This is a genomic window from Pseudomonas sp. LPH60 (assembly GCF_030718165.1).
Taxonomy (GTDB): Bacteria; Pseudomonadota; Gammaproteobacteria; order Pseudomonadales; family Pseudomonadaceae; genus Aquipseudomonas; species Aquipseudomonas danubii.
Window position 1 is genome coordinate 1 of the sequence record NZ_JAVAJH010000002.1, and the last position, 54,969, is coordinate 54,969.

The 54,969-nt window shown below is 63.4% G+C and carries 50 protein-coding genes and 4 pseudogenes; 23 read left to right on the forward strand and 31 right to left on the reverse strand.

Translation table 11 applies throughout. The features are described 5' to 3' along the window. Positions 1–89 precede the first annotated feature (89 nt). From Q8O96_RS05505 to Q8O96_RS05515, 3 genes are read left to right on the forward strand one after another with little or no spacing between them, the layout of a single operon-like run. Positions 90–749, forward strand: a complete 660-nt coding sequence (locus Q8O96_RS05505) for a paraquat-inducible protein A (RefSeq protein ID WP_102860186.1) — start codon at positions 90–92, stop codon at positions 747–749. Next, entirely contained in the window at positions 736–1,359 is a 624-nt protein-coding gene (locus Q8O96_RS05510; protein ID WP_102860187.1) for a paraquat-inducible protein A, read from the forward strand. Before Q8O96_RS05505 ends, Q8O96_RS05510 begins: the two co-directional genes overlap by 14 nt. Then, positions 1,352–3,655 (forward strand): PqiB family protein, encoded by a 2,304-nt coding sequence (locus Q8O96_RS05515; RefSeq protein WP_102860188.1) that lies wholly within the window; start codon positions 1,352–1,354, stop codon positions 3,653–3,655. Before Q8O96_RS05510 ends, Q8O96_RS05515 begins: the two co-directional genes overlap by 8 nt. Before the next feature lie 133 nt (positions 3,656–3,788). Here the strand turns inward: Q8O96_RS05515 and mksF are convergent, their stop codons facing one another. From mksF to mksB, 3 genes are read right to left on the reverse strand one after another with little or no spacing between them, the layout of a single operon-like run. Continuing rightward, on the reverse strand, positions 3,789–6,632 hold the full coding sequence (gene mksF / locus Q8O96_RS05520; RefSeq protein ID WP_115580942.1) for an Mks condensin complex protein MksF: 2,844 nt from the start codon (positions 6,630–6,632) through the stop codon (positions 3,789–3,791). After that, positions 6,629–7,336: an Mks condensin complex protein MksE gene (mksE, locus tag Q8O96_RS05525; protein ID WP_047285462.1), complete on the reverse strand. Its 708-nt coding sequence runs from the start codon at positions 7,334–7,336 to the stop codon at positions 6,629–6,631. The genes mksF and mksE overlap by 4 nt, the downstream gene beginning before the upstream one ends. Next, positions 7,326–8,603 (reverse strand): Mks condensin complex protein MksB, encoded by a 1,278-nt coding sequence (gene mksB, locus Q8O96_RS05530; RefSeq protein WP_170004427.1) that lies wholly within the window; start codon positions 8,601–8,603, stop codon positions 7,326–7,328. The genes mksE and mksB overlap by 11 nt, the downstream gene beginning before the upstream one ends. Before the next feature lie 179 nt (positions 8,604–8,782). Here mksB and Q8O96_RS05535 point away from each other — a divergent pair, with 179 nt between their 5' ends. Together Q8O96_RS05535 and rimI are read left to right on the forward strand one after the other, a co-directional pair. Beyond that, complete coding sequence (locus tag Q8O96_RS05535; protein WP_305948519.1) at positions 8,783–9,580, forward strand: energy transducer TonB; 798 nt, start codon at positions 8,783–8,785, stop codon at positions 9,578–9,580. Then, on the forward strand, positions 9,577–10,029 hold the full coding sequence (gene rimI / locus Q8O96_RS05540; RefSeq protein WP_047285456.1) for a ribosomal protein S18-alanine N-acetyltransferase: 453 nt from the start codon (positions 9,577–9,579) through the stop codon (positions 10,027–10,029). The genes Q8O96_RS05535 and rimI overlap by 4 nt, the downstream gene beginning before the upstream one ends. Positions 10,030–10,167: 138 nt before the next feature. Here rimI and Q8O96_RS05545 read toward each other — a convergent pair whose 3' ends face one another. Beyond that, a complete protein-coding gene (locus Q8O96_RS05545; protein ID WP_305948520.1) occupies positions 10,168–10,500 on the reverse strand; it encodes a serine kinase/phosphatase in 333 nt (110 codons plus the stop codon). Positions 10,501–10,652: 152 nt separating this feature from the next. On the opposite strand from Q8O96_RS05545, the gene can reads away from it, so the two are divergent. Further along, positions 10,653–11,297: a carbonate dehydratase gene (can, locus tag Q8O96_RS05550; RefSeq protein ID WP_016963568.1), complete on the forward strand. Its 645-nt coding sequence runs from the start codon at positions 10,653–10,655 to the stop codon at positions 11,295–11,297. A gap of 46 nt (positions 11,298–11,343) precedes the next feature. Here can and Q8O96_RS05555 read toward each other — a convergent pair whose 3' ends face one another. The 5 genes from Q8O96_RS05555 to Q8O96_RS05575 form a co-directional block, all read right to left on the reverse strand. Next, a complete protein-coding gene (locus tag Q8O96_RS05555; protein ID WP_102880979.1) occupies positions 11,344–12,516 on the reverse strand; it encodes a hypothetical protein in 1,173 nt (390 codons plus the stop codon). Positions 12,517–12,592: 76 nt separating this feature from the next. After that, the gene (locus Q8O96_RS05560) at positions 12,593–14,224 is read right to left on the reverse strand and encodes a J domain-containing protein (protein WP_305948521.1); all 1,632 of its coding nucleotides are present in this window, start codon (positions 14,222–14,224) and stop codon (positions 12,593–12,595) included. A gap of 11 nt (positions 14,225–14,235) precedes the next feature. After that, positions 14,236–15,933, reverse strand: coding sequence for a molecular chaperone HscC (locus Q8O96_RS05565; RefSeq protein ID WP_305948522.1), 1,698 nt, complete (start codon positions 15,931–15,933; stop codon positions 14,236–14,238). A gap of 192 nt (positions 15,934–16,125) precedes the next feature. Continuing rightward, positions 16,126–17,826: an acid phosphatase gene (locus tag Q8O96_RS05570; protein WP_305948523.1), complete on the reverse strand. Its 1,701-nt coding sequence runs from the start codon at positions 17,824–17,826 to the stop codon at positions 16,126–16,128. 195 nt (positions 17,827–18,021) lie between these two features. Then, a complete protein-coding gene (locus tag Q8O96_RS05575; RefSeq protein ID WP_305948524.1) occupies positions 18,022–19,440 on the reverse strand; it encodes a short-chain fatty acid transporter in 1,419 nt (472 codons plus the stop codon). Between the two features lie 114 nt (positions 19,441–19,554). Between Q8O96_RS05575 and Q8O96_RS05580 the strand changes: the two genes are divergently transcribed. Both Q8O96_RS05580 and Q8O96_RS05585 read left to right on the forward strand, forming a co-directional pair. Continuing rightward, the gene (locus tag Q8O96_RS05580; protein WP_102860197.1) at positions 19,555–19,791 is read left to right on the forward strand and encodes a Pathogenicity locus; all 237 of its coding nucleotides are present in this window, start codon (positions 19,555–19,557) and stop codon (positions 19,789–19,791) included. Positions 19,792–19,881: 90 nt separating this feature from the next. Further along, positions 19,882–21,201: an MFS transporter gene (locus Q8O96_RS05585; RefSeq protein ID WP_102860198.1), complete on the forward strand. Its 1,320-nt coding sequence runs from the start codon at positions 19,882–19,884 to the stop codon at positions 21,199–21,201. 32 nt (positions 21,202–21,233) lie between these two features. On the opposite strand, the gene Q8O96_RS05590 is transcribed toward Q8O96_RS05585, so the two are convergent. Both Q8O96_RS05590 and Q8O96_RS05595 read right to left on the reverse strand, forming a co-directional pair. Then, on the reverse strand, positions 21,234–21,650 hold the full coding sequence (locus Q8O96_RS05590; protein WP_305948525.1) for a lysozyme inhibitor LprI family protein: 417 nt from the start codon (positions 21,648–21,650) through the stop codon (positions 21,234–21,236). Positions 21,651–21,827: 177 nt separating this feature from the next. Further along, positions 21,828–22,502 (reverse strand): heavy metal response regulator transcription factor, encoded by a 675-nt coding sequence (locus Q8O96_RS05595; protein WP_102860200.1) that lies wholly within the window; start codon positions 22,500–22,502, stop codon positions 21,828–21,830. Between the two features lie 384 nt (positions 22,503–22,886). On the opposite strand from Q8O96_RS05595, the gene Q8O96_RS05600 reads away from it, so the two are divergent. The 3 genes from Q8O96_RS05600 to Q8O96_RS05610 all read left to right on the forward strand — a co-directional run bounded on the left by Q8O96_RS05600 (position 22,887) and on the right by Q8O96_RS05610 (position 28,677). Continuing rightward, entirely contained in the window at positions 22,887–24,137 is a 1,251-nt protein-coding gene (locus Q8O96_RS05600; protein WP_102860201.1) for a TolC family protein, read from the forward strand. Positions 24,138–24,334: 197 nt separating this feature from the next. Beyond that, complete coding sequence (locus tag Q8O96_RS05605) at positions 24,335–25,513, forward strand: efflux RND transporter periplasmic adaptor subunit (protein ID WP_250329651.1); 1,179 nt, start codon at positions 24,335–24,337, stop codon at positions 25,511–25,513. A gap of 26 nt (positions 25,514–25,539) precedes the next feature. Next, positions 25,540–28,677: a CusA/CzcA family heavy metal efflux RND transporter gene (locus Q8O96_RS05610; RefSeq protein ID WP_115580935.1), complete on the forward strand. Its 3,138-nt coding sequence runs from the start codon at positions 25,540–25,542 to the stop codon at positions 28,675–28,677. Positions 28,678–29,000: 323 nt separating this feature from the next. Here Q8O96_RS05610 and Q8O96_RS05615 read toward each other — a convergent pair whose 3' ends face one another. The 3 genes from Q8O96_RS05615 to Q8O96_RS05625 all read right to left on the reverse strand — a co-directional run bounded on the left by Q8O96_RS05615 (position 29,001) and on the right by Q8O96_RS05625 (position 31,525). Next, entirely contained in the window at positions 29,001–29,459 is a 459-nt protein-coding gene (locus Q8O96_RS05615) for a transposase (RefSeq protein ID WP_170004413.1), read from the reverse strand. A 342-nt stretch (positions 29,460–29,801) separates the two neighbouring features. Next, a complete protein-coding gene (locus Q8O96_RS05620; protein ID WP_305948526.1) occupies positions 29,802–30,020 on the reverse strand; it encodes a hypothetical protein in 219 nt (72 codons plus the stop codon). A gap of 176 nt (positions 30,021–30,196) precedes the next feature. Then, positions 30,197–31,525 (reverse strand): OprD family porin, encoded by a 1,329-nt coding sequence (locus Q8O96_RS05625; protein WP_305948527.1) that lies wholly within the window; start codon positions 31,523–31,525, stop codon positions 30,197–30,199. Positions 31,526–31,855: 330 nt separating this feature from the next. On the opposite strand from Q8O96_RS05625, the gene Q8O96_RS05630 reads away from it, so the two are divergent. Next, positions 31,856–32,188 (forward strand): DUF2790 domain-containing protein, encoded by a 333-nt coding sequence (locus tag Q8O96_RS05630; RefSeq protein ID WP_102860207.1) that lies wholly within the window; start codon positions 31,856–31,858, stop codon positions 32,186–32,188. A gap of 16 nt (positions 32,189–32,204) precedes the next feature. Here Q8O96_RS05630 and Q8O96_RS05635 read toward each other — a convergent pair whose 3' ends face one another. Continuing rightward, positions 32,205–32,699 (reverse strand): RidA family protein, encoded by a 495-nt coding sequence (locus tag Q8O96_RS05635; protein WP_305948528.1) that lies wholly within the window; start codon positions 32,697–32,699, stop codon positions 32,205–32,207. A 310-nt stretch (positions 32,700–33,009) separates the two neighbouring features. On the opposite strand from Q8O96_RS05635, the pseudogene Q8O96_RS31165 reads away from it, so the two are divergent. The 4 pseudogenes from Q8O96_RS31165 to Q8O96_RS31180 form a co-directional block, all read left to right on the forward strand. Further along, positions 33,010–33,642, forward strand: a pseudogene (locus Q8O96_RS31165) (PAS domain-containing protein); the annotation flags it as partial. A gap of 162 nt (positions 33,643–33,804) precedes the next feature. Further along, positions 33,805–34,236 (forward strand): annotated as a pseudogene (locus Q8O96_RS31170) (methyl-accepting chemotaxis protein); the annotation flags it as partial. Positions 34,237–34,426: 190 nt separating this feature from the next. Next, a pseudogene (locus tag Q8O96_RS31175) lies at positions 34,427–35,200 on the forward strand (PAS domain-containing protein); the annotation flags it as partial. 108 nt (positions 35,201–35,308) lie between these two features. Further along, a pseudogene (locus Q8O96_RS31180) lies at positions 35,309–35,743 on the forward strand (methyl-accepting chemotaxis protein); the annotation flags it as partial. 57 nt (positions 35,744–35,800) lie between these two features. On the opposite strand, the gene Q8O96_RS05650 reads toward Q8O96_RS31180, so the two are convergent. The 3 genes from Q8O96_RS05650 to Q8O96_RS05660 all read right to left on the reverse strand — a co-directional run bounded on the left by Q8O96_RS05650 (position 35,801) and on the right by Q8O96_RS05660 (position 38,175). Then, positions 35,801–36,328, reverse strand: coding sequence for a GNAT family N-acetyltransferase (locus tag Q8O96_RS05650; protein ID WP_102860211.1), 528 nt, complete (start codon positions 36,326–36,328; stop codon positions 35,801–35,803). A 57-nt stretch (positions 36,329–36,385) separates the two neighbouring features. Further along, a complete protein-coding gene (locus Q8O96_RS05655) occupies positions 36,386–37,291 on the reverse strand; it encodes a LysR family transcriptional regulator (protein WP_102860212.1) in 906 nt (301 codons plus the stop codon). A 110-nt stretch (positions 37,292–37,401) separates the two neighbouring features. Continuing rightward, positions 37,402–38,175: an SDR family oxidoreductase gene (locus tag Q8O96_RS05660; protein ID WP_102860213.1), complete on the reverse strand. Its 774-nt coding sequence runs from the start codon at positions 38,173–38,175 to the stop codon at positions 37,402–37,404. A 161-nt stretch (positions 38,176–38,336) separates the two neighbouring features. Here Q8O96_RS05660 and Q8O96_RS05665 point away from each other — a divergent pair, with 161 nt between their 5' ends. Continuing rightward, the gene (locus tag Q8O96_RS05665) at positions 38,337–38,942 is read left to right on the forward strand and encodes a flavin reductase family protein (protein WP_110652201.1); all 606 of its coding nucleotides are present in this window, start codon (positions 38,337–38,339) and stop codon (positions 38,940–38,942) included. 66 nt (positions 38,943–39,008) lie between these two features. On the opposite strand, the gene Q8O96_RS05670 is transcribed toward Q8O96_RS05665, so the two are convergent. Next, a complete protein-coding gene (locus Q8O96_RS05670) occupies positions 39,009–39,893 on the reverse strand; it encodes a LysR family transcriptional regulator (RefSeq protein WP_102880960.1) in 885 nt (294 codons plus the stop codon). A gap of 96 nt (positions 39,894–39,989) precedes the next feature. Here Q8O96_RS05670 and Q8O96_RS05675 point away from each other — a divergent pair, with 96 nt between their 5' ends. Further along, positions 39,990–41,396, forward strand: a complete 1,407-nt coding sequence (locus Q8O96_RS05675) for an MFS transporter (RefSeq protein ID WP_305948530.1) — start codon at positions 39,990–39,992, stop codon at positions 41,394–41,396. Between the two features lie 7 nt (positions 41,397–41,403). Here Q8O96_RS05675 and Q8O96_RS05680 read toward each other — a convergent pair whose 3' ends face one another. Further along, positions 41,404–42,333 carry a DMT family transporter gene (locus tag Q8O96_RS05680; RefSeq protein WP_102860217.1) on the reverse strand — a complete coding sequence of 310 codons (930 nt, stop codon included), beginning with the start codon at positions 42,331–42,333 and terminating at the stop codon, positions 41,404–41,406. 102 nt (positions 42,334–42,435) lie between these two features. Between Q8O96_RS05680 and Q8O96_RS05685 the strand changes: the two genes are divergently transcribed. Further along, positions 42,436–43,335, forward strand: coding sequence for a LysR substrate-binding domain-containing protein (locus tag Q8O96_RS05685; protein ID WP_102860218.1), 900 nt, complete (start codon positions 42,436–42,438; stop codon positions 43,333–43,335). Positions 43,336–43,370: 35 nt separating this feature from the next. On the opposite strand, the gene Q8O96_RS05690 is transcribed toward Q8O96_RS05685, so the two are convergent. The 4 genes from Q8O96_RS05690 to Q8O96_RS05705 form a co-directional block, all read right to left on the reverse strand. Beyond that, positions 43,371–45,611, reverse strand: a complete 2,241-nt coding sequence (locus tag Q8O96_RS05690; RefSeq protein ID WP_102860219.1) for an ATP-binding protein — start codon at positions 45,609–45,611, stop codon at positions 43,371–43,373. Further along, entirely contained in the window at positions 45,608–46,222 is a 615-nt protein-coding gene (locus tag Q8O96_RS05695; RefSeq protein ID WP_305948531.1) for a biliverdin-producing heme oxygenase, read from the reverse strand. Before Q8O96_RS05695 ends, Q8O96_RS05690 begins: the two co-directional genes overlap by 4 nt. 257 nt (positions 46,223–46,479) lie before the next feature. Beyond that, the gene (locus Q8O96_RS05700) at positions 46,480–46,866 is read right to left on the reverse strand and encodes a cupin domain-containing protein (protein WP_102860221.1); all 387 of its coding nucleotides are present in this window, start codon (positions 46,864–46,866) and stop codon (positions 46,480–46,482) included. Between the two features lie 80 nt (positions 46,867–46,946). Next, positions 46,947–47,756: an AraC family transcriptional regulator gene (locus Q8O96_RS05705; RefSeq protein WP_305948532.1), complete on the reverse strand. Its 810-nt coding sequence runs from the start codon at positions 47,754–47,756 to the stop codon at positions 46,947–46,949. A 242-nt stretch (positions 47,757–47,998) separates the two neighbouring features. Between Q8O96_RS05705 and Q8O96_RS05710 the strand changes: the two genes are divergently transcribed. The 4 genes from Q8O96_RS05710 (at position 47,999) to Q8O96_RS05725 (ending at position 50,718) form a co-directional block, all read left to right on the forward strand. After that, positions 47,999–48,640, forward strand: a complete 642-nt coding sequence (locus Q8O96_RS05710) for a LysE family translocator (protein ID WP_060841068.1) — start codon at positions 47,999–48,001, stop codon at positions 48,638–48,640. A gap of 74 nt (positions 48,641–48,714) precedes the next feature. Next, a complete protein-coding gene (locus tag Q8O96_RS05715) occupies positions 48,715–49,194 on the forward strand; it encodes a GNAT family N-acetyltransferase (protein WP_108545186.1) in 480 nt (159 codons plus the stop codon). Between the two features lie 45 nt (positions 49,195–49,239). Beyond that, positions 49,240–50,334, forward strand: a complete 1,095-nt coding sequence (gene ddlA / locus Q8O96_RS05720; RefSeq protein WP_207815940.1) for a D-alanine--D-alanine ligase — start codon at positions 49,240–49,242, stop codon at positions 50,332–50,334. Between the two features lie 30 nt (positions 50,335–50,364). Next, on the forward strand, positions 50,365–50,718 hold the full coding sequence (locus tag Q8O96_RS05725) for a gamma-glutamylcyclotransferase family protein (RefSeq protein WP_115580924.1): 354 nt from the start codon (positions 50,365–50,367) through the stop codon (positions 50,716–50,718). Positions 50,719–50,727: 9 nt separating this feature from the next. On the opposite strand, the gene Q8O96_RS05730 is transcribed toward Q8O96_RS05725, so the two are convergent. The 7 genes from Q8O96_RS05730 to Q8O96_RS05760 all read right to left on the reverse strand — a co-directional run bounded on the left by Q8O96_RS05730 (position 50,728) and on the right by Q8O96_RS05760 (position 54,661). Then, entirely contained in the window at positions 50,728–51,309 is a 582-nt protein-coding gene (locus tag Q8O96_RS05730; RefSeq protein ID WP_060841064.1) for a DUF4234 domain-containing protein, read from the reverse strand. Positions 51,310–51,405: 96 nt separating this feature from the next. Further along, positions 51,406–51,861 (reverse strand): GNAT family N-acetyltransferase, encoded by a 456-nt coding sequence (locus tag Q8O96_RS05735; RefSeq protein WP_250329644.1) that lies wholly within the window; start codon positions 51,859–51,861, stop codon positions 51,406–51,408. Continuing rightward, positions 51,858–52,574, reverse strand: coding sequence for a polyphenol oxidase family protein (locus tag Q8O96_RS05740; protein ID WP_305948533.1), 717 nt, complete (start codon positions 52,572–52,574; stop codon positions 51,858–51,860). Before Q8O96_RS05740 ends, Q8O96_RS05735 begins: the two co-directional genes overlap by 4 nt. Positions 52,575–52,708: 134 nt before the next feature. After that, positions 52,709–53,521: a GyrI-like domain-containing protein gene (locus Q8O96_RS05745; protein ID WP_305948534.1), complete on the reverse strand. Its 813-nt coding sequence runs from the start codon at positions 53,519–53,521 to the stop codon at positions 52,709–52,711. A 78-nt stretch (positions 53,522–53,599) separates the two neighbouring features. Beyond that, complete coding sequence (locus tag Q8O96_RS05750) at positions 53,600–53,971, reverse strand: type II toxin-antitoxin system HigA family antitoxin (RefSeq protein ID WP_060844620.1); 372 nt, start codon at positions 53,969–53,971, stop codon at positions 53,600–53,602. A 5-nt stretch (positions 53,972–53,976) separates the two neighbouring features. After that, positions 53,977–54,279 carry a type II toxin-antitoxin system HigB family toxin gene (locus tag Q8O96_RS05755; protein ID WP_060841059.1) on the reverse strand — a complete coding sequence of 101 codons (303 nt, stop codon included), beginning with the start codon at positions 54,277–54,279 and terminating at the stop codon, positions 53,977–53,979. Between the two features lie 115 nt (positions 54,280–54,394). Further along, entirely contained in the window at positions 54,395–54,661 is a 267-nt protein-coding gene (locus tag Q8O96_RS05760; protein ID WP_016967392.1) for a DUF3077 domain-containing protein, read from the reverse strand. Positions 54,662–54,969: the final 308 nt, after the last annotated feature.

The following is a 54,969-nucleotide window of genomic DNA, read 5'->3' on the forward strand; positions in this document are numbered from 1 at the left end:
ATTGCTCTTATTCGCAAACAAAATTGCACAGTTATTTTCGAATTGGAACACTAGAATAGCCGCTACTTTTTCCACTTCCAGAGCCCTCTATGCCAGATCCGGTTGACGCCCCCGGGTTGTCAGAACTACCACTGGACGACCTGGTTGCCTGCCATGAGTGCGACCTGCTGATGCGCAAGCCAACGCTCGCCCTTGGCGAGAAAGCACAGTGCCCGCGTTGTGGCTATGAGCTGTATGCCCATCGGCATAATGTGGTCGAACGCAGCCTGGCTCTGGTAATAGCCGCCTTATTGCTCTACGTGCCGGCGAACTTTCTACCCATCATGCAGCTCAATCTATTGGGACAGTCTTCCGAAGATACGGTCTGGAGTGGGGTACAAGGCCTGTTCGATACCGGCATGGAAGGCGTAGCGCTGGTGGTATTCCTGTGCAGCATGGGCATTCCATTACTCAAGCTTATTTGCCAACTTCTGGTGCTTCTAAGTATCCGCTGGAACATCGGCCGTAGTTACGGTTTGCTGCTCTATCGCATTTATCACCATTTGCGCGATTGGGGCATGCTCGAGGTCTACTTGATGGGCGTACTGGTGGCCATCGTCAAGTTGGCCGACATGGCCTCCATCACCGTAGGCCTGGGGCTGGTGTGTTTCATCAGTCTGTTGTTGGTGCAGGTCTGGCTGGAAGTGGTGATGTCGCCTCATCAGGTCTGGCAGGCGCTATCGGGAGAAGACATACATGCGGGCGATTGATGCAGGCATTCTGATTTGCACCGAATGCCATGAATTGAACCGGCAGGAGGCCGACAGCGACGGGCAGACCTGCACTCGTTGCGGAGCTTTGGTACACCCACGGCGTCCCAACAGCATCCTGCGTACCTGGGCCCTGCTGCTTACCGCCGCCATTCTCTATATACCCGCCAATGTCCTGCCGATCATGACCGTCAGCTCGCTGGGCCAGGGCGACCCGAGCACCATCATGTCCGGGGTCATCCAACTGGTGCAACATGGAATGTTCCCCATCGCCGCCGTGGTGTTTGTCGCCAGTATTCTGGTGCCTACCTTCAAACTGGTGGGCATTGCCCTGTTGCTGTTCTCGGTGCAGCGTCACCAGCCACTGTCAGCGCGGCAACGGATTATCATGTACCGCTTTATCGAGTTCATCGGTCGCTGGTCGATGCTGGATATTTTCGTCATCGCCATTCTGGTTGCGGTGGTCAACTTTGGCCGGCTGGCCAGTATCGAGGCCAATCTCGGTGCGGTCGCCTTTGCCAGCGTGGTGATCCTGACCATGCTGGCCGCAGTAACTTTTGATCCCCGACTGATCTGGGATAACACGGAGTCGGACGACGACCATGAGTGATTTGCCTACCGCCAAAACCCGCCCGGCCTCCAACTGGTCGGCCATCTGGGTGCTGCCCCTGATTGCCTTGATCATCGGTGGCTGGCTGGGTTGGCGTGCCTACAGCCAGACCGGTATCGAGATCCAGTTGCGCTTTGAAAGCGGCGAAGGAATACAGGCCAACAAGACCGAAGTAGTCTACAAAGGCATGCCTGTGGGTAAGGTCAAGACTCTGGCTCTGGACGATGAGGGCAACTCCAAGGGGGTGATTGCCACGGTCGAAATGAACAAGGATGTCGAACAGTACCTGAAGACCAACACCCGCTTCTGGCTGGTCAAGCCTAGTGTCAGCCTGGCCGGGATCACCGGTCTGGAAACCCTGGTCTCAGGCAATTACATCGCGGTCAATCCCGGAGAAGGAGAGCCCACGCGCAAGTTCAAGGCCCTGGCCGAAGAGCCACCGTTATCGGATGCCAAGCCTGGCCTGCACCTGACCATCAAGGCCGAACGCCTGGGGTCGTTGAGCCGCGGCAGTCCGGTCTTCTACAAACAAATCCAGGTCGGACAGATCAAGAGCTTCCTGCTTTCCGAGGATCAGAACACCGTCGAGCTCAAGGTCTACATTGAACCGACCTACGCCAATCTGGTGCGCAAACACACACGCTTCTGGAACGCCAGCGGCATCAGCATCGACGCCAATCTGTCCGGGGTAAAAGTACGCAGTGAGTCCCTGTCCAGCATAGTGGCCGGCGGTATCGCGTTCGCCACTCCGGAAAATCGCAAGGACAGCCCGCCCACCGATCCTAGCCTGCCGTTCCGCCTGTACGAAGATTTCGATGCTGCCCAGGCGGGCATCCGGGTCAAGGTCAAACTCACCGATTTCGAAGGCCTGCAGGCAGGGCGCACGCCCGTGATGTACAAAGGCATCCAGGTGGGCAGCCTGAAAGCCCTGAAGGTCGACTCCGACCTGACGAGTGCCACCGCCGAGCTGACCCTCGACCCACTGGCCGAGGATTATCTGGTCCAGGGTACCCAGTTCTGGACTGTCAAACCCTCGATCTCCCTGGCGGGTATCACGGGGCTCGAGGCCTTGGTGAAAGGCAACTACATCGCCATTCGCCCCGGTGACAAGGGCGCCGCCCCCCAGCGGGAGTTCGAGGCGCGGGCCAAGGCCCCACCCCTGGACCTGCGGGCACCCGGCTTGCACATGGTGCTGTTTACCGACAATCTCGGCTCCCTGGAGGTGGGCAGCCCGATTCTTTACAAACAGGTCAAGGTCGGTTCGGTGCAGAGCTATCAGTTCTCCCACACCCGCAAGCAAGTGGTGATCGGTGTTCATATCGAGAAAGAATACGAGGGACTGGTCAACGGCTCGACGCGCTTCTGGAACGTCAGCGGCATCACCCTCACGGGCGGCCTCACTGGCGGTATCCAGATCAAGAGTGAGTCGCTGCAAAGCCTGATGGCCGGCGGCATCGCTTTCGAGACGCCGCTGCCCAACGTGCCGCTGAAAAAGCGCATTCCGCGGTTCCGTCTGTTCGCCAACCAGGAAGAGGCGGCGCAGCGTGGCACCCTGATCAACATCAAGGTTGATCGCGCCGATGGGCTGCGTGCCGGAACGCCGGTGCGCTTCAAGGGCCTGGATGTGGGCAAACTGGAAGAAGTGACCCTCAGCGCCGACCTGCAATCGGTAATGCTCAAGGCGAGGATCACCGAAGTGCCGGAACGTATTGCCCGGGTCGGCAGCCAGTTCTGGGTGGTCAAGCCGGAACTGGGACTGATGAAGACCTCGAACCTGGAAACCCTGGTGACCGGTCAATACATCGAGGTTCAGCCCGCGGCGAAGAACCAAGGCGTGCAAACCAGCTTTGTCGCCTTGCCGCAGCCACCGGAAGCCAGCTCCCAGGAAGCGGGTCTGAGCCTGGTGCTGAGTGCTGCTCGCCGTGGTTCGCTGAAGGTGGGTGTCCCAGTGACTTACCGGGAAGTGACCGTGGGCAAGGTCACCGGCTACGAACTGGGACAGACCGCCGACCGGGTACTGATCCATATCCTCATCGAACCCAAGTACGCGCCGTTGATTCGTGGTGGCACGCGCTTCTGGAACAGCAGCGGATTCGGTGTGGACTTTGGCCTGTTCAAGGGCGCCACAGTGCGCACCGAATCCCTGGAAACCTTGATCCAGGGCGGCATTGCCTTCGCCACCCCGGATGGCGAACGCATGGGCAACCCGGCCCGTCCCCAGCAGACCTTCCCGCTGTTCGACAAGTTCGAGGATGAATGGCTGACCTGGGCTCCCAAGATCCCCCTGGGCAAGTAACCCTGTTGTAGGAGCGAAGCAGCCCTCAAGCCCAGAGCACGCTTTTGTTGGCAAGCCAGTTCCTACAAAAGTGATCCAATAAAAAAGGCCGCGCTCCCAAGAGCGCGGCCTTTTACGTTGCAGCGTTACCCAGTCAGACTTCGTCCAGTTCCGCTTCTGCTTCGGGTTCCACGTTCAGAGTCGCCTTGACCTGATCGTGACGACGGATGAACTTCCAGTCCGCCTCATCGATGTAGATGCCGTTCGGTCCGCTGCCGCCTTCCAGGTCGATGGCGACCTGGGCCGACACCTGCGGCTTCACACTGGCCAGGATCGGCACGAAGCCCAGCTGCAGGCTGGTTTCCAGCAGCGCCGCCTGGTTGCGTTCGTCGATGTCCGCCGCTTCGTCGAGGTAGTAAGGCAGACGAATGCGCCCGGCCTGGTCGCGGTCCATCAAGTGCAGCAACAGGTACATGTTGGTCAGCGCCTTGATGGTCATGGTGGTGCCGTTGGACGCTGCGCCATCGATGTCGGTGTGGATCACCGGCTGGCCGTTGACCTTGGTGATCTCGAACGCCAGCTCGAACAAGTCCTTCAGGCCCAACTGGTTGTGGTTGGCTGCCACCAGCCGCGCCAGGTACTCCTTGGCCTCTTCGTTCTTGTTGTCCTGCTCGGCGCTCTGGCTCAGGTCGAACACCGACAGGGTCTCGCCTTCCTCGTACTGGCCGGCGCTGTGGATGATCTGGTCGATGTGCTTGAGGGCTTCCTTGTTCGGCGCCAGGACGATGCGGAAGCTCTGCAGGTTGGACACCTGGCGCTTGTTGATCTCGCGGTTGAACAGCGCCAGCTGGTGTTCCAGGCTGTCGTAGTCACTGCGGATATTGCGCAGGGTCCGGGCGATGTCGGTCACCGCCGCGCGGCGCGCCTTGCCCAGGGTCAGGGCTTCGTCGGTGCGGTGGGCATAGGCGTTGATCAGCAGTTGCAGGCGGCGCTCGACGTCATCCTCGCTGTCGAACTTGGCCACGCCCTTGAGGCGTACCTGGGCATACAGCGCCTCGATCTGCCCGTCGACCCGTTGCAGGCCCTGCCAGCTGTCCTGGTAGTCGTTGAGCAGTGGCAGCAGGTTGTCCATGGAGTCGTCCACGGGGTCCATGAACGGCGTGCCGAACGGCAGGTCCGCCGGCAGCAGCTGACGGCGACGCAGGGCGTCATCCAGAGTGCGCTGCTTGGCTTCCATGTCGGCGATCTGCCGGCCCACCAGTTGCAACTTGGCGGACAGTTGCTGGACGCGTTCGGTGAAGGCATCGCTGGAGCGCTTGAGTTCGTCCTGGGCGGCTTCCATCTGCGCCAGCTGTTCCAGCTTCTCGCCTTCCTCGGCGCTCAGGGTCTGGGCACGGCGGAAGTCTTCCAGGGCCTTCTGCGCATCCAGTACCTGCTGGTACAGGGCCTCGGTCTGGGTCTTGCTCGCGGCGCGGTCGGCGGCCACGGCGGCCTGGGTCTTGAGCTGCTTGAGTTCTTTTTCCAGACGCTCTTTCTGATCCCGCAGGGCGGCGCGGTCGGCCAGGGCCTGCAAGGCTGGCGGCTCGATGTGGGAGAGGTCGATGGTCAACCCCGGCACTTCGAAACGCTCGCCCTTGAAGCCGTCGAGGATCAGCTCCACCGACTTCACCCACTCGCCGTTGTCGTCCAGGGCGATGCCATGCTCGCCCAGGGGCAGGCTGAACAGCGCGCTGTTGAACAGGCGCATCAGGCGCTCCACGTCCTGCTGGGAGAACTCCTCGCGCAGGCGGGCATAGCTGTTGTTGTCAGCGTGATCGAGTTGCTGCTTGACCGACTTCAGGCGCTTTTCCAGATCCCGCAGGCGTTCTTCCAGGTCTTCGGCGGAGAACTGCCGGGACTGGGCCAGGGCGCCGGCCAGTTCATCGTGGGCATCCTTGGCCGCCAGCAGTTGCTGTTCCAGGACCTTGACGTCATCCACCAGGGCGAAGCGGTGCTTGAGCACCGACAGCTCGCCGAGCCAGCGCTGGGTGCCGGTGATTTCCCGTTCCAGGCGCATCATTTCCTGGGTGCTGCTGCGCTGGTCGTTTTGCAGCGCGTCCTGCTCATTACGGTAGTGCTCGGCCTGGATGGTCAGCTCTTCCTTGCGCGCGCCGGCGTAGTCCGACCAAGTGCCCAGCAGCGAATCCAGCAGCGGCGACAGGCGATGCAGCTTGCCCCGCAGAATGTCCCGCTGCTTCACGCCGTTGGCCAGGGCTTCCACCAGAGGGCCGGCGGCCACCAGGGAGTTGTAGTCCTGCTCCATACGCCGCACATCGCGGAAGGCTTCGTCGCAGGCGGCGATGTAGTCGACGCTGCCGGAGCGCAGGCTGTGCTCGAAGGCATCGAGGAACAGCTGCTTGAGCTTGGCCGCGGTGATCTCGCGCATGTGCAGCAGGTTGATGAACAGCGCGCGGAAGGTCTTCAGGCTCTGCTCGCTGGTCGAGCGCAGCGGGATCAGGGTCAGGTCCAGTGGAATTGAGGTATGACCGCCCACCAGCAGGCGCCGCAGTTCATCGGGCTTGAGCTCATAGGCCTTCAGACCCTGGCGCTCCAGGTTGGTGAACAGCTCTTTCTGCCGCAGGCAGGTGTCGTCCTTCTGGTAATGCGCCAGGTCCAGCTGGCCGGCGTAGGCGAAGAACTGGTGGCCGAAGCCGCCGCCCGGGCCGCGCCCGACCACGCCAATCACATGAGGGCCGTGGGGCAGCGAGACTTCCACCAGGATGTAGCTGGTGTCGGAGGCGAAGTAGAAGCGCCGGGACTGTTCCAGGCTGTACTTGCCGAAGCTCATGTCCGACATGCGCGCCAGGATCGGGAATTGCAGGGCGTTGATCGACGCCGACTTGCCCAGGTTGTTGGCCCCGTAGACCGACAGCGGCTCTTCCAGGGGGAACAGGCCGAGGCTGTAACCAGCGGTGTTTAGTAGGGCAAAGCGGCGGATGCCGTAGCGTTCCTTGCTCATGCGTCGAGCTCCTGTTCTTCGGCGATGGCCCGGGCCAGCGCGTCTTCTTCACTTTCTTCGGACTCGTCGAATTCGCTCAGGTCCAGCGGGTCATCGGTCTGCAGCAGTTTCTCGTCGCTGTCGTCGTCCACCAGCACCGGGGTCGGCAACGGCAGCACGCTGTGCAGGCTGGCGGCCAGGTCGCGGTCCTGTTGCACCGACAGGCAAACGTCGAGGAAGCGGTGCATTGGCGGCAGGAAGCGGTAGATCCCCGGTTCCTCGGCGGCAAAACCCAGCTGGGTCATGCGGCGCATGATTTTCTCTTCCAGCTCTTCCTGGGTCTGCACTTCAGCCTGGATGAACAGGTCGCGGTATTTCTCCAGCAAGGACGGCAGTTCGTCACGGCCGAGGCTGCCGCCATCAAGCACGGCAATCGGGTCGCGGCCCTGGTCGGCCAGATGCTCCACCAGGATGAAAGTGAACAGCGCCAGGCGCTGGGCGGTCTTGTTCACCTGGGCGGCGGCGTTGTCGGGGACAAAGTAGTAGAAGCCGCGGGTATCGCACACCAGCTCGAAGCCCAGGGCCTTGAACAGAGTGCGGTACTGGTCCTGGAAGTTCGACAATTGCGCGTACAGCTCCGGGTCGCGGCGGCTGACGTGGTAACCCTTGAACAGCTCGCGGAAGATCGGCGCCAGCTGGGACAGTTCGGAAAGATCAAGATGCATTGGCGTTGCTCGCAGAATGCTCGGCGGTGTCATCGCGGGCCGAGAGCAGGGCGAAGGAGCGCAGGCTGACCTGGTGCTCCTGGGTGTGGTAGTCGCGGCGTTCTAGGCGCTCGCGCTTGAAACGTTTTTCCCGCGACAGGCGCGAGAACCAGTACAGCAGTTCGTCGGTGGCGCCATCCGGCTCCTGGTCCAGCAGCCAGCTCATCAGGTCCGGCATCGGCAGGGCGTCTTCGCAGCGTTCGAGCATTTCCCGAACCGTGCGCGGCGCCTTGGGAGCCAGGCCCTTGTGGGTCTTGTGGGCCTTGGGGAAACGCGCCGGCTTGGGCTCGAAGCGGGCCAGGGCGTAGACATAGGCTTCCACCTGGCCGGAGCTGCCGAGGAAGGTGCTCTGTGGACGGGTGAACATCGGCATCGCCGCCTGGGGCACCGCGTCGATGCCCTTGCGCCGGATGGCCGCCAGGGCCAGGGCCGCGCCACGGGTCACGGCGTTGTGGCGGCGGGCTTCCTCACGCAGCGGCAACAGCAGTTCCCGGGCGTGGCGCAGGGTCAGCTGGGCGCTGGTCTGCATTTCCAGGATCCGCGCGTGGGTGCGCAGCAGCATGTCGTCGTCCACCAGGTGGCCCAGGCGCTGCTGCTCGGTGAGCAGGCGCAGCAGGACGTTTTCCACCTTGCGCACGCCTTGTTCGAAGGCGCCGTCGGCGTTCACCAGCTGGATCATCGGCTCGACGTATTCGTCCCAGGTGGCCAGCACCTCAGCGTAGCGCTGGCGCAGGGGAATCTGCCGGTCGCTGGTCTTGGCCCGTTCGGCCACGGCCACCAGGGCCTGTTCGTCGTTGGCAAGCTTCTTCAGGACATCGCGCACGCGCATGTCCAGCAGCCGCAACTGGCGCGCCAGGTCGTTGCCGTCGCGCACGTCGAAGGCGTCCTGGATGTAACCTGCCAGGCGCTCCAGGTGACGCAGGTAGGCTTCGATTTCCAGGCACAGGCCCAGGCGGTGTTCACGGCGCAGGTAGGCGAGGAAGTCGTGGATCTGTGCATTGAGCTCGAAACGGTTCGGGCTTTTCGCCACCGGGACCAGGATGTCCAGGCGTATCCATACATCCAGCAGGTGGGTGATGTCCTGGGGCGTACTGTCCAGTTGTTGGGCAGACAGCTGTGAACGCAGTTCGGCAAGACTCAGGGTGCCTTGGTCGAAGTGCTCGCACAGCGGCTCCAGAAGTGCCCAGTGTTCGGCGAGGGCGCGCAAGACGCGCTTGGGTTCGATCATCGGAATGGCCGGCTGGTTGGCAATGAAAAGCGGCGATTGTACTGCATCAGGGGGCCGACGATTCACCCCCGGACCCAGGTATGAGACGGACTGTCGCTTTTGCGCGCAATCAACAGCAGGCGATCTTTGGCGAAGGACGGTAGAATCCCCCACCTCAGTTATCCACAAGTGGCCGACCTTTGCTTATCGAGTCCCGTCGTCGCGCTTATCTGTCCGCCATGCAGGTGGTCAGTTGGCTGCCGCGCAGCGCATTGCCCTTTGCCGCCCCTTCGCGTCCTGAATTGCTGGCCTTGCCGGAACCCGAGGTGCAGGCCCCGCCTGCCCCTGTGGTCGAGGCCAAGGCCCCGGCGGCGGCTGCAAGGACCGTCGAACGGCCGAAAATCGAGGTGCCGCGTCCGTCCACCGCGCCTGCAAAGACAGCCAGCAAGCCAGTGGCCGAGGGCGAAGAAGCCCCGGCCCCGGTGGTCAAGGCGCCGGTGGTACCGCCGCCGCGTTTTGCCTTGCAGTTGCTGCGGGCCGGCCGTTGCCTGCTGCTGGTGGAGTTACCCACAGGCGAAGCCTTCCAGAGCCGCGACCCGGCCTACTTGCTGCTCAAGGACATGCTGCGCGCCGCCGGCCTGCCGGACAGCCCGCAGATCCTCGCCGAGCCGGTGCGCTGGCCGATGCTGACCCGGGGCAACCTCGATCAAGGTCCGGAAGCCGCCCGGGACTTCGTCCAGGCCTTTGTCGGCGTGCGAATCGAAGAAGAGCCCTGCGTCTGCCTGTGGCTGATCGGTCTGCCGGCCGTACGTTTCGCCGGCGAAGCCAACGCTGAATCCTACAACCGTGAACTGCAGGTCGAAGGCCTGGGTTCGGCCTGGGCCTTGCCCGGCCTGGAACTATTAATGGAAGAGCCACAGCGTAAGGCTGATGTCTGGCAAGCCATGCGTCGATTGATGACGCGCTGGAAAAGCACTGATGAGCACAATGACCAATGAGTGACGCGTTGACCTTCCGCCTGGCCACCGAGGCGGACCTGGATGCCATCCTGAAAATCGAATATGCCGCGTTCAGCCACCCCTGGACCCGGGGCATTTTCATGGATGCCTTCAAGTCCTACGAAGTCTGGCTGATGTTCGAAGGCAGCCAGCAGGTGGGCCACGGAGTGATCCAGGTGATCATTGACGAGGCGCATCTGCTGAACATCACCGTCAAGCCGGAAAGCCAGGGCCGCGGCCTGGGCCTGCGGCTGCTGGAGGAACTGATGAAGCGCGCCTACCAAAAGGACGCGCGCGAATGTTTCCTCGAAGTGCGTTCCAGCAACCAGACCGCTTATCGGCTTTACGAGCGTTATGGCTTCAATGAAGTCGGGCGCCGCCGCGACTATTACCCGGCGGTGGGCGGTCGCGAAGACGCCCTGGTGATGGCCTGCACCCTGGTCGACTGAGCCTTCAACCAGCACGCAGGCAGCTGCAGGAGCTGGCTTGCCAGCGAAGACGCCATTCGCGGCGATGTATGGCTTGAGGGCCTCTTCGCCGGCAAGCCGGCTCTGCGGGAGAGGGCGTCATTAAATGTGGCGCCGAGCTCAGGGTTTGCCGTCCAGCGGGTCGCGACGTGCCAGTTCGGCTTCATCCAGACCACTGCCACCCCCAATGTCCGTGGCATCGACAATACTCAGATCCCAGTCCGCCGGTTTATCGGCGCCGATTTCCCGGGCAGAACGGGCCCCATCCTCGCGGATCAGGGTTTCCAGGCTCAGGTCGTCGTCGCTGGAGCCGTCGCTGGTGAGGCCGGTGCTGCTGAGGGCGCCGGGTTCGTCGTCATCGAAATGCAGTTCCTCCATGGACCCCATGCGATCCTGATCATCGTCGATCGGCTCGGGCTGGGGCGCGTTGAAGGGGCGTCGTGATTCGGTCATGGCGATTGCTAATACTTTTAGGGGCTTACAGGGTGGACCCACAGCCCCGGTGAAGATTCCCCGGCAGGGATAACCGGTATCTGCCGTTATTGGCGTGACCTCGACAGGCACTCGTCTGTCAAAGCTGCGCATCATTCTTGAGGCTTCACAGCATGAACGAACTACAAGATCTGATTGATAACAACGCGCGTTGGGCCGAAGCGATCAAGCAGGAAGATCCGGAATTCTTCTCCAAGCTGGCCCGCCAGCAGACTCCGGAGTACCTGTGGATCGGCTGCTCGGACGCCCGGGTGCCAGCCAACGAGATCGTCGGCATGTTGCCGGGCGACCTGTTTGTGCACCGTAACGTGGCCAACGTCGTGCTGCACACCGACCTCAATTGCCTGTCGGTGATCCAGTACGCGGTGGATGTACTCAAGGTCAAACACATCCTGGTCACCGGCCACTATGGTTGCGGCGGCGTGCGCGCCTCGATGCAGGATCGCCAGTTTGGCCTGATCGATGGCTGGCTGCGTTCGATTCGTGACCTGTACTACGAGCACCGCGAGGCGCTGGCACAACTGGCCACGGAAGAAGAACAAGTCGACCGCCTGTGCGAACTGAACGTGATCCAGCAAGTGGCCAACGTCGGCCATACCAGCATCGTGCAGAACGCTTGGCATCGCGGGCAGAGCCTGTCGATCCACGGCTGCATCTACGGGATCAAGGACGGTCGCTGGAAGAGCCTGGACACGACCATCAGCGGTTTCGAACAACTGCCACCGCAATATCGCCTGCGTCCCCTCGGCGCCGTCTGAATGCGGGCTGGCCGCTGCGTGAAGGCGCAGCGGCCAGCGGCGGACTTCAGAGGTGCGGCACCTCGGTGCTTGGCGCCGGTGCCGGTGCCTTGAGCTGCTTGAGCTGGGTCGTGACCGGTGCGCTGCTGCACTTGGCCGCGGCCTGTTGCTCGGTCAGCTTGCGTACCGAGGTGTAGAACAACTCGCAGGTCTGCTCTTTTTGCGTCACCTGCCAGGTCTGGGTGCAACTGCTGAGCAGGGTGCTCGGGTCCGTCCCCGGCTTGCTGCCCATACCGGCCTGCCAGCAGGCCGCACTCAAATCCTGTCCCATGACTTTCAGCCCTGCGGCGTCGGCCTTGGCCTCGTCGTTGTCATAGTTGTCCGGGTCCGCCGCGTACCAGATGTAGCTCGGGTGGTTGGAGCCCAGTACCGGCACCTTCACGCCTTCGCTGGGGCTGATCTGCGCCAGGCCCAGCACATTCACCGTGACCCCATATTGCTGCTTGAGCCAGTTACGCACGGGCGCACCGAAAGCCACCATCGGCAAGGCCGCGCCGCTGGCGTTCTGGCTGACCTGCTTGACCATGGTGGTCTGGTAGTTGTTGAAGTAGCTGTAGACCCCTTCCAGGTCCTTGCCGGCACTCGATGGCGCGGCGATCGGTGCGATGTCGACAATGGTCTGGTACGCCGGCGTTTGCTCTGCGGCAATGCCGTTGACGGTGAGCAGGGTAGCCCAGCGGTCGGTGGTGGCCGACTCCAGGTAGTCCTGGGCCTGGGTCAATGAATAGTCCGGCGGGAAGTGCAGCAGCTCGACGCTCTTGCGGTTTTCCAGGGCCATGCCCAGAGGCAGGAACAGGTACCAGCTGTAGGCCCATTTGCCATCGGCATTGAGCTGGCTGGCGCCTTTATAGGCCAGGTCGCCGGCATCGAGCAGGGCGCTCAACGGTTTGTCGTAGCCCTCGGGCACGCCGCTGATGGAGGCGACAACCTTGTCGTTGGCGGTTTTCACGCTGACCTTGGCCGCGCTGTAGCCATCGCGCTGCACGCTTTGGGTCAGGTAGTGCTCCACCGTCTGCTCCAGGGTCCAGTTGCGATAGCAGATCACGTTGCAGTTGTTGGGGTAGGCGAAGAGTTGGGTGACACGTTGCGGACTGCCCAGATCGACCTCGACATCGGCCATGACGCTGGTGCTCAACGCGGCGGCCGCCAGGGCCAGGGAGATTCCTGCGAATTTGAACATGCTCAGATCCTTTTCAGCGTGAACCCCATGCAGGGGGGAAGGGCATTGTGTAAATGAACGTTCGGCCCGTACCTGTTCAACCAGGCAGCAAGCGTGTCAGAGGATAGGCGGGATAATGGATTCGGCACGCCAGGATGATGCCGCTCATGAGCAGCAGGAAAATAACTTGCAGTGGGCTCCAGTGGCTCCAGTGCAACGCAGTCAGGTAAGGGTGTCTTTCACTGAAACCTGGGTCCAGATGCCCGATCCGTTTGTCATGCAACAGGCCGATCAGGATGAAACCCGAGTATCCGGCCATCCCCAGCGGTCCCAGCAAGGCCGCGAAAACTGCAAGCATCGCCAACTGGGGGACTGCGTGGCGCAATATCAACCACTCGCCATGGGGATTCAGACGTCTGGGCAGCAGGCGTTCGCTGAGCCACAGATCAAGGGCAATCATCTGATGAGATGTGGGCACCCAGAGCAGGAGCATGATCAAGCGTGCCACCGCCGTGGGAATCAACGCGATCGTTCCCCCGAATAACAAGGCAGGCATTGCTGAATGATCCTCCTGATTAAGGAAGAACAGGGTCAAGGCCAGAGCCAGGGCAGCCCAGACCCTGATCCAGGTCTGCGCCGCTGGGGGCCGAGGCATGAACTTGCGCCAGAAGAAAACGTCGCTACAGGGCAGACGCTCGATCAGTTGCGGGTAACGCCCGCTCAGGGTTTGCGCAAGATCCTGGCAGGCGACCCAGTGGTCTACGCCGAAGTCCAGGATCAGGTTCTGCTGTTGCCGGCGTGACAAGGGATTGAGCAGCAGTTGCGCCGCCTGAACTTCAGGTGCCCAGGTCTTGTGGTCTTGCGCCTTGGCTTGCAGGGCGTGGAAGAAGGCTTCCTGCTCACAGCGTTGGATCAGGCTATGCCAGATCCAGGCGGGTTCCGGATGGACCCCGCAGGCATCGTCCCAGCCCAGGAGTTGGCAGACTCGGTCGAGCAACGGCAGGCTCCACTGAGTGTCGTACAGCAATTGCATGACGATTCGTTGCCATTCCTGTCGACGGTCGAACACCTGCATCCAGGGCTGTTTACTGTAGGTTTCGAGGGAATGGAGGAATTCCGGTTCCTGCCGGGTTTCCAGAAGCTCTTGCAGGGTCTGCCGGTATTGCTGCAACAACCCGCTGGTCAGCGCCTCTTCTTCCCAGGGTGTCATGTGCACCTGCTGCCAGGGTGTCAGCCATTGCAGGTGCTGCACCGCCCAGGTGGTGATGGCAGTGCGAAGCCCTGGCTGTTCGAAGCAAAGACGCAGCAAACCGGCTTCAAAAGCTGGCGCACAATCCAGGTCCAGGGCCTGTTGCCAGCGCTGTGGCAGTGTGTGCCGACTCAGGTTCAGCAGCAGAGGCTGTGCCGGGTCGTCGGTTTGCCGGGTGATTGGCAGCGCTTGAGCCGCGGGTTGGATCTCCAGCAGTTGCGACCAATGTCGAAGGTTGGCGTCATTCGCCGGTGTCATGGTCGGGAGCGTGCTGGCTAGCGTCGTGTGGGAAGTCGGTCGTTCTTGTTCCTCTTCGCGCCAGCGTGCCAGTTGCAGCGCCCGCTCGTAGGCCTCGCGCAGACGCTGGAAGCCTTCGGCATCCTCATCGGGACGGGTGGTTTTCAGGCGTTTGGCGTAGCTGCGCTTGATGCTGCGCTCATCGGCATCGTCCGGCAGTTCCAGCAGGGCCCAACAATCCATGTCGCCGCTCCTCAGTGCCAGTGGCCGTTTTCCAGTCTCTGCAGCTGTTCACTGAGTTGGTTGCGCACTTCGCGGATCTTGCGCTCGTCCTGGGTGTCCAGCACTTGCTGGAATTGCCCGGCCCAATAGCCGATCTGTTCGCGCAATTCCCCAAGGTTTTCCTGATACAGACGTTCCAGGCGGGCGCTGAGCAAGGTGTTGACCTGCTGGTCGCGGGGATGGACCTTCAGTTGCTCCAGGGCCTTGAGCCGCTCCTGGATTTCTTCCGGGGTCAGCACGCCGGGGTTGTTCTCGATCACCAGGGAACGGCTCTCACCGGTCAGGGGAATGCTCACCTGGGCTTCCAGCAGGCCGTTGATGTCGTAGGTGAAGCGCACGTCCAGCGAGACTTCACCGGCCGGGCGCTTGGGCACCTGCATTTCCAGCTGGCCGAGGGCGACGTTGTCGCGCACCAGGCGGCTCTCGCCCTGGAAAATCTTCAGCAGCACCTGTTCCTGGTTGTCGTGCAGGGTTTGCACGGTCTTGACCCGGCTCACCGGCACCACGCTGTTGCGCTCGATGATCGGCAGGTAATGCCCGCCCTCGATCTGGTTGCCGTACTGCTGGGAGGTTTCGATGCCCAGGGTGTAGGAGCAGACGTCGGTCAGGACCACTTCTTCCAGGGCCGCGGAGCGTGCCTTGAGGGCGGCCTGGACCGCCGCGCCCTGGGCCACCACTTCGTCGGGGTCGAGGCTGATGGAAGGAAAGCGCCCGAACAGCCCCGCCGCCAGCTTGCGTACCAGGGGCATGCGGGTGGCGCCGCCCACCAGGAGGATTTCATCCAGGTCGCTGACGCGGATCCGCGCATCGCGCAGGGCCCGCTCGATGGGAGCCCGCAGGCGTTCCAGCAGGGGCGTGTAGAGGGTCGCCAGCTGCGCCTGGGTGATGGTCTGGGTCCATTGCCGGCCATCGACGCGCAGGCTGAACTCGGCGCTGGGCTCCTGGCCCAGGGCACGGCGTACCCGTTCGGCTTCGCGGCGCAGGGCCTGGAGCACGCTCTGGCGCTCGGGAAAGTCCGCCGCCCGGCCTTGCTGTTCGATGAAGTGCTCCAGCAGCAGGCTGTCGAAATCCTCGCCGCCGAGGAAGTTGTCGCCGGCGCTGGCGCGGACTTCCATGACCCCGTCGAACAGCTCCAGGATCGACACGTCGAAGGTGCCGCCACCGAGGTCGAAGACCAGGAACGAGGTTTCCTTGTCGCGCTGGTGCAGGCCGTAGGCCAGGGCCGCGGCAGTGGGTTCGTTGATCAGCTTTTCCACCTTGAGCCCGGCCAGCTCACCGGCGATCCGCGTGGCCTTGCGCTGGGCGTCGCTGAAGTAGGCCGGCACGCTGATCACCGCCTCTTCCACCGGCTCGCCGTAGGTGCGCTCGACATCCTCCTTGAGGCTCTTGAGCACCAGGGCCGAGAGTTCTTCCGGGCGAAACAGACGATCCCCCAGACGCACTTCGGTGGCGCTGCCCATGTAGCGCTTGAACAGTGCGGTGGTCAGTTGCGGATGGGTGTGCAGGCGTTCCCGGGCGGCCTGGCCCACCAGCACCCGGCCTTCATCATCCAGGCCCACCACGCTGGGGGTCAGGAGCTGGCCCAGGGCGTTGGGCACCAGCTCACTGGCGGTGTCGCGCCAGACCGCCACCAGGCTGTTGGTGGTCCCCAGGTCGATGCCTACGATCATGACGACGAACTCCCTTTCCAATCGGAAAACTGATGAAACAAATAGGTGGCGCGCAGGATATTACCCGTCGGGTGGATGGGTAAAGTGCGTGATGTCACATGGCTATTATTGGCGCCGATGCCGCAGAGCCGAAGCGGATCTTGAGCTTCGGTTCTGCGGTGGCTGGCGGGCCTGTTGCGGGCCCCGCCGGGGTCAGACGCTGAAGTGCAGGGCGTTGGTCAGATCGCCCATGGGCGTCTGGCCCCGGGCAATCATGGCCTCATCACGTTCCTTGATGCCGTCCAGGGTTTCCAGCTGGAACACCCGGGTGATCAGCCGCAGGATCGAGGCCGTGTCATACACCGTGTGATCCACCGTGCCCTTGCGGGCGAACGGCGACACCACCAGCGCTGGAATCCGCGTGCCCGGGCCCCAGCGATCACCCTGGGGCGGCGCCACGTGGTCCCACCAGCCGCCGTTTTCGTCGACGGTGACGATCACCACCATGTTTTTCCATTGCGGGCTTTCCCGCAGCACTTTCAGGGCCCGGTCGATATGCCGGTCGCCGGCGGCTACGTCGGCATAGCCGGCGTGCAGGTTGAGGTTGCCCTGGGGTTTGTAGAAGGTCACCGCTGGTAGCTTGCCGGCCTCGGCGTCGGCGAAGAACTTGTTGGTGCTCGACTCGTCTCCCAGGCCGCCGTCGCGCAGGCGCTTGGCACGCTCGGCCGGATTCTCCGGACCCTGGCGCACAAAGTAGTTGAACGGCTGGTGGTGGTACTGGAAGTTGGGGATCTTGGGAATCCCGCCGGAATCCTTGAACTGCTCCAGGGTCGCCTGCCAGGCACCGCCGTACCAGGCCCAGTCGACGTTCTTCTTCGACAGCTTGTCGCCGATGTGCTCGTGGGTCTGGGGCACCAGCACGCTGGGCAGGTCGGGTTTGGCGTAGTCCGGGCGCTCCGGGTCGCGGATCCAGGTCGGCCAGTAGGGCGGGGCCATGGTGTTGACCGCGTAACCGTCAGGGGTCAGGGCGCTGGGACCGAACTGCGGCGCACCGTCCATGGCACTGGCCGGGGACTTGTCCAGAGGCTTGAGGCGCGTGCCCTTGGGGTCGTCGCCCTGCAAGGTGGCGATCTGCGACTTGGCCACCGAGTTGGCCGCGTCGGGGTAGAACGGCACCTTGGCGCTGATCAGGTACTGGTGGTTGAGGAAGGAGCCGCCAAAGGCGCCCTGGAAGAAGTTGTCACAAAGCACGAACTCTCGCGCCACATCCCACAGGCGCAGGGAGTAACGGGTCTGGGCGTAGTGCCCCATGGTCAGGGCACCGGAGTCGGCCCAGGCCACGAAGCCATCGTTCTTGCCGCCGTTGATCTGCATCTGGTTCTGGTAGAACACATGCCACAGGTCGCGGGTCACCAGGCCCAGGGGCAGGTCCTCGCCGCTGGGGCCTTTGAGGGCGAACGGCGCATTGGGCAGGTTTTCCTGGAACTGGGTTTCCACCGGGTAGGTGATGCCGTCCAGGGTCTGTGGCCCCACTTGCAGGATGCCGCCCCAGATGGGCGGCAGTTTCGACAGCAGGCTGCCATCGCGGTCCCGTTGCTGGAACGCTTCGGGCTTGAGGGCCGAAAGCGGTTTTTCCACGCCGGGGAAGTTGGCGAACAGGTTGTTGAAGCTGCGGTTCTCGGCGAACAGCACCACCACGTTCTTCACCTGATCGCGCAGCGCCTTGTCCAGCTCAGTAGGGGAGAGTGGACGTGCATCCGGTTTGCCAGCGGGGTCGCCGGGCTTGCTGCAGGCGCTCAGGGTGGCGCCGACCCCAAGAACGGCAACGCCGCCAAGGAAGCGGCGGCGGCTGGTGTCGGTGGGTTGGTCGGCGTTGGTTTCGGGGGTGTCGCGCTGGTCGGTATCGTCGCTCATGTCGGCTCCTTGCACGTCGATCTGGAAATTCGTTACAAACTATTTCGGTGGCACGGTAACAACCGAATATGACGCAAAGACTACAGGAATGCTTCAGGAGTCCACTGCGATGGCCTCTGAAAAGTCTGAAATCCGCGTCGAGAAAGACTTGTCCACAGGCCCGCTCCGTCTTGGCGGAGCGGGCTCGGCGAGCCTTCAGGGGATCACGGGCGGCAAGTAGGCCAAGGTGGTGCCCAGGGCCCAGAGCAGGACCAGCACCAGCGGGGTGTGCACCAGCAACTGGACGAAGGAGAAACCGATCAGGTCCCGGGCCTTCAAGCCCAGTACTCCCAGCAGCGGCAGCATGTAGAAGGGGTTGATCAGGTTCGGCAAGGCCTCGGCGGCGTTGTAGATCTGCACCGCCCAACCCAGGTGGTATTGCAGGTCATTGGCCACCTGCATCAGATAAGGCGCTTCGATGATCCACTTGCCGCCGCCCGACGGAATGAAGAAGCCCAGCACCGCCGAGTACAGGCCCATCAGCAGGGCATAGGTGTCGTGGGAAGCGATCTGCACGAAGAAGGTCGAGATGTGGTGGGCCAGGGTCTGGCCGTCCACGCCCTTGACCACCGTCATCAGCGCGGCGATCGAGCCATACAGCGGAAACTGGATCAGCACCCCGGTGGTGGTGGGCACCGCCCGGGCCACGGCATCGAGGAAGCTGCGCGGGCGCCAGTGCAGCAGGGCGCCGGCCATCAGGAACAGGAAGTTGTAAGTGTTGAGCCCAGAGATCGCGGTGATCGCCGGTTTGGTGGCGAACTCGTGATACAGCCAGCCGGCGGCCAGCAGCGCCAGGAGAATGGTCAGCAACGGGCTGTACTCCAGCCACTCGCCGGGGCGGGTCCGCGGTTGCGGCTTGGGCATGCTGAAGCTCGGGTCGACCCCGCAGGCCTGGGCATCCCGGGCACTGTTGGGCCCCGGGGCGGTGGCGTAGGCGACGATCAGCGAGACGACGATCAGGGCCAGCAACAACACCCCCGACTGCCAGAGAAAGATGGTTTGGGTGAAAGGAATCACCCCGGTGATGGCCAGGATCGACGGCGGCAGGCTGCCGGGGTTGGCCTGCAACTGCGCGGCCGAGGACGACAGCCCCAGGGCCCAGACAGCGCCCAGGCCCAGGTAGGCGGCGGCCCCGGCGGCGCGGTAGTCCATGCGCAGTTCGGTGCGTCGGGCCAGGGCCCGTACCAGCAGGCCGCCGAACACCAGGGACAGGCCCCAGTTGAGCAAGGAGGCGACCATGGAAATCAGCGCCACCCAGGCCACCGCCGAGCGGCCGTTCTTGGGAATGCGCGCCAGCTTGTCGATCAGTTTCACCGCCGGCGGCGAGCTGGCCACCACATATCCGCCGATGACCACGAAGGCCATTTGCATGGTGAAGGGAATCAGGCTCCAGAAGCCGTCACCGAAGGCCATGGCGGCATCGGTGGGCTTGGCGCCCATGGCCAGGGTGGCCAGGGTGACGATGATCACCGCCAGTGCGGCGAACACCCAGGAATCGGGAAACCAGCGTTCGGCCCAGTTCGAACAGCGCAGGGCAAAGCGGGCGGAGCGGCTATCTTGAATATCAGCGGCCACGTCAGTACCTCGGATTTCTTATGTTTATAAGGAAGACGGCCGCCCCAGGCTGAGGCGGCCGAGAACTGTGCAAGAATGCGGCAATTGCCACGGACTGCAAAGGACTCAAAGCCGATGTCATTTTCCCCCGAAGAACGCGCCGCACTGCTCAAAGTCAAGGGTGTCGGGCCCACAGTGGTGGGGCGCCTGGAGCAATTGGGGATCATTTCCCTGAGCCAGTTGGCCGCCGCCGATGCCCTGGACATCGTCACCCAGGCCTCGGCCCTGGTGGGCTCCAGTTGCTGGAAAAACAGCCCACAGGCCCGCGCCGCGATCCAGGCGGCCATTGCCATGGCCAAGGCTCGTCTATAGCCCGGATCGCCAACGACTGAAGGTTGTTCCTCGGGACGATTGCATAGACCATGTGCAGCCTTGCTGATTGCCACCCTCCGAGTTGCTTTTATGACCCCTTCCACTGAGTCGTCGCCGGCGCGCTTTTCCCGCGCCGACTACAAGACCCTGGGCCTGGCCGCCCTGGGCGGCGCCCTGGAAATCTACGATTTCATCATCTTCGTATTTTTCGCCCTGACCCTGAGCCAGCTGTTCTTCCCTCCGGAAATGCCCGAATGGCTGCGCCTGCTGCAAAGCTTCGGGATCTTTGTCACCGGCTACCTGGCCCGGCCCCTGGGGGGCATTCTCATGGCCCACTTCGCCGACCGGTTGGGGCGCAAGAAGGTCTTCAGCCTGAGCATCCTGATGATGGCGCTGCCTTGCCTGCTGATCGGCATCATGCCCACCTATGCCCAGATCGGTTACTTCGCGCCCTTGCTGCTGTTGGCGCTGCGCGTGCTGCAAGGCGCCGCCGTGGGGGGCGAAGTGCCCAGTGCCTGGGTATTTGTCGCCGAGCACGCGCCACGGGCCCATCGCGGCTATGCCCTGGGCTTCCTCCAGGCCGGCCTGACCTTCGGCTACCTGTTGGGCGCGCTGACCGCGACCCTGCTGGCGCGGGTCTTCAGCCCCGAGGAAATCCTCGATCATGCCTGGCGCTACCCCTTCCTGCTGGGCGGGGTGTTTGGCGTGATCGGCGTTTGGCTGCGCCGTTGGCTGAGTGAAACCCCGGTGTTCGTGGCCCTGCAGAACCAACGCGACAGCGCCGGCGAATTGCCCCTGCGCACCGTGCTGCGCGAGCACCGGCTGGCGATCCTGCCGGCGCTGATCCTCACCTGCGTGCTGACCTCGGCGGTGGTGGTGTTCGTGGTCATCACCCCGACCATGATGCAAAAGAGCTTCGGCATGAGCGCCAGCCATACCTTTGCCCTGAGTAGCCTGGGCATCGTTTTCCTCAACATCGGCTGCATCCTGGCCGGGCTGATCGTCGACCGCCTCGGCGCCTGGCGCACGGTGATGCTCTACAGCCTGCTGCTGCCCCTGGGCATCGCCGTGCTCTATGGCTGCCTGATCAGCGGCGGCGAGTGGATCGGCCTGGCCTACGCCATCGCCGGCCTGGGCTGCGGGGTGGTGGGGGCGGTGCCATCGGTGATGGTCAGCCTGTTTCCACCGCGGATTCGCGTCTCGGGCATTTCCTTCACCTACAACATCGCCTATGCCCTCTGGGCCAGCACCACGCCGTTATTGCTGATTGCCCTGATGCCCTGGAGCCCATGGATCTGCGTGATCTATTGCGCGGTGATGGGGGCGGTGGGGGTGGCCAGTGCCAGCTACTTTGGTGGGCGCGTGGGCGAGGCTCGGCACGCATCGGCGCAACCTGATGGGGGCTACTGATCAGCTTCGCGAATTTTCTTCAGCGGGTGCGATTATTTGGGTAGCAGTTGGTCCAGGTAGCGGGTGCGCTCGTTGCTCAGGCGGGTCACGCAGCGGTTGATCAGGGTGACGTGGGCCGGCTTGCCCGGTTCCACTTCGAAGGCTTCCAGCACGCAGCTGCTGTCGCGGTATTTGATCCAGGCACGCTGGGCATTCTTCAATTTGCCGAGGTATTCCTGTTCTTGCAGCAGGTTGCTGGGATACAGGTTGTGGACCCGCACCAGCAGTGCCTGATAGCTCTGGTTGAGCGCAGCGTCGGCGCGATCCTTGTCCTGCCGGGCGCAGCGATCGATCTGTTCGCTGACGCTGATGTGCTCGCAGTCCAGTGCTGCGGCCTGGGCAGGCGCCCAGCCAGCGGCACTGGCGAGTACGGCGATGACAAGGCCAAAGATCCAAGGCTGATGAGGCATGTCGGTCCCTTGCGCTGAGAATGGAGCAGGCATTCTACAGAGCTGTTGTCAGGGAGAGCATGTGCCTGCTCCTGCAAGGCGTGTCGGACGGGATCGAGATCGGGCAACTGGAGCCGGTGGGGCATCAGCAGATGCATGAGCAAAAAGGTGGTCTGGCCGGCGAGGCGATCGTGCGGCTCAGTCGCGCTCTTCGAGGACGTAGCCCACGCCCCGCAGGGTGTGGATCAGTTTGCGCTCGAAAGGGTCGTCGATCTTCGCTCGCAAGCGGCGGATCGAGACTTCCACCACGTTGGTGTCGCAATCGAAGTTCATGTCCCAGACAAAGGAGATGATCTGGGTCCGGGACAGCACTACGCCGCTCTGACGCATCAGCAGGTGCAGCAGGGCGAATTCCTTGGTGGTCAGATCGATGCGTTGTTTACCGCGAAAGGCCCGGTGCCGGCCCTGGTCCAGTTCCAGGTCGGCGACCCTGAGCACGTCGGGCACCGCTGCCTGTTCGCTGCGGCGCATCAGGGTGCGGACCCGGGCCAGCAGTTCGGGGAACTCGAACGGCTTGACCAGGTAGTCATCGGCCCCCAGGTCCAGCCCCCGGATCTTGTCCGCCAGCCGTCCCTGGGCTGTGAGCATCATCACCCGGGTGTTGCTGTCCTGGCGGATCTGGCACAGCACGCCCCAGCCGTCGATCTGCGGCAGGTTGACGTCCAGGATCACCAGGTCGTAGGCGTGCTGGCGGGTCAGGTGCAGGCCATCCGCGCCGGTATTGGCACAATCCACCACATATCCACTTTCAGTCAGTCCCTGATGCAGGTAGTCGGCAGTTTTAAGTTCGTCTTCGATAACCAGGATACGCATGCTGATGAGGTTCTCGGCGATAAGGGGCAGTAAAAGAAAGTTGCTGTAAATGACTGGATTAATAATTTAAAAGTGCACTTTCATGCAGGTAGCTTGAGACGCACTTAACTTTGTGTGGAGCGTTTTAAAGTGCGTCTGGCATTGTCTTTGGATGGCGGAATGTTAATACAGAACGTTGATGCAGAGCCTTTGCTAACGGATTTGTAATCTTTGCGCCACCCTGCTGATAAGCAGCGAAAGTTACCCTTGGTCGATATTGAAACTCTCCCAGTCAATGGGCGAACTGTTGCAGTTCCATATCGGCCAGGGCGCTGTTGAATAACCACCGATATGTTCCGCTGCACTTTCGCAGAAACTTCGCCTCTATAGGGGCCGGAACCTGTTATGCCGACTTTCCCGAGAACACTTCCCCGGGCAGCCTGGCGCTGCTCTGCGGCGCTGCTGCTGGCGCTGCTGGCGCAGTCCCCGAGTGCTGCCGAGCCATCCGCGCTGAGCCTGGATAGCGCCTTGGCCAATGCCTTTGCCAACAACCCCGAACTGGCTGCCGCACGCTGGGAGATCGAGATCGCCCGGGGCGCTCGCCAACAGGCCGGGCTGATGCCCAACCCGGTGCTGTCGGTGGATGCCGAGGACACCCGCAGGGATACCCGCACCACCTCGGTCAAACTCAGCCAGGCGCTGGAACTGGGAGGCAAGCGCGGCGCTCGGGTGGAGCTGGCCAGTCGCGGACAGGCGCTGGCGGCCCTGGAACTGGAGCGACGGGGCAACCAGCTGCGGGCCGATGTCCTGGAGGCTTTCTACGCCGCCCTGCGGGCCCAGGAGCGCACGCAACTGGCCGGGCGTTCCCTGGCCCTGGCCGAGCGCGGTGTCACGGTGGCCCAGGGGCGGGTCAATGCCGGCAAGGCCTCGCCGGTGGAGGCCACCCGGGCCCAGGTGCAGTTGGCGGAAGTTCGCCTGGAACTCAATCGTGGCCAGATGGAGCAGGACAATGCCTATCGGCAGTTGGCCAGGGTCACGGGCGCTGCCACCACGGACTTTGCCGCCGTGCAGGAGCCCTCGCTGTCGGTGGTCACTCCGCCGGCTTCGGCGCAATTGCTGAATCGGTTGCAGGAGACCGCGGAGCTGCGTTTGGCGGAGCAGGAGATTGTCCAGCGCGAGGCGTCCCTGGGCCTGGAAAAAGCCCAGCGCATTCCCGACCTCGACGTCAGCGTTGGCAGTCAGTACGACGCCAGTGCCCGCGAGCGGGTGAACCTGGTGGGCCTGTCGATGCCGCTGCCGCTGTTCAACCGCAACCAGGGCAATGTGCTGTCCGCCGCCCGGCGCGCCGATCAGGCCCGGGACCTGCGCAACGCCACCGAGCTGCGCCTGCGCAGCGAAACCCGCCAGGCCCTGGAGCAATGGAGCACCGCCAGGGGCGAGGTGCAGTCGTTCAACCAGATCATCCTGCCCGCAGCCCAGCGCGCGGTGGACAGTGCCACCCGGGGCTTCGAGATGGGCAAGTTCAGCTTCCTCGAAGTACTGGATGCCCAGCGCACCTTGATCAGCGCTCGCAGCCAGTACCTTGCCGCCGTGGCGCAAACCACCGATGCCTGGGTGCGGATCGAACGCATCTACGGCGACCTCAGCCGTTGGTGAAAGCCTGGTTGAGGGGCCTCGCGTGCCTGGCCGCCCTGCTGGTCAGCGATTGCAGCGGTGCACCGCTGGCGCCGCCGGATGAGCCGCCCCGGCACTGGTGCGTCCATGAATGGCACCGGGCTCTCGACGAACTTTTCTTTCCGCCTACCTCGTAAGGCGCTTTTCGCGCTGCCGAACATCGATTGTCAGGAGCACCCATGGATAAAAAACGCAGCCTTGTCATGGCCATTTCAGCGGTGGTCGGCCTGGGAGCGGCAGCCTTGCTGCTGCCGGACCTGTTCGCGACCCCCGCCCGCACCCAGGCACCTGCAGTGGCAGAGCCGGCCGGGCATGGCGAAGACGAACCTGAAGGGCATCTGGAGCTCAGCCCCGAGCAGATCCAGGCGGCCGGTATCGAGCTGGCCGAGGCCGGGCCCCGGCGCCTCAACCGCCTGCTCAGCCTGCCGGGGGAAATCCGCTTTGACGAGGATCGCACCTCCCACATCGTGCCCCGGGCTGCCGGTGTGGTGGAGTCGGTGCAGGTCAATCTCGGTCAGGTGGTCAAGCGTGGCGAGTTGCTCGCGGTCATCGCCAGCCAGCAGGTGTCTGACCTGCGCAGTGAATTGGCGGCTGCCGGGCGGCGGGTGGAACTGGCCCGTACCACTTTCGAGCGTGAACGCCAGTTGTGGGTCGACCAGATCTCCGCCGAGCAGGATTACCTGCTGGCGCGGCAGACCCTGCAAGAAGCGCAAATCGCCCTCGACAACGCCCGGCAGAAGATGAATGCCCTGAGTGGCAGCGCGCAGTTGGTGGGGGGCAATCGCTATGAAATGCGCGCGCCGTTCGATGGTGTGGTGGTGGAGAAACACCTCAGCGTCGGTGAAGTGGTAGACGAAACCAGCGCCGCTTTCACCCTGTCGGACCTGTCCCGGGTCTGGGCCACCTTTGGGGTGTTTCCCAAAGACCTGGACAAAGTCCGGGTCGGTCAGGCGGTGCATGTCAGCTCCAGTGAGCTGGGGACCCAGGTCCAGGGCCAGGTGGCCTACGTCGGCAACTTGCTGGGGGAGCAGACCCGGACCGCCACCGTGCGGGTGACCCTGGCCAACCCCGATGACGCCTGGCGTCCGGGGCTGTTCGTCTCGGTGCAAGTGGCCACCGAGGCCTTCGAAGCGCCGGTCAGCGTGCCGCAGACGGCGATCCAGACCGTGGAAGACCGGCCTTCGGTGTTTGTCCGGGTTGCCGAGGGCTTCCAGGCCACGCCGGTGGTCACCGGGGCCACTCAGGACGGTTTCGTCGAGATCCGCGAAGGCCTGGCCGCCGGTGCCCAGGTCGCCACCCGTGGCAGCTTCACCCTCAAGTCCGAGCTGGGCAAAGGCTCGGCCGACCATGGCCATTGATCGGTCACAGCACAGAGTGATTTCCCATGTTTGAGCGCCTCATTCAATTCGCCATCGAGCAGCGCATCATCGTCCTGTTGGCGGTGCTGCTGATGGCCGGGGTCGGCATCGCCAGCTACCAGAAGCTGCCGATCGACGCGGTCCCCGACATCACCAACGTCCAGGTGCAGATCAACTCCGCAGCGCCAGGGTTTTCGCCCCTGGAAACCGAGCAGCGCATCACCTTTCCCATCGAGACCGCCATGGCCGGCTTGCCGGGCTTGCAACAGACCCGCTCGCTGTCGCGCTCGGGCCTGTCCCAGGTGACGGTGATCTTCAAGGACGGCACCGACCTGTTCTTCGCCCGGCAACTGGTCAACGAGCGCCTGCAAGTGGCTCGTGAGCAATTGCCTGAAGGCGTGGAGGCGGTGATGGGGCCGATCTCCACCGGGCTGGGGGAAATCTTCCTCTGGACCGTGGAGGCCGAGGACGGTGCGCGCAAGGAAGATGGCACGCCCTACACCCCCACCGACTTGCGGGTGATCCAGGACTGGATCATCAAGCCGCAGCTGCGCAACGTGCAGGGCGTGGCGGAGATCAACACCATCGGCGGCTTCGCCAAGGAGTACCAGATCGCTCCGGACCCCAAGCGCCTGGCGGCCTACCAGCTGACCCTCAATGATCTGGTGACGGCTCTGGAGCGCAACAACGCCAACGTCGGCGCCGGCTACATCGAACGCAGCGGCGAGCAGTTGCTGATCCGTGCGCCGGGGCAACTGGCGTCCATCGAGGACATCGCCAACATCGTCATCAGCAGCAGCGACGGCACGCCGATCCGCGTGCGCAATGTCGCCCAGGTGCAGATCGGTCGCGAACTGCGTACGGGCGCGGCCACCGAGAACGGCCGGGAAGTGGTGCTGGGGACGGTGTTCATGCTGATCGGCGAGAACAGCCGCAGTGTGTCCCAGGCCGTGGCGAAAAAGCTCGAAGAGATCAACCGCTCGCTGCCCGCAGGGGTGGTGGCGGTCACGGTATACGACCGCACCAACCTGGTGGAAAAAGCCATCGCCACGGTGAAGAAGAACCTCTTCGAAGGCGCGTTGCTGGTGATCGTGATTCTGTTCCTGTTCCTGGGCAATATTCGCGCCGCGCTGATCACCGCCCTGGTGATTCCGCTGTCGATGCTGTTCACCTTCACCGGCATGTTCAGCAACAAGGTCAGCGCCAACCTGATGAGCCTCGGCGCCCTGGACTTCGGCATCATCGTCGACGGCGCGGTGGTGATTGTGGAGAACGCCATCCGCCGCCTGGCCCATGCCCAGCAGCACCATGGCCGCATGCTGACTCGCTCCGAACGCCTGCACGAAGTCTTTGCCGCGGCCAAGGAAGCGCGGCGGGCGCTGATCTTCGGCCAGTTGATCATCATGGTGGTGTACCTGCCGATCTTTGCCCTCACCGGGGTGGCCGGGAAGATGTTCCACCCCATGGCCTTCACCGTGGTCATGGCCCTGCTGGGGGCGATGATCCTCTCGGTGACCTTCGTCCCGGCGGCCATTGCGCTGTTCGTCACCGGCAAGGTCAAGGAAGAGGAAAACCTGCTGGTGCGTAGCGCCAAGCGTGGCTACGCCCCGGTGCTGGACTGGGTCATGGGCCATCGTGCGACGACCTTCGCGGCGGCCGCGGCGATCCTGCTGGGCAGCGGTGTGCTGGCCAGCCGCATGGGCAGTGAATTCATTCCCAGCCTCAGCGAAGGCGACTTCGCCCAACAGGCCCTGCGGGTACCTGGCACCAGCCTCACGCAGTCGGTGGACATGCAGCAGCGTCTGGAGAAAACCCTGCTGGCGCAGGTGCCGGAGATCGAGCGGGTGTTTGCCCGCACCGGCACCGCGGAGATCGCCTCGGACCCGATGCCGCCGAATATTTCCGACAGTTACCTGATGCTCAAGCCCAAGGCGCAATGGCCGGACCCGGGCAAGTCCCGGGAGGCGTTGATTGCCGATATCCAGCGCGCCAGCGCCCTGGTCCCGGGCAGCGCCTATGAACTGTCGCAGCCGATCCAACTGCGTTTCAACGAGCTGATTTCCGGGGTGCGCAGCGATGTGGCGGTCAAGGTGTTCGGTGACGACATGACCGTGCTGAACAAGACCGCCAATGAAATCGCCACGGCCCTGCAGGGCTTGCCCGGTGCCTCGGAAGTCAAGGTCGAGCAGACCTCCGGCCTGCCAGTGCTGACCATCAATATCGACCGCGACAAGGCGGCGCGATTCGGCCTGAATGTGGGCGATGTGCAAGACACCATTGCGGTGGCGGTGGGCGGGCGCCAGGCCGGCACCCTGTATGAAGGCGACCGGCGCTTCGACATGGTGGTGCGTCTCTCGGACCAACTGCGTACCGACATTGACGGCCTTTCGCGGCTGCTGATCCCGATCCCGGCGACCGCGGGCACGGCCAACGGGCAGATCGGCTTTATCGCCCTGTCGGAAGTGGCCAGCCTCGATCTGGTGTTGGGCCCCAATCAGGTCAGCCGCGAGAATGGCAAGCGCCTGGTGATCGTCAGCGCCAACGTTCGCGGGCGGGATATCGGCTCCTTTGTCGAGGAAGCCACGGCGTTGATTGCCGGCAAGGTCAAGGTGCCCGCGGGGTACTGGACCACCTGGGGCGGCCAGTTCGAGCAATTGCAGGAAGCATCCCAGCGCCTGCAAGTGGTGGTGCCGGTGGCACTGCTGCTGGTGTTCGGGTTGTTGTTCATGATGTTCAACAACCTCAAGGACGGCCTGCTGGTGTTCACCGGCATTCCCTTTGCCCTGACCGGCGGGATCATGGCCCTGTGGTTGCGGGGTATTCCGCTGTCGATCTCGGCGGGGGTGGGTTTTATCGCCTTGTCGGGGGTGGCGGTGCTCAATGGGCTGGTGATGATCGCCTTTATCCGCAACCTGCGCGAGGAAGGGCGTTCGCTGTCCGTGGCGATTCATGAAGGCGCCCTGACCCGTTTGCGTCCGGTGCTGATGACCGCCCTGGTGGCGTCCCTGGGGTTTGTTCCTATGGCCCTGGCCACCGGCACCGGCGCCGAAGTGCAACGGCCCCTGGCGACGGTAGTGATTGGCGGCATCCTGTCGTCCACCATCCTCACCTTGCTGGTTCTGCCAGCGCTGTACCAATGGGCGCACCGCAAGGAAGAGGACTAGCGCCTGTCGCCGCTGCCGCAGGCTGTGAGCGGACTGGGCGGCATTCCGTCGAAGGGACGCGGCGGTCTTGAGGTCGCTGCGGGGTTGGCGGGAGATCGTCAGGCAAGGTCCTGCGGACCTTTGCGCAGCTTCGCCGTGGCTCAGCAGCGGCTACAGGGCCAATGCCGATCGGGGATTTGTGTAGCCGCTGCCGCAGGCTGCGAACGGCACGAGGGCCGCGGCGGTCTTGAGGCCGCTGCGAGTTCGGCTGGAGATTGTTAAGCAAGGTCCTGCGGACCTTTGCGCAGCTTCGCGGGCTCAGCAACGGCTACAGGGCGGGTGGGTTAGAGCCAGGCGGCATCCCAGAGGGGATAATCGCCTACGCGCTGGACCAGTCCCGCTCGAACCGGGTTGTAGATGATGTAGCGGGCAAGCGCCTTGAGGTCTGCTTCGCGACGGATGGCCCGTTCGTAATACCCTTTTTGCCACAGTCGACCACGCTGGTTCAGGCGCTGGTTGATGTTGCGCCCGCTTCGTGACTTGAGTCGGCACAAGGACTCTTCCAGCGAGCATTTCTGCAGTTGGAACAACCAGTGAATGTGATCAGGCATGACCACCCAGGCCAGGGAGTGGATGAGTCCCGCTTCGTGTTGTGCCCTGATTTGTTCGACCACCAGCCGCCCCAGGTAGAAGTCGCTGAACATCGGGCGTCGCTGTTCGGTCACGGCGGTTATCGCGTAGATTCTACCGATCTGTGTGTGTCGTCCTTTGAGCAGGCGATAACCATTGGATCGGAATTGCATTACCCGGCCCTCCCTGTGCTGGAATGATCCCTTCACGCTAGTCCTGGCTCGGCCTGTTAACAGATGTATCTCGTTAACATCTATGTCTCTCTTGCATCCCTGTAGCCGCTGCTGAGCCCAGGCGAAGCTGCGCAAAGGTCCGCAGGACCTTCAGCGATCCTCAGATGCAGCACCTGCTTCGCGGTCGTTCGCAGCCTGCGGCAGCGGCTACAGGTGCCAGTCCTGCGGCAGTTTTCGGGCAAAAAAAAAGCGCCCCATGCGGGACGCTAAAAATTCATCTCTTTCCAAAGGAGCATCAAAAAAACGCTTCAAGAGATGAATGTGCTCGGTAGGCCATCGCCGTTAAATATCTTCCTCGGTCGTAGCGGATGCGCCCGCGTCGCGAGGGGAAGTGCCGGTGCCAGCCGCGGCTGTTTGCTGACTGGCGTTGCCGTGAATCTGTTCCTGGCTGGCGAGGAAGGTGTCGCGGACCTGCTGTGGGCGTTCGCTGCCATCAGATGCCCAGACGGCGGAGCCGCTAGTGGCCAGAAGGCCGATCAACAATAGTCGGGTGGGACCCATGGTGTTTCTCCTGACAAGCTCGCCGGCCGGGGGAATCACGGCGGATTCGAGTGTGTTCAGGAGTATATGGAGGCCAACCTAACGAGAAGGTGAGGCCGATATTACAGTTCTGAAAGCCATGCGTCTGTGAAGAAGTTTTAACACCGGGCAGGCCGCAACCTGCCCGGCCAGACGCTTTAGAGCAGGGCCAGCGGGTACTCGACGATCAGTCGGAATTCTTCCAGGTCGGACTCGAACTGACTGGAGCGGATGGTCGCCTGGCGGATGCGCAGGGACAGGTCCTTGAGCGTGCCGCCCTGGAACACGTACTTGGCTTCGATGTCCCGCTCCCAGCGACGCTGATCGGTCAGCGGATCACCCGCCGCGTCGCGGCGCATGTACACCGAGTTGGCGTGGCTGTAGTCGGCGTCGCTGCCGCGCGCGTAGCGGGTCATGAACGACAGACCGGGAATGCCGAAGGTCTGCATGTCGAGGTCGTAGCGGACCATCCACGAACGCTCCTTGGGCGAGTTGAAGTCGCTGTACTGGATCGAGTTGTCGAGAAAGATCGAGTCCGACTGGCGCAGGTAGTCGAAGTCGTCGTTACCGTTGTTGCGCTGGTGCGACAGGGCCAGTGTGTGGGCGCCGTAGGTGGCGCCGACCTTGGCGCTCCAGATGTTGTTGTCGAACTCGCCCAGCAGTTTCTTGCCCTCGTCCACAGCCTTGTAATAGTTGAAGCCGCTGAACAGGGTCAGGTCGTCGGACACCGGGTAGTTCATCGCCGTGCCGAAGTAGTACTGATCCCAGGCGTCTTTCAGGCGGCTGCTGTAGAGGCTGAAACTCAGGTTGGGGTTGAACTTGTAGTCGCCACCGAAGTAGCCGACCCAGGGCGAGTCGACCTTGCCCGCGTAGAAGGTGGCGAAGCCGTCGCGCATGCCGCTGCTGTCGGGCTGGCTCATGGCGTGCAGGCGCCCGCCCTGCAGGTTGAGACCGTCGAGGCTGGTGTTTTCCAGGGTCATGCCGCGAAAGCTTTCCGGCAGCAGGCGCGAGTCGCCGTAGTGCACCACCGGCGTCTTGGGGAACACGTCGCCGACTTTCAGCACGGTGTCCAGGGCTCGCAGTTTCACCGCGCCGCCGGCCTTGCCATAGCCGTCGGCGGGCTCGTTGTCGTGGTTCACCGGCAGCATGCCGAAGGAGCCACGGCCGCCGCTGCGCCCGCTGCCGGAGTCGAGCTTGAGGCCGTACATGGCAAAGGCGTCGATGCCGAATCCGACCGTGCCCTGGGTGAAGCCGGACTCGAACTGGCCGATCAGGCCCTGGGCCCAGGCTTCGGAGTAACCGTTGCCGGTGGGGCTGGACTGGCCCTTGCGATCATCGCGGTTGAAGTAGTAGTTGCGCAGCAACAGGTCGAGGCGGCTGCCTTCGACAAAGCCTTCGGGTCGTTCCTCGGCGGTTACCGCCGCCACGGGACACAGCCCCAGTACCGCGGCAAGCACGGACAGGGACAGAGGGGGATTGATTCGCATGGGGTCGCTCCTGAGTGTTGGCAGCTATCAACTTTTATATCGCCAGAGGCGTTCTTATTGGGCGGACTGACCGGCGCAGAAGCGCCCTGAAAGTCGCTGTCGATAGTTGCAAACAGTCGATAACGGCGAGGTGACCCGGTGATTACAATTGTGCAAGAAAGGACGCTGGTAACGCTCGGCCAAAGCCTCTGAAACCCCCATGAACAGGGGCGATGGCAATGGGTGGGGAAGTTGCCTGAAGGGGCATTACAGATAAGTAATGTGCCCGCGATCATTCTGACAGGGTCGGTTCCTTATCCTCGCTGGAGTCAACTGGACGAGGAAACTGTCATGAAGCTTTTCAACTTGAGTATCGCCGCGTTGCTGCTGTCCATTTCTGCCCTGGCCCTGGCCGAGGGCGGTGGTGATCGCACCTTTACCCGCGCCATGCTGGAGAACCAGAAGGCCATGGAGCGCTATGCCGCGAGCCAGGGCAAACCGGCACCGGTGGTGCAGAGCTACCGCTATGGCATGGCGCTGGATATCGCCAGGGTGGTCAATGTGACGCCTGCGGCCAAGTCCTGCGAGGTGGTGCCCTCGCGCATGACGTATGAAGACTCCGCCGGTCAGCTCAAGACCATCGAATATCAGGTGGTGGGTCAGTGCCGCAACAACGGCAGCTGACTCTGGTGTCGTGCCCTCAGGCGTCGCCTGGTTCGGGGTGCAGGGCAACGATCATGTCGACTTCCACCGAGGCGTTTTTCGGCAGCTGATAGACCCCCAGCGAAGTGCGTGTGTGCACGCCGGCCTCGGTAAACACCGAATACAGGATCTCTGAGGCGCCATCCGCCACTTCGCTCTGCTGGGTGAAGTCCGCCGCGCTCTGCACATAGACGTTGATTCGCAGAATGCGCTTGATCCGCTGCAGGTCGCCGAGCATCTGTTCCAGGATCGCCAGGGCTCGCAGGGTACAAATCTGTGCCCCGTGCCGGGCCTGCTCCAGGGACGTCTCGGCGCCCACCCGGCCGACCACCATCACCGTGTTGTCGATGCGCGGTATCTGCCCGCTGACATAGACCTCGTCACCGTTACGCACCGCCGGCACATAGTTGCCGCCAATGCGCATTTCGCCTTCGAAACTGTGGCCGATCCGGGCTGCCGCCTGCTGGAAAAGTGCCTTGCGTGTTGCGTCCATAGTCCAACTCCGTCGATCGCCGTGGAATTTCCAGAAGCCGACTATACGCGCTCCAACGCGGCGATGAATCTTCGGCGAAAGCCCCGTATCGACGGGCTTTGCCTGCCGTTGAAATTTTTTGGCCGGACAAGTCGCAGTTGCTATTAAGAAAATTCTTTCAGGGCCGATGTTAGGCCCAAAGCAGCCCATTTTTTCAGTCCCCCGTCCCCGGTGCATCCTCATGTTCAATAAACGCTTGAAGCAAGAGTTGTCGGCGCTTCGTGAAGAACTCTCGAGCCTTCAGCAAGTGAAGGAAAGTCTTGAAAGCGAGATGCTCGTGATCAATTTGAGCGCCGATGGACGGATTCAATCGGTCAACCACAACTTCGCCCAGGAAATGCTCTACAAGGGAGGCGATCTGGTGGGCCGTGCCCTGGAGGACATCGTCCCGGAACACGTCAAGCACGACGAGTTCCATCAGCGCTTCAAGGCGACCCTGGCCCGGGGCGAGCATTTTGCCGGGGCGGTGCGCTTGCTGCGGGGCAACGGTGAGGAGGCCTGGCTGCGCGCCATTTCCCAGCCGATTCGCGACTCAGAGGGCCGGATCAAGTACTTCGCGATCTTTTCCAGCGACCTGACCCGCACCATCGAGGCCTCCCGCGAGCACGAGAACCTGATCGGCGCGCTGATGCGTTCCACCGCGCTGATCGAGTTCGATCTCAATGGCCATGTGCTGACCGCCAATGACCGTTTCCTGGCCGGGATGGGTTACAGCCTGGCGCAGATCAAGGGCAAGCATCACCGCATGTTCTGTGAGCCGGAGGAGTACAACAGCGCGGCCTACCAGGCGTTCTGGAGACGCCTGAATGCCGGGGAATTCATCGCTGAACGCTTCAAGCGGATCGATGCCCATGGCCGGGTGGTCTGGCTGGAGGCCTCCTACAACCCGGTGCTGGACGCCAACAACAAGCTCTACAAGGTGGTGAAGTTCGCCACGGTGATCACCGATCAGGTGAATCAGGAAATGGCCGTGGCCGAAGCGGCCAACATTGCCTACAGCACCTCGTTGCAGACCGACAACAGCGCCCAGCGCGGCACCACGGTGGTCACCGAGGCGGTGAACGTCATGCGTGATCTGGCCAAACACATGCAGGAGGCCGGCGAGGGTATCGGCGCTCTGAACGAGCAATCCCTGGTGATTGGCAGCATCGTCAAGACCATCAGCGGAATTGCCGAGCAGACCAACCTGCTGGCGCTCAATGCGGCGATCGAGGCAGCCCGTGCCGGTGAGCAGGGACGGGGTTTTGCCGTGGTCGCCGATGAGGTCCGGCAACTGGCCTCGCGTACCAGCAAGGCCACCGAAGAAATCGTCGGCGTGGTCCGGCAGAACCAGGACATGGCCCGTGAAGCCGTGGAGTTGATGGCCGAAGGCAAGCTGCAGGCCGAGCAGGGCCTGGCCCTGGCCGCAGAAGCCGGCACGGTGATCGTCGAGATCCAGGACGGCGCACAGAAAGTGGTGAGCGCGGTGGGTCAGTTCGCCAATCAACTGTCGACCTGAGTCATGGGGCCCCGGTGACGGGGCACCGCTCATCCTCTGGGCACGGCGTTCGCCGGCTCCGATGGCCTTGAGGAAATTTCCGAAGAGGTCTTAAGAATATTCTGAAACGCTGGGCATGGCTTGGAGAAAGGTCAGGCAGCGCCGATGGCAAGAGGGTCGCTGTATCCACTCTTAGTCTGTCGGTGTATCCATGTTCAACAAACGTTTGAAGCAACAGCTTGCCACCTTGAGCGACGAGCTGAATGCTCTGCAGCAATTCAAGGCCTGTCTGGAAACCCAGGTGCTCAGCATCGAACTGGACGGCGAGGGGGTGATCCGTCGGGTCAACCAGAACTTCACACGCACCCTGGGCCTTGATGGCCAACAGCTCTGTGGGCAGCCCCTGGAGCAGATTGTGTCGCGCCACACCCAGGCGACGCAGTTGTATCGCACTTTCCAGGCGGCCCAGGGGCGCAACGAAGGCTACATCGGCCAGTTGCGTCTGCAGCGGGGCGACGGCCGCGACGCCTGGTTGCATACCTGCGTGCAGCTGGTCCATGACAGCGCCGGACGCCTGGACCACTACTCGCTGATCTGCAGCGACCAGACGGCGTCGGTGGAAAGCGCCTGCGAGCATGAAAACCTGATGGCGGCGTTGCTGCGTTCCACTGCGGTGATCGAGTTCGATCTGCAAGGCCGGGTGCTGACCGCCAACCCGCGTTTTCTGGCCTGCATGGGTTACCGCCTTGATGAAGTCCAGGGCCAGAACCACCGTCTGTTTTGCGAACCCCAGGAATATGAGGGGCCGTCTTACCAGGAGTTCTGGGCGCGCCTGAACGCTGGCGAGTATGTCGCCGACCGCTTCAAGCGTATCGACAGCCAGGGGCGTGTCGTGTGGCTCGACGCCTCTTACAACCCGGTGCTGGATGCCAACGGCCAGCTGTACAAAGTGGTGAAGTTCGCCACCGTGATCACCGAGCAGGTGAACCAGGAACGCTCGGTGGCCGAGGCTGCCGACATCGCCTACAGCATCTCCCGCCAAACCGATACCAGCGCCCAGCGCGGCTCGGCGGTGGTCACTCAAACCCTGGACGTGATGCGTGACCTGGCCAAGTGCATGCAAGACGCCGGTGACGGTATTGAAGCCCTGAACGAGCAGTCCCTGGTGATTGGCAGCATCGTCAAGACCATCAGCGGGATTGCCGAGCAGACCAACCTGCTGGCCCTCAATGCGGCGATCGAGGCCGCTCGGGCCGGTGAACAGGGGCGCGGTTTCGCCGTGGTCGCCGACGAGGTCCGGCAACTGGCCTCGCGTACCAGCAACGCCACCGACGAAATCGTCGGTGTGGTCCGGCACAACCAGGACATGGCCCGCTCGGCGGTGGAACTGATGGCCGAAGGTCGCCAGCAAGCCGAGCAGGGCCTGACCCTGGCGGCGGAGGCCGGCGCGGTGATTGTCGAGATCCAGGACGGTGCGCAGAAAGTGGTGGGCGCGGTGGGGCAGTTCGCCAGTCAGCTGTCCAGCTGAGTGTCACGCTGAGGGTTCAAGTTTCGCGTCCGCCTGGCCCGGCGGACGCGGAGGGTTTCAGTGTTGCAACGGCCCATGGCATTCGTAATGCAAACGGTCGAACCACTGCCCGTGCAGCAGGAAGCTGCGGCGTGAATGGCCGTAGCAGGAGAACCCTGATGCCTCCAGTACCCGCACCGAGCCGAGGTTCTCCGGGCGGGCGTTGGCTTCGATGCGGCTCAGTTGCAATTCCCCGAAGGCCCGTTGCCGGACTTGCTCCACCGCCGCCTTGGCGATGCCGCGGCCGTTGAAGCGGGCGCCCACTCGATAGCCCAGTTCGGCGCAATTGAAGTAGGCGCGCTGCACCCGGTGCAGGTTGATGCGTCCCACCAGCTGTGAGTTTTCACGGATCAGGAATTGATAGCCGCGATCCGCTTCGGCGTCCTGTCGAGCCTGGGCGATGGCTTCGGCGACGCCTTCGACACAGTAGTACGCGGCGGGTCGGGCGTTGATCGAGGTCTCGAAAAAAGCGCGGTTCTCTTGTTCAAAAGCTAGCAGTTCATGCACGTCGTCAGGCTGCGGGGCGGTGATGTACAGGTGCGTCATGGTCCGGTGGCCTCAATCCGTTGGAGGCGCTTTCATCTCACGTTCTGCAGGTCGGCTTCAAGTCTCCAGGTGCGGTTTGATCAGTTCGGCAAACCATTCGATGAACACATTGAGACGGCGCGAGCGATGGCGGCGGTCGGGGTACAGTGCGCTGATTTCCATGGGCGCCACCGGCAGGTCATGAAGCACCTGCACCAGTTCGCCGCGCTCCAGTAGATGCTGCACATCGAAGCGCGGCACCTGGATCAGCCCCAGGCCCTGGCGACAGCAGGCAATGTAGTTCTCGACGTTGTTGACGATCACCCGACTGGGCAGGCCCAGCAGGTGCTCGCGACCTTCCTGCAGGTATTCCCAGGGCAGCTCTCGACCCGTGTCCGGGCAGGCGTAGCCCACCATCCACTGGCCGTTCTGCAGGTCCTGATGGCTGTGAGGCTCGCCATGTTCGGCGAGGTAGGCGGGGCTGGCGCAGTTGATCAGCGCCAGGCGTCCCAGGGGACGGGCGATCAGGCTGCTGTCCGCCAGGCTGCCGACGCGGATCGCGCAGTCGATGCCTTCCTGGACCAGGTCGATGCTGCGATCGCAGGCCCCCAGCGCCAGTTGCAGGCCGGGGTATTGCGCCAGCCATTGGGGCAGGGCGGGCACGATCAGGCGCCGGGCGATGCGGCTGGGTACGTCGATGTTCAAACGTCCACTGACATCCACCTGGCGATGCTGGAACAGTTGGCTGAGTTCGGATGCATCCGCCAGCAGACGCCGGGCTCGCTCCAGAAGGATGGCGCCGTCGGCGGTCAATTGCACATGCCGGGTCGTGCGGTGCAGCAGGCGCGTGCCGAGGCCGGTTTCCAGTTGCTGCACGGCGGAGGAGACGGTGGCCCGTGGCAGTTCCAGGACATGGGCGGCCTTGATGAAGCTGCCCATGTCGGCCACCTGGATGAACACGCGGTATTGTTCAAGCTTATCCATCGTATGAACGATCCTGGTCCGGGGGACGCCGAGCGGCAATGGATCGCGGCATCGTCCGAGGCGATCGATGCAGCGGCTCGGCAGGCCAATTTACCCCTTGGGCGCCAGGATTACTTGGTGGTGTAGCCGCCGTTGATCAGTAAGGTCTGACCGGTGATCCACCAACCCTCGGTCACCAGGTGACGAATGAAGGGCACCACATCCTCGATATCAGTGAGTCCGGTCTTGCTCGAAGGCGACAGGGCCGCAGCGCTCTTGTGGTAGGCCACCGCGTCGTCCCCTTCGGCAGGGTAGAAGAACGGTGTATCCATGGGGCCTGGCCCGACAGCGGTGACCGAGATGCCGCGGGCGCCGAACTCCTTGGCGGCGGCCCGGGTGAAGTGTTCCACCGGGGCCTTGGAACCGCCATAGGCGGCATAGAACGGGGTGAAGGCTCCCAGCAGCGACGTCACCAGGGTCACCAGCTTGCCGTTGTCCTCCAGGTGTTTGCCGGCTTCCTTGATAAAGAAGAACGCGCTCTTGGCATTGACCGCAAACATCTGGTCGTACTCGTCTTCGCTGATGTCGACTATGGGTTTTTTCAGCACCTTGCCCACGGTGTTGATGGCGATGTCGATCTTACCGAAACGCGCCTTGACCTCGCTGAACAGACGCTCCACGGCACTGGCGCTGGTGAGGTCGGCCTGCCAGGCGTGGGCCTCGACCCCCAGGTCCTTGAGCGCCGCCAGGGTACGCTCGGCGTCGGCCTGGCTGGCGCTGCTGTTGTAGTGCACGGCCACGGCTTTGGCCCCGTGACTGGCAAGATCACGGGCAATCAGGCCGCCGAGGTTTTTCACCCCTCCGGCAATCAGCACGACTTTGTTGTTCAGGGAATGATCGGCCATGGTGCGGCTCCTTCGACGGTTGGTGAAGGCTGAGTCTAGTCTTTGGAAGGGCGCGGATAAGCCGTCGGCGGCTGGACGGATTATCCAGAAAATCCATCCAATGCCGCGGTCTGCCCGAGGGCTGGATAGGGCTACAATCGGATTTTTTTCAGGAGCCTGCCATGCCTGCATTTCGTCGTTCGGTCCCTCTGGAAAAGGCCTACCGCCTGCTCAATCACGGTCCTACGGTGCTGGTCAGCGCGGCCCATGGCGGCCAGCGCAATATCATGGCCGCGGCCTGGGCGATGCCCCTGGATTTCGAGCCGCCGAAAGTTGCCGTGGTGCTCGACAAGTCCACCTGGACCCGGCAACTGCTGGAGGCTTCGGGCACCTTCGTCCTCAACGTGCCCTGCGCCGCTCAAGTGGACATTGTGCAGAGCCTGGGCAACAGCTCCGGACTGGAGTTGCACCACGCCGGGCGCGACAAGTTTTGCGCCTATGGTTTGTCGACCTTTGCCGGCCAGGCCCTTGAGGCTCCGCTGCTGGAAGGTTGCGTGGCCTGGCTGGAATGCCGGCTGTTGCCCGAGCCCCACAATCACCAGCAGTACGACCTGTTCCTCGGTGAGGTGATTGCGGCCCAGGCCGATGCCCGAGTGTTCAGCGAAGGGCGTTGGCACTTCGAGGGCCAGGACTCGCTGCGCACCCTGCACCATGTAGCGGGTGGGCATTTCCTGACCATTGGCGACGCCGTTGATGGTCGTCAGTTGCCCCAGGCCGGTGAGGTTTGAGTCAACGTCTGCTGGACGTGATCCAGCACCTGCAAGTCCAGCGCTCTGCCGCCGACCGGGTCTTGGCTACCAGCTCACCTGGCCCAGGGCGTCGGCGAAGGCGTTGAGTTTCGGCGAGCATTGGCGTGAGGGCGGGTAGACCAGGGACAGTTCCCGGCAGCGCCCGTCATGGGCCTGGAGAATCGGCACCAGATGGCCTGCGTCGAGGGCATCGCGCACGGCGAACTCCATCAACTGGGCGATGCCGAAGCCGCCCAGCACCGCGTCCACCAGGGCATCGCCGATGTCGAAGATCAGCCGCCCCTGCACCGCCAGGTCCAGAGGCTTGCCCTGGTCCATGAACTGCCAGTCCACCAGGCGGCCGCTGCGCAGGTTGCGCACGGTGAGGCAGTTGTGCTGCTGCAAGTCCGCCAGTTGCCGGGGCGTGCCATGGCGCTGCAGATAAGCCGGCGCCGCCACCGTTACCCAGCGCAGGGGCGCCAGGGGGCGGGCGATCAGGCGCTGGTCGTTGATCACCCCGGTACGCAGCACTGCGTCGAAGCCTTCGTCGATGATGTCCACCACCCGATCGGTCATGACCGCCTCGATGCTCAATTCGCGATAGCGGGTGGTCAGCTCGCCAATGACCGGCATCACCACCTTGCGCCCGAACAGTGAAGGGGTGCTGATCTTCAGCGCTCCGGTGGGAGAGTCCCGGCGGTCCAGCAGCAAGTGCTCGGTATGGGCCAGTTCTGCCAGCAGCGGTCCTGCCCGGTCCACCAGAACCTGGCCGTCCGGGGTCAGGCTGACACTGCGGGTATTGCGTTGCAGCAGGCGCACGCCCAGTTGCTGTTCCAGGCGGGAAATGGCCCTGGACAGGCCGGATTGGGTCAGCCCCAGGTCGCCGGCGGCCCGGGTGAAACTGCGGGTCTCGGCCACCCGGACCAGCAGGCGAAGGGCGTTCAGATCCATGATTAAAGTCATTACTGAAAGAGGAAGTGGCGTATTTATCATTTAAACGGCATCGATGACACTGGGCGCCGCCTATTTCAGACAAGGATTTTCGCAATGTCCGCGACCCCGTTAGCCAAGCCGTCGGGCTGGATGCTGTTACTGCTGGCCACCGCGCAGTTGATCATCGCCCTGGACGCCACCATCGTCTTTGTTGCCCTGCCGGACATTGGCCAGCGTCTGGGGTTCTCCGCCCAGCAATTGCAGTGGGTGGTCAGCGCCTACAGTGTGGCCTTTGGCGGCTTCCTGCTGCTGGGCGGGCGTGCGGCGGACCTGTTGGGCAAGCGGCGTTTCTACATCATTGGCCAGTCCCTGTACGCCCTGGCGTCCCTGGCCGGCGGCCTGGGCGGCAGCGCCCTGTTGCTGGTGCTGGCCCGGGCCGTGCAGGGCGTGGGCGGGGCGATGCTGTTCCCGGCCACCCTGGCCCTGATCAACACCTGGTACGCCGAAGGCCCGGCCCGTAACCGCGCCTTTGCGGTGTGGAGCGCGGCCTCGGCGGCGGGGCTGGCCCTGGGGGCCTTGCTGGGCGGGGTGTTGACCCAGTACTGGGGCTGGGAAGCGGTGTTCCTGGTCAACGTGCCCCTGGCCGGTGCCTGCGCACTGATGGCCCGACGCTGGATTCCCGCCGACCCGGCGCGCCCGCGTGGCCGTCAGTTCGATCTGCGCGGTGCCCTGACCGTGACCCTGGGGGGCACCTTGCTGGTGTTTTCCATTGTTCAGGGGCCGGAGTGGGGCTGGACCGCGCCGGCGACCCTGGCTTGTCTGATGCTGTCCCTGGCGTTGCTCTGGCTGTTTGTCCGACTCGAACAGTGCAGCCCGGACCCGCTGATGCCGCTGCGTTTGCTGGGTTATCCACAACTGCGCATGGCCATGGTGATTACTGCATTGTTCATGAGCAGCTTCGGCGTGCAGTACTACTTTCTCAGCCTGTATTTCCAACAGGTCTACCAGTTCAGCGTGTTGCAGAGCGGCTTGGCGTTCCTGCCTTCGACCCTGCTGTGCACAGCCGGGATCTGGGTGGCGGAGCGGGCGCTGCTGCGCATCGGCTTGCGGGCGACCCTGGTCAGCGGCTTGCTGCTCGGGGCGCTGGGCATCGGCATGATGTACCTGGCCTTGCCCGGCAGCAGCGGTTTTGTCGGCCTGTTGCCGGGAATCGTGGTCATGAGCATCGGCCAGGGTATGACCTGGACCTCGATGTGGGTCTCGGCCGGGCAGGGTATCGCAGCGTCCGAGCAAGGGGTGGCAGCGGGGGTGGCCTCCACCAGTCAGCAAATCGGCGGGGCCCTGGGGCTGGCGCTGCTGGTGTCCCTGGCCAATACCTTGAGCCCTGAGGGCAATCAGGCTCATGGCATTGAAATGGCCACTGCGGCCAGCGCCCTGCTGGCCTTGCTCGGGGCCCTGCTGGCGCTGCGCTTGCCCCGGGTCTCACCGGCATTGCCGGCCTGTTCCGTGGCCCAGGGCTGAGGCGCGTTCAGTGGGGCTGGGGCAAGTGGCGGCGCACGGCCCACAGCACCCCGGCCAGCAACAGCAGGGCCGCCGAGCTTTGCAGCAGGCTCGGCAGGTGTTGCAGGCAGATAAAACCGTACAGCAGGGCAAACAGGGTCTCGAACACGATCAACTGGCCGCTGAGCGTCAGCGGCAAGCGCCGGGTCGAGGCGTTCCACATGCGATTGCCGAACCAGGAACCCAGCACGGCACTGGACAGGCTCAGGCCCCAGAACAGCATCCAGCGTTGCTCGCTGGCCTCGACCTGGGTGCCCGGCAGGGAGAAAGCCTCCGCCAGCAGCCAGATCAGAGCGCTCATCAGCCCGGTGGTGATGCCCCACAGGGTCGACCACTGGCTGCTGTTGAAACGGCTGCCCTTGAGGTAGCGGGCGTTGTCGGTGGCGAACCAGGTCCAGCACAGCAGGGCGCCAAAGGCGCAGAGCAGACCCAGGGCGCGCTGGCCCAGCTCGGGTGAATCGCCAGGCGCGGTCAGCAGGGTGTCGAGGTTGATGCAGCAGATGCCGGCGAACACCAGCAGTAGGGGCCAGCGCAGGCGGCGCAAGGGCACGGCGTCGGCGTCGCCGCGTCCGGCCAGGGTAATGGTCAGCGGCAACAGGCCGACGATCAGCGCGGTGCTGGCTACCCCGGCCCACTGGATGGCGCTGGCCAGGAGCATGAAATAGATCAGGTTGCCGGTCAGCGCGAGCTTCACCAGCAACCCGGCATCGCTCCAGGTCAGGCGTTGCAGCAGCTCCCGGGCCTGGGGCGCAGCCAGGAGCAGGGAGAATGCACCATACAGGGTGAAGCGGGCACAGCTGAGCATCAGCGGACTGAACTCCGGCAACAGGCTGGGCACCACAATGGCCAGGCCCCAGACCGCACCGGCCAGGGCGGCGTAAGCAACTCCGCGTTTCATGCACACACTCGCAGCGATTCAGCAAAGCGCGCAGCCTAGTCATTGCTGACCGAGTGGACAAAGGATATATAGGCACCTACCTATTCTTCTGGGGAATGCCTGATGAGCCGCTTTGCCCGTCATTTGCCACCATTGGAAACCCTGGTGACCTTCGAGGCGGTGGGGCGCAACGCCAGTTTCACCCGCGCCGCCACCGAGCTGTGCCTGACCCAGAGCGCAGTGAGCAAGCAGATCCGTGCCTTGGAGCTGTCGCTCAAGACCGAGCTGTTCGAGCGTCAGGCCCGGGGGGTGAAACTCACCGCCAGCGGTGCCTCGCTGTTCGCCGAGGTCAGCACTCAGTTGGAGGCGTTACTGCGCAGCGTCAGTCGCCTGCGGGCCGGGCGCGATGCCAACACCGTCACCGTGCAATGCACCCATGCAGTGGCGCAGTTCTGGCTGTTTCCGCGCTTGCTGGCGTTCAACAAACAGCACCCGGACATCACCGTGAGCATCCACGCCAACAATGACATGGACGAGTCCAGCGTGGCCGAACACGACTTCGCCATTCTCTACGGCGCCGGGCATTGGTCGTCCCTGACCGCCACGCCGTTGTTCGCCGAGATGGTCTATCCCATCGCCAGCCGGCGCCTGGAGTTGCCGGCCATTGACGCGCTGGCGCAACTGGCCGAGCTGCCCTTGATCCAGCTGGATGCCTCGGCCTGGAACTGCATCGACTGGCGCGACTGGTTCCGGCATTTCGGCCTGGACTACAGCGCGCCGCCAGGGGCCATGGGTTTCAATCAATTGACGCTGATGTTCAGCGCCGTGCAGCAGGGCATGGGGGTGGGCCTGGGCTGGGATTTCATGGCCAGCGAGTTGGTGGCGCAAGGTGAGTTGCAGCGCGTCGGCCAGTGGGCGTTTCGCACCGGGCAGGCGGACTTTCTGGTGCATGTGCGGCACAAGCGCCTGTCTGCCAGCGGCCAGTTGTTTCGCGACTGGCTGGTGGCGCAGGCGAGTGAATGAGCGCCCGGGGCGGTGTGCCAGCCCCGGTGCCTGGATCAGAGGCTGGCGCGGGGCACACTGAAGCGGAACTCGCTGCCCTTGCCCGGTTCGCTGTGGGCCTCGATCTTGCCGCCGTGGGCCTGGATGATGCCCTGGGTGATGTACAACCCCAGGCCGGTGCCGTTGGGGTTGCCTTCCTTCAGGGTCCAGTAGCGGTCGAAGATGAACGGCAGTTGGTCGGCGGGAATGCCTTCCCCGGTGTCGCGGACGCTGAAGACGATCTGCTCGCCGTCGGACATCGCCACCACCCCGACCTTGCCTTGCTTGGGGGTGAACTTGATGGCGTTGCCCACCAGGTTCGACAACACCTGGAACAACCGCTCGGGATCGGCATGGATGGTCAGCTCGGGCTCGGCGTGGAAGCTGATGTCGATGGCCTTGTCCAGGGCCAGGGGGGCCAGCAGCGAATAGGCCTCTTCAAAGATCTGGCTCACCTCCAGCGGCTGTGGCGCGATGCTGTAGCGCCCGGCTTCGATCTTCGAGGTGTCCAGCAAGTCCTCCAGCAGGTTGTTCATACGGCTGGCGGCCTGTTGCATGGTGTCGATGGCCGAGGAAATGCGTCGTGACGTATGCGGGCCGTCAGAGCTGAAGGCCTTTTGCATCATGCCGCAGAGCATGGAAATCACCGTCATCGGGTTGCGCAGGTCGTGGGACACCACCGCCACCAGCTCGTCCCGGGCGCGCACCGCCTGTTGTTCACGCAGGACCTGGCGCGCCAGGTCGTGTTCCAGGGCCGAGCGCCGCAGATCGTTGGCGGCGAAGCGGTCGCCGTGGCTCCACTTGCTGGAGATCCCGGCCATTTCCACCTTCCAGATCTCGAACGAGGTGCGCGGTCGCAGGCGCAGGCCAGCGTCGGAGTTTTCCAGGTCCAGGGGCTTTTGCGGGTTGCCGCTCCAGTGGATGTTTTCCTTCACTTCGGGGCGGAACCACAGCACGCCGTTATCCACAGGTTTGGGCAGGCTCATGGCCAGGACACCGCTGGCGACCTGTTGATAACTCGCCGCCGGCGGGTACACGCTGGCCAGGTGATGGCTGGCAAACACCGCTTCCCCCGTGCCTTGCAGCCAGCGATGCAGCGCGCGGATTTCGTCCTGTGGCGGGCACTGGCCGAAGCAGTGCAACTGTTTGTCCTCGATGATCGCCACACCGCCGGCTTGCGTCAGGTCCAGCAGCACCTGCGGCGCCTGGGTCAAGCCGTCGAAGACGCTGCCGCTGGCGTCGCGCATGGCCTGGTCGAGGCTGGCCAGGGCGGCGACTTTCTCTTCCCGCTGCCGGCTCAGGTCCAGGGCTTGCATGGCGCTGATCTGCAACGACAGCACCTGGCCAATGGTCTGGCAGGCTATGCGCAGTTCGTGGGGCACCAGCAGCGGCTGGCGGTTGCCGCAGCTGATCAGGCCCCAGAGCTGATCGTCCTTGAGCAGGGAAATGCTCATGGACGACAGCACGCCCATGTTCTTCATGTACTGGCAGTGAATTGGCGACACGCTGCGCAGGGTGGCGAAACTCAGGTCCAGGGGCTGCTGGGTGTCCGGGCGCAGGGTCGGCAGCAGCGGCACCGGCTGGTAGTCGGCATTGGGAATGATCCGCAGCCAGTTGCTGCGGTACAGCTCGCGGGCCTGTTGGGGAATGTCCGAGGCGGGGAAGAACAGGCCGTTGAACACCTCCATGTCGGGGCGGGTGGCTTCGGCGATCACCTGGCCGTGGCCTTCCTCCTCGAAGCGGTAGATCAGCACCCGGTCGTAGCCGGTCATGGCCTGGATCTCGCTGACGCTGATGGCGTACAGCTCGTGCAGGGTCCTGGCCGCTTGCAGGCGCCGCAGCAGGCGCCCGAGATTCTCGGTCTGTTGCTTGAGGTGCTGGTGCTGTGGGTGATCGGGCTGGATTTCCAGCTCCAGCATCAGCACCCCTTGATGGCGATGCAGCAGGGCTTCGAAAGGTGTTCCGTTGAGTGACAGGTGCAGCGGCGGAGCATCGAACAACTGATCCTGTTGCAGCACTTCACGGATGCGTTGAGCGTCTGTTTCTCCCAGCAACTGCTCCAGGGGGTGACCCAGCAGCGAATCGGCGGGCTGGCCCAGTAGGGTCTCGACGTTGGCGCTGATCTGCTGGATGCGCAGTTGCGGTTCGCACAGGGTCAGCAACACACCGTGGGGCTGGATCGCTCCCGGAGAGTGGATGGGTTCGTTGGCGCAATTGGCCAGCAACTGTTCGAAGGTTTGGGATTCTTGGGGGGTCATAGCAGCACCTCGCGGCGGTCGAGCCAGCGTTCGAAACAGGCAAATGTGGATTGCGCGGCACTGACCAGGTGTCGGCGTGTGCTCGGGTCTTCGGGCATGCGCCCCAGGTAGTCGAGAAAGTCCTTCCAGCGCCGCCCGGTGGCAGTGCCATAGACGTCGAGAAAGGCGCCGCCGTTGTCGGCATCGAGATCCAGGCGCCGGGCCATTTCCCGGCGCAGAATCTGTCCGCCCAGGGTCGCGCCTTCCAGTACGTAGAGCACGCCCAGGCAGGCCCCGGCGCTGGCCAGAGGCGGCAGCTGTTCACAGCGGGGCAGGGCCTCGATGCTGGCGACATCCAAGCCCAGGGCGCGCAGATCCCCGAACAGGGTCGGGGTCTTCAGGCGTTGGCTCAGGTCATAGCCCGCAGGGATCAGGCCGCTGTTCTGCAGGGTCGCTTCCAAGGGGTGATAGAAGCCGTAATAGGCCTGGATCAGGCGTCGATACCAGGGCGCATCAAGCCGCTCACAGAAGAACGGCAGGCGTTTCTCCAGGGCAACGTGCAAGGTCGCGGTGCCGGTGCGCAGGTCTTGAAGCAGGGTGGGCGTGGTGCTGGCTTGGTGCGGTGTCGGCATGCAGGGATCAGGGGTCGCAACAGGTAGTGGACGCGCCATGGGCGTCATCAAAAGCCGGGGCCAGGCTGGCATCCCCGCGATAGAGCCATCGCACAGAAAAAATCGGAGCGTCACTTTACCCGTGCTTTTTCCCTCGACGTAGGGGTTTTGTCACACCGTCGGTCGGTCAGCAGCGTTGATTGAGTGGCGTGTCAAAGCGTCTGACCTCGCCGGTGCGGTGGAAATTCCCTTTTCCACCTTGCAGATTCGGGCCGGGGTCAGATCCAGACGTCGTTCTGTGCCGTACGTTCGCCGCCTTGATCGCCGGTGTTGAGCACGCCCTTGGGCTCGATCAACAGCAGTTTGACCTCCTGCTCGGCCCAGGGCTTGTGTTCGACGCCCTTGGGCACCACGAACATCTCGCCGCTGCCGATGGACACCTGGCCGTCACGAAAGTCGATGTGCAGCAGGCCGTCGAGCACGATGAAGGTTTCGTCGGTGTCGGCGTGGCTGTGCCAGACGAACTCCCCTTGCAGCTTGGAGATCTTGAACTGGTAGTCATTCATCTCGGCGATCACCTTGGGGGTCCAGTGTTCGCTGAACAGGCCGAGTTTGTTGGCGAAGTTGATGCTTTGGTAGGCGTCTTGCGGGGCAGGGTTTTGCATGTTGCGGTCCACCTCAGTGATGAATGAGCACTGAGGGTAAACAGCTAGGGGCGCCGGCTTCTTGAACGATCGTGTGTGGCTCAGCGGCCGAGCATCTTCAGCCAGCGAGCGGGAGGCAGGCCGTAGGTCTGGCGAAACTGTCGGGTCATGTGGCTCTGGTCGGAGAAACCCGCCATCAGCGCCGCATCGGCCAGGGACTGGCCCTGCACCAGCAGGGCGCGGACCAGGTCCAGGCGGCGCATGCTCAGGTAGCGATAGGGGCTGGTGCCGAACAGCAGGCGAAAGTCCCGGGACAGGCTCCAGCGGTCGCGTTCGCTATGGGCTGCCAACTCGTCCAGGGTGAGGGTCCGGTCCAGGGCGCTGTGGATGTACTCTCGGGCGCGTTCTGCCGCTACGTAGTCGAAGCGCTGGCGGGACCGCGGGACTCCGGACACGCTGTTCAAGGCGTGGGCCAGGTCGAACAGCGCGTCTTCCTGTTCCAGCGGATCGAGGGGGCCGTCGACGCTGCGCAGCAGGGTCTCGGTGGCGGCGAACAGCCGCGGGTCATTGGACAGGCCGCCGGCAATGAAGGGCAGTGGCTGGCCGCCGAGGATCTGCTGGATCAGCGCCGGCTCGACGTACAGCATGCGGTAGTGAAAACCGTCGTGGGTGCCGGCCTCGCCGTCGTGGGGCTCGTCGGGGTGCAGGACCATGGTGGCCCCAGGCAAGCTGTGGCGCCAGCCGCCGCGGTACTGGAAACTCTGCACCCCGCGCAGGGTGCGGCCGATGGCGTAGGTGTCGTGGCGGTGCATGTCATAACCATGGCCGGCGAAATACGCCTCGATGCGCTCCAGGCCCCGGGCGGGCGGCGCGCGGTGAACCCAGTCGGTGACAGCGGTGGGTTTGGCCATGGAACGGTCCTGATGGATGAAGCCGAGGGCGGTACGTTAACTCAGGGGCGCGCTGGCTGTCTTGCCCCTCGGCTCACGCCGTGGCAGTTCTACCGGAAGAAGGGGGGCCTTGCAGGATGGATCAGGCGCAGCGCGGCGGCCGACGGCTTGAGCAGGATTGCGAGGACAATCGGCGGTTGCCTGGGCAGGCGCGAGTGGAGTAGCGTCGTTCACCCGGATCCCCTTCATGGCCACCTGCGCTCATGCACGTCTCATACCTGGTTTACCTCGCCCCGCTGTTGTCGCTGGCCCTGCTCTGGAGCGTGGCGGTGATCACCCCAGGACCGAACTTTTTCACCACAGCACAACTGGCGGCGAGCTGCTCGCGGCGCCATGGCCTGTTTGCCTCCCTGGGGGTGGCCAGCGGCACCGTGCTCTGGGGGCTGGCGGGAGGCTTGGGCATCAAGTCGCTGTTCAGCGCGGCGCCGGCGCTGTTCGTGTTGTTCAAGGTCGCCGGTGGCTGTTACCTGATCTACCTGGGACTCAAGCAGTTCAAGCGCAAACCGGCCCTGGATAATCCAACCGCCAATGGCGCGGTCCATGCTGAGCGCAGCCTGTTCTCGGCCTACCGGCTGGGCTTTCTCGGCAACATGACCAACCCCAAGTCGGCGCTGTTCGTGGCCACCATCTTTGCTACGTCGATGCCGGCCTCCCCGCCACCTCTGCTGCTGGGACTGGCGGTGCTGACCATGGCCGGCCTGTCGCTGTCCTGGTACTGCTGCGTGGCGCTGTTTTTCGCCAGCAGCCGGGTGGCCGGGTTCTACGCCCGGGCCCGTCGCTGGCTGGACCGTCTGGCTGGTGGTTGCTATGTGCTGTTTGGCGGGCATCTGCTGGCCAACCGTTGAGCGGCCGGCGCCTTGCGCTGGCCAGGATACGCCCCCCAACAAGGACGACCCGTCCCCGTATCAGGAGACTGAACATGGCTGTTGTTTTTCGCCCGGTAGCAGAGGCGGACATTGCGCGGATCTGCAGTTTCGTGGGCAATCCCCAGGAGTTGTATTTCTTCTTTCCTGCCGCCACCTGGCCGCTGACCCACGACCAGTTGCGTGACTCCATCGCCCAGCGCAGCGACTCGACGGTGATCGAGTTGGATGGGCAGGTGGTGGGCTTTGCCAACTTCTATCGCTGGGCCAGTGGCGGCACCTGCACCATCGGCAATGTCATCGTCGACCCAGAGGTGCGCGGCGCGGGCCTGGGAGCGCAACTGATCGGGCAGATGATCCATATCGCTCGCAGCAAGCACCAGGCCAGCGAGGTGACGCTGTCCTGCTTCAACAGCAATGTGGCGGGCTTGCTGTTCTATCCGAAGCTGGGTTTTGTGCCGTTCGCCATCGAAGAGCGCAAGAACAAGGAGCAGGAGCGGGTGGCGTTGATCCATTTGCGCTACAGCCCCAGCTGAAACCAAGAGAACCGTCAGCGATCATTTTTTTAACGGAAACCATTCATGAGCAAATTGCGGGTCGGAATTATTTTTGGTGGCCGTTCGGCCGAACACGAAGTGTCGTTGCAGTCGGCGCGCAATATCGTCGATGCCCTGGATCGCACGCGCTTTGAGCCGGTGCTGATCGGCATCGACAAGCAGGGGCACTGGCACCTCAACGACACCTCGAACTTTCTGATCAACCAGGAAAACCCGGCGCTGATTGCCCTCAACCAGTCCAACCGCGAACTGGCGGTGGTGCCGGGCAAGGCCAGCCAGCAATTGGTGGAAACCAGCAGCCAGGAGCTGTTGGGGCATGTGGATGTGATCTTCCCGATCGTCCACGGCACCCTGGGTGAGGACGGTTGCCTGCAGGGTCTGCTGCGCATGGCCGACCTGCCTTTTGTCGGCTCCGATGTGCTGGGTTCGGCGGTGTGCATGGACAAGGACATCAGCAAGCGCCTGCTGCGCGATGCCGGGCTGGCGGTGACGCCGTTTATCACCCTGACCCGTGCCACTCGTGGTCGCTACGGCTTTGCTCAGGCCCGGGACCAGCTCGGCCTGCCGCTGTTCGTCAAGCCGGCGAACCAAGGCTCCTCGGTGGGGGTGAGCAAGGTCGAAAGCGAAGCCGATTATATGGCTGCTGTGGAGCTGGCCCTGGGGTTCGATCACAAGGTGCTGGTGGAGTCCGCGGTGCGCGGGCGGGAAATCGAATGCGCGGTGCTGGGCAATGACCAACCGATCGCCAGTGGCTGCGGCGAGATCGTGGTCGGCAACGGTTTCTATTCCTACGACAGCAAGTACATCGACGCAGACGCGGCCCAGGTGCTGGTGCCGGCGGACATCAGCGTCGAGCACAGCGAACGCATCCGCGCCCTGGCCATCGAGGCGTTCCAGGTACTGGGCTGCTCCGGGCTGGCCCGGGTCGATGTGTTTCTCACCGACGACGGTGAAGTGCTGATCAACGAAATCAACTCGCTGCCCGGGTTCACCCGCATCAGCATGTACCCCAAGCTATGGCAGGCCGCCGGCATGCGTTACAGCGAGCTGGTGAGCCGCCTGATCGAGCTGGCGCTGGAGCGCCATGCCGAGCGGCAAGGTCTGAAAATCAACCGCTGAAGCGGATCATCGTGTTTAAGGACGTGACGAATGAGTTCGGCAACAGAAGCTTCGGTCTACCTTTTTTCCTACGGCACCCTGCAAGACAAGGCGGTGCAGCTGGCCAACTTCGGCCGTGAGTTGAGTGGCAGCACCGATGCCATGCTCGGCTATGAACAGAGCTGGGTGGAAATCACCGATCCCGAGGTATTGGCCGCCAGTGGCAAGACCCATCACCCGATCCTGCGCCCGGGGGCGGCGGACAGCACGCCGATTGCCGGCACGGTGTTTCAGATTACCCCCGAGGAACTGGCAGCGGCAGACCGCTATGAAGTCGCCGACTACAAGCGGGTCAGCGTGACCCTGGCCTCGGGGATCCAGGCCTGGGTCTACGTCAGCGCCTGAGTTCCTGACTCACTCCGGCGGCAGCATCACCCCGAGACAGGCCAACACCAGCACCACGGCCCCGAGCGCGCAGAGCACATAGTTGAGCGGGGTGAAACGGGCGTTGCTGCGGCCTTCGGGGTCGCCGGCGGCGGCATTCAGGCCGCGCTGGCCCAGCCAGGTGACCCACGCCAGCACCGGTAGCAGCGCCAGGCTGGCGATGTCGGTTACCGGGTAGCCGATGTTCTTGCGTGACAGCGCATCCACCACGTTGTTGACGATCAGCCCCACCACAAACAGGGTCGCCAGTTCACCGGGGCGCCAGTCGTGGCTGCGGCCGTCGCGCTTGAGCTGTGCATCGGCTTCGCGGTACAGCGCATGGGTAAAGAAAATCGCGAAGAACGCCCGGGCCACCGGCCACAACTCCTGGCCGCTGGCGTGCCTGAACTGATGCCAGTTCTTATAGGCCCAGTACAGCTGGTAGATACCGAAGGTGAGGATGTACAGGGTCAGGAACTTGACCTTGGACACCACATAGAAGGGTTGTGGCGCCGTGTGCGCCGAAGGGGCGACCAGATCCGCCTGGGGCGGGGCATAGAGATTGTCAGACACGGGCACTCCTTGGGTTGGGTCTGAGGCGGGAGGCAACGTTAGCTCAGGTAGCTGGCCAAGCACCAGTACGGTCTCGATGGCCGACGAGGGCCGGGTTCAGGCCAGGGGGGGATCTGCGGGCCGAACGTAGTGAATATCCCATTCACTTTCGCCTACCTGAACAAAACCCAGGCGTCGATAAAAACGATTTGAGTCACTGCCGCGCAACGCATCCAGGTGGATGGGCAATTGTTCTCTGGTGGAACGCTGTAAAAGCGGCTCCAGGGCCTGGGCACCGATACCCCGCCCCTGGAATTGCGGCATGACGTACAGGTGCTGCAGTCGCAGATGATCCTCGTGTGATTCGCTCTGGATAAAGCCCACGGGCTGTCCGTCACTGAGGATGAAGTGGCAGCGCTCGGCCGCGAAGCTTGCGGCAAAACGCTCCCGGGCCCGCTGTGGGTCGAAGCGACCCAGGCGCTCAAGGCTGTCGCGCATGGCCGCGATGCGCATCTGGACCAGGGTTTCCAGGTCGGTCAGAGAGGTCGGGAGTAGCGCAAAGCCGAGGCTCATGTCCGGCCGATCCAGGAGTACTGGAAGGCCTTGGCTTCACCCCGATGCACGCGTCGGCGATAGCTGGCCAGGGTCGGGGTCGAGCAGTAGGTGCACAGCTCGCTGATTTCGATCTGCTCGTCCTCGATGCCGGCGGCCTGCAGCAGGTACACGGCATAGCGGCTCAGGTCGAACCACAGGGAGTCGGCCTGGGTCGGCTGTGGCGGGGGAATTTGCGGGGGCAGCCGCGGGGGCGGCTGCTGGCGACTCCAGGGCGCTTGCGCAGCGGGCCACAGCGGATCCTGAGTGGCGGACAGGGTGTCGATGAAGTCGGCACTGACTTCATAGCAGCAGGGTTTGATCGACGGGCCGATGGCCACTCGCAATTGCCGTGGGGCGATGCCCTTGTTGGCGAAGTGTTGCAGCACATTGGCGATGATCCCGCCGTGCAGGCCTTTCCAGCCGCCATGCACCGCTGCTACCCAGGCGCCGTCGTGGCTGCTGATCAACATCGGCAGGCAATCGGCGGAGACCACCGCGATGGGCCGGCTGGAATGGGTGAGGACCGCATCGCCGCGAATGATCCCGCTGGGCAGGGTGGTGCTGGCGTGCACCACCTCGCCACTGTGGACCTGCGAGCAGAAGAACAGGTTGGCCGGCAGGGCAGCGCCCAGGGTCGAAAACTCATGACGGATGCCGGGTATCTGGTTCAACACAGCTGCCTGGAAACTCATCGGGCCTTCGCTCGGTAACCTGGGAATGGCTGCAGAGCATAGCGGTATCCGAGGCACTTTTGCTGACAGACCGCGCTGCAAAGGCAGCGCCAGACCAGCGGTTGCCTGTGGGGGCGGCCCGCCTTGCGGATGTTTCAGGCCTTGAGCGGGATGTACAGCTCCACCACGCTGTCCGGGTGCATGGGCCCCAGGAAACGCTCGCCGGTGTATTCGAACTCCACCGCTTCGATCGGCATCAGCCCGGCGGCGGGCAGCCATTCGCTGTAGGCGGCGCGAAAGGTTTCCGGCAGGGTGGCCACGGTGCCGTGATGCTCGACCCGGGCGTAGTGGCGGGCGGGGATGTCCAGCTCGACCATGCCCGGCACCAGGGGCGCATCGGCGGCCACCGGCAAGCCGGCCACGTAGCGCCACTGGCCGTCTTCCAGGGGCTGGCAGATGCCGTAGGTGCCCACCGGCTCGGCCAGGCGCTGGATTTCCTGCTCCCGAGGTTCGAAGCGTTGCCAGAGCTCGGCGATGGAACCCGGGTCATCCTGCTGCCAGGCCATGCCGATGATCCGTTGCCGGGCCACGAACACCTTTTGCGGTGTCTGCGGGGCAGGGATCTGGCGCTGTGGCTGGGCCAGGTAGCGTTGCAGGTGACCGAGCACCTTCTGGCTGCGGGCAATCTCGCTTTCCAGCTGCCGGGCATGCTCCTGCAACGACTGCTGCATGTGCAGCACGCTGTCCAGGCCGCCCTGGTCCGCCAGCGTGCGGATGTCTTCCAGGGACATGCCCAGTTGCCGCAGCCAGACGATGCGGCCCAGGGTCACGATCTGTTCCGGGCTGTAGTAGCGGTAGCCGTTGTCGCGGCCAGTGAGGGCCGGGGTGAACAGGCCGATGCTGTCGTAATGGCGCAGGGTCTTGGTGGTGAGGCCGTGGCAGCGGGCCATTTGTCCGATGGTGAGCATGGAGCGTCCTTGGTGGTGTTGGGTTGCCAGGCAGGTTGGGCCTTTACCCAAGGGCAAGCTCAAGCCCGGCAGTGATGCTCAGGACGACTTGTTCGGCTTGATCAGGCTTTCGGCCGGGATGCCGAACAGTTGGTGCAGTTTCCAGATCATCGGCAGGGTCAGCGCGCGCTTGCCGTTGAGCACCTCGTAGACGCGGTTGGTGCGGCCGATGGCGGGTGCCAGGTCGGCGGCGGACAAGCCGGATTGCTCCATGCGGAACTTGATCGCCTCGATCGGGTTGGGCAGGTCCAGGGGAAACTGCTTGGCTTCGTACGCCTCGATCAGGGTGATCATCACGTCGAAGTAATCGCCTTCAGGCGTCCCGGGTTGCGGTTCGTTGTCGAACAGGGGCGAGACGCTTTGCAGCGCGGCGCGGTAGTCCTGGTCGGTGTGGATAGGGCGGATGTTCATCTGGGTTACTCCATGTCTACGCTGTCGGCATCAATGGCGTCGTACTGCCGGTGGGTGCCTACGAACTTGATGTACAGCGCGCCGAAACGATAGGCCACGGCAACGACCAGTCGATACTCGTTGCCCTTGATGTTGAAGACCACCCTGCGGCTTTTGAGAATGCTTGCGTTGCGATACTGGTCCTTGATTTGCGCAGGGTTGGACCACTCGGCATTCCTTGCTTCATCGACCCAAGCCAGTAAAGGCTGCTCTGCATCCGGGTACTTCTCCCAGAAGGCCTTCAACTGACTGACTGCAATAATTCTCATGGCGCGATCCTAGTCCCGTGCTGGGACTTAAACAAGTCGCTGAGTGCGTCAGGCGACGTACGGGCAGATCGCTGGATCTGCCCGCGCAGGCGACGTCGGCTCAGGGACGATCAGGTCATGCAGAGAGCGTGGCGTGCACGTCGTCCATCAGTGCCTTGCCCATCTCTGCCAGGTAGTGTGCCGCCCAAGCATAGCGGTCGCACCGGGGCTCCATGGCGGCCTCCAGGGTGAATTGCTTTGCCAGATGCAACAGCGCCGAGGCGTGTTCCAGGGCATCGCTGATCGGCACGTCGGCATTCACGCGAAACAGCGGATGCGGGTGTTCGCCGCACTGGGAAAAGCGGATTTCACCGAGGGTGGTCAGGGGCGATTGAGTGGTCATCGGGCACCTCCGGTTTTGTGTGACGGGAGGTGTGGGGATGACGGATTTCGAGTGTGATGCATGGTGACGACTCCTTTCGTATTGGGAACCACCACCGTCCGCCGCCAAGCAGATTTGGGTGGCGGATTGCACAAGGTTGGCGGACCGGCACGAAAGGAACCGGCACCCCCGAAGGGGTCCCTGCGCAATCCGCCATGACACAGAAATGCGTGCACAAAAAAAGCGCCTGCATTCGTGTTTTGGCGCTATTGCGCCTTTCGTGGTTCGGGCCGCCAAGCCCGTTCGCTGATGTTGCAGCGACGGGCGAA

What these genes read in the sequence shown, in the direction of transcription:
- Q8O96_RS05505 (WP_102860186.1), top strand. Translation starts at nt 90, where the DNA reads ATGCCAGATCCGGTTGACGCCCCCGGGTTGTCAGAACTACCACTGGAC.
- Q8O96_RS05510 (WP_102860187.1), top strand. Translation starts at nt 736, where the DNA reads ATGCGGGCGATTGATGCAGGCATTCTGATTTGCACCGAATGCCATGAA.
- Q8O96_RS05515 (WP_102860188.1), top strand. Translation starts at nt 1,352, where the DNA reads ATGAGTGATTTGCCTACCGCCAAAACCCGCCCGGCCTCCAACTGGTCG.
- mksF (WP_115580942.1), bottom strand. Translation starts at nt 6,632, where the DNA reads ATGAGCAAGGAACGCTACGGCATCCGCCGCTTTGCCCTACTAAACACC.
- mksE (WP_047285462.1), bottom strand. Translation starts at nt 7,336, where the DNA reads ATGCATCTTGATCTTTCCGAACTGTCCCAGCTGGCGCCGATCTTCCGC.
- mksB (WP_170004427.1), bottom strand. Translation starts at nt 8,603, where the DNA reads ATGATCGAACCCAAGCGCGTCTTGCGCGCCCTCGCCGAACACTGGGCA.
- rimI (WP_047285456.1), top strand. Translation starts at nt 9,577, where the DNA reads ATGAGTGACGCGTTGACCTTCCGCCTGGCCACCGAGGCGGACCTGGAT.
- Q8O96_RS05545 (WP_305948520.1), bottom strand. Translation starts at nt 10,500, where the DNA reads ATGACCGAATCACGACGCCCCTTCAACGCGCCCCAGCCCGAGCCGATC.
- can (WP_016963568.1), top strand. Translation starts at nt 10,653, where the DNA reads ATGAACGAACTACAAGATCTGATTGATAACAACGCGCGTTGGGCCGAA.
- Q8O96_RS05555 (WP_102880979.1), bottom strand. Translation starts at nt 12,516, where the DNA reads ATGTTCAAATTCGCAGGAATCTCCCTGGCCCTGGCGGCCGCCGCGTTG.
- Q8O96_RS05560 (WP_305948521.1), bottom strand. Translation starts at nt 14,224, where the DNA reads ATGGATTGTTGGGCCCTGCTGGAACTGCCGGACGATGCCGATGAGCGC.
- Q8O96_RS05565 (WP_305948522.1), bottom strand. Translation starts at nt 15,933, where the DNA reads ATGATCGTAGGCATCGACCTGGGGACCACCAACAGCCTGGTGGCGGTC.
- Q8O96_RS05570 (WP_305948523.1), bottom strand. Translation starts at nt 17,826, where the DNA reads ATGAGCGACGATACCGACCAGCGCGACACCCCCGAAACCAACGCCGAC.
- Q8O96_RS05580 (WP_102860197.1), top strand. Translation starts at nt 19,555, where the DNA reads ATGTCATTTTCCCCCGAAGAACGCGCCGCACTGCTCAAAGTCAAGGGT.
- Q8O96_RS05585 (WP_102860198.1), top strand. Translation starts at nt 19,882, where the DNA reads ATGACCCCTTCCACTGAGTCGTCGCCGGCGCGCTTTTCCCGCGCCGAC.
- Q8O96_RS05590 (WP_305948525.1), bottom strand. Translation starts at nt 21,650, where the DNA reads ATGCCTCATCAGCCTTGGATCTTTGGCCTTGTCATCGCCGTACTCGCC.
- Q8O96_RS05595 (WP_102860200.1), bottom strand. Translation starts at nt 22,502, where the DNA reads ATGCGTATCCTGGTTATCGAAGACGAACTTAAAACTGCCGACTACCTG.
- Q8O96_RS05600 (WP_102860201.1), top strand. Translation starts at nt 22,887, where the DNA reads ATGCCGACTTTCCCGAGAACACTTCCCCGGGCAGCCTGGCGCTGCTCT.
- Q8O96_RS05605 (WP_250329651.1), top strand. Translation starts at nt 24,335, where the DNA reads ATGGATAAAAAACGCAGCCTTGTCATGGCCATTTCAGCGGTGGTCGGC.
- Q8O96_RS05610 (WP_115580935.1), top strand. Translation starts at nt 25,540, where the DNA reads ATGTTTGAGCGCCTCATTCAATTCGCCATCGAGCAGCGCATCATCGTC.
- Q8O96_RS05615 (WP_170004413.1), bottom strand. Translation starts at nt 29,459, where the DNA reads ATGCAATTCCGATCCAATGGTTATCGCCTGCTCAAAGGACGACACACA.
- Q8O96_RS05620 (WP_305948526.1), bottom strand. Translation starts at nt 30,020, where the DNA reads ATGGGTCCCACCCGACTATTGTTGATCGGCCTTCTGGCCACTAGCGGC.
- Q8O96_RS05625 (WP_305948527.1), bottom strand. Translation starts at nt 31,525, where the DNA reads ATGCGAATCAATCCCCCTCTGTCCCTGTCCGTGCTTGCCGCGGTACTG.
- Q8O96_RS05630 (WP_102860207.1), top strand. Translation starts at nt 31,856, where the DNA reads ATGAAGCTTTTCAACTTGAGTATCGCCGCGTTGCTGCTGTCCATTTCT.
- Q8O96_RS05635 (WP_305948528.1), bottom strand. Translation starts at nt 32,699, where the DNA reads ATGGACGCAACACGCAAGGCACTTTTCCAGCAGGCGGCAGCCCGGATC.
- Q8O96_RS05650 (WP_102860211.1), bottom strand. Translation starts at nt 36,328, where the DNA reads ATGACGCACCTGTACATCACCGCCCCGCAGCCTGACGACGTGCATGAA.
- Q8O96_RS05655 (WP_102860212.1), bottom strand. Translation starts at nt 37,291, where the DNA reads ATGGATAAGCTTGAACAATACCGCGTGTTCATCCAGGTGGCCGACATG.
- Q8O96_RS05660 (WP_102860213.1), bottom strand. Translation starts at nt 38,175, where the DNA reads ATGGCCGATCATTCCCTGAACAACAAAGTCGTGCTGATTGCCGGAGGG.
- Q8O96_RS05665 (WP_110652201.1), top strand. Translation starts at nt 38,337, where the DNA reads ATGCCTGCATTTCGTCGTTCGGTCCCTCTGGAAAAGGCCTACCGCCTG.
- Q8O96_RS05670 (WP_102880960.1), bottom strand. Translation starts at nt 39,893, where the DNA reads ATGGATCTGAACGCCCTTCGCCTGCTGGTCCGGGTGGCCGAGACCCGC.
- Q8O96_RS05675 (WP_305948530.1), top strand. Translation starts at nt 39,990, where the DNA reads ATGTCCGCGACCCCGTTAGCCAAGCCGTCGGGCTGGATGCTGTTACTG.
- Q8O96_RS05680 (WP_102860217.1), bottom strand. Translation starts at nt 42,333, where the DNA reads ATGAAACGCGGAGTTGCTTACGCCGCCCTGGCCGGTGCGGTCTGGGGC.
- Q8O96_RS05685 (WP_102860218.1), top strand. Translation starts at nt 42,436, where the DNA reads ATGAGCCGCTTTGCCCGTCATTTGCCACCATTGGAAACCCTGGTGACC.
- Q8O96_RS05690 (WP_102860219.1), bottom strand. Translation starts at nt 45,611, where the DNA reads ATGACCCCCCAAGAATCCCAAACCTTCGAACAGTTGCTGGCCAATTGC.
- Q8O96_RS05695 (WP_305948531.1), bottom strand. Translation starts at nt 46,222, where the DNA reads ATGCCGACACCGCACCAAGCCAGCACCACGCCCACCCTGCTTCAAGAC.
- Q8O96_RS05700 (WP_102860221.1), bottom strand. Translation starts at nt 46,866, where the DNA reads ATGCAAAACCCTGCCCCGCAAGACGCCTACCAAAGCATCAACTTCGCC.
- Q8O96_RS05705 (WP_305948532.1), bottom strand. Translation starts at nt 47,756, where the DNA reads ATGGCCAAACCCACCGCTGTCACCGACTGGGTTCACCGCGCGCCGCCC.
- Q8O96_RS05710 (WP_060841068.1), top strand. Translation starts at nt 47,999, where the DNA reads ATGCACGTCTCATACCTGGTTTACCTCGCCCCGCTGTTGTCGCTGGCC.
- Q8O96_RS05715 (WP_108545186.1), top strand. Translation starts at nt 48,715, where the DNA reads ATGGCTGTTGTTTTTCGCCCGGTAGCAGAGGCGGACATTGCGCGGATC.
- ddlA (WP_207815940.1), top strand. Translation starts at nt 49,240, where the DNA reads ATGAGCAAATTGCGGGTCGGAATTATTTTTGGTGGCCGTTCGGCCGAA.
- Q8O96_RS05725 (WP_115580924.1), top strand. Translation starts at nt 50,365, where the DNA reads ATGAGTTCGGCAACAGAAGCTTCGGTCTACCTTTTTTCCTACGGCACC.
- Q8O96_RS05735 (WP_250329644.1), bottom strand. Translation starts at nt 51,861, where the DNA reads ATGAGCCTCGGCTTTGCGCTACTCCCGACCTCTCTGACCGACCTGGAA.
- Q8O96_RS05740 (WP_305948533.1), bottom strand. Translation starts at nt 52,574, where the DNA reads ATGAGTTTCCAGGCAGCTGTGTTGAACCAGATACCCGGCATCCGTCAT.
- Q8O96_RS05745 (WP_305948534.1), bottom strand. Translation starts at nt 53,521, where the DNA reads ATGCTCACCATCGGACAAATGGCCCGCTGCCACGGCCTCACCACCAAG.
- Q8O96_RS05750 (WP_060844620.1), bottom strand. Translation starts at nt 53,971, where the DNA reads ATGAACATCCGCCCTATCCACACCGACCAGGACTACCGCGCCGCGCTG.
- Q8O96_RS05755 (WP_060841059.1), bottom strand. Translation starts at nt 54,279, where the DNA reads ATGAGAATTATTGCAGTCAGTCAGTTGAAGGCCTTCTGGGAGAAGTAC.
- Q8O96_RS05760 (WP_016967392.1), bottom strand. Translation starts at nt 54,661, where the DNA reads ATGACCACTCAATCGCCCCTGACCACCCTCGGTGAAATCCGCTTTTCC.